This is a genomic window from Paenibacillus agricola, assembly GCF_011440305.1.
GTDB classification, from domain to species: Bacteria; Bacillota; Bacilli; order Paenibacillales; family NBRC-103111; genus Paenibacillus_S; species Paenibacillus_S agricola.
Window position 1 is genome coordinate 1 of the sequence record NZ_JAAOIW010000013.1, and the last position, 57671, is coordinate 57671.

Consider the following 57671-nt stretch of genomic DNA (forward strand, 5'->3'; position numbering starts at 1 on the left):
CCTGCTCATTTTTACTAAAGTGTTTTTTACTCATATGCTCGCCCCCACTATTCTCTCTAGTATACAAAAAGGTACCCATACGCTAAACACTTTTTTTAAAGTGTCCAGTGTATGGGTACCAGTTTAAATAAGGGCTCTTTTTTTACTGTTTTGAAAAGAGTGGTTTTTTCTTGGCTTTGGATTTCCGCAAAAAAATGCGATTCTGCAAAAAAATGCGTAAGGTAACAGAGATAAACTGCAAAAAAGTATGGTTGCCAGTGAATAAAATTTACTCTAATGTGCAAATCAAGGCTTAGCGGCAGTGATTGTCGAGATGCCTGACAAATTGGGAAATCAGGGGGATGAACATGAGAATAAGAGGGAATAGAAAGAAACCGCTGATGCTGACTTTTACAATGGTTCTGGCATTGTCGAGCATTTTGGCAGCTTGTGGGGCACCAGCAGCAACCGATACTGGGGCGAAGTCCGGGGGCGAGCAAGGCACAGCGGCTCCGGCAAATGCAGCGCCTGTGGAAATTAAGGTCTTAACCAGCTTCTCGACCCCTACACCACCGGAAAACAATGGTGACGTGCAAAAGGCTATTGAAAAGGCTACTAACTCAAAATTGAATATTCAATGGGTTTCGGGCAATAACTACAAAGATCGTTTGAATGTAACTTTGTCTTCCGGAGATATTCCCGATGTCGTCATGATTGACGATCCCTTCTCGGCTTTATTCCGCAAGATGGCCAAGGAAGGTTCATTCTGGGATTTGACTAATTATTACAAGGATTATCCCAACATCAGCTCGAAAATTGCTCCGGTTGCCTGGGAATCAACCAAGCTGCAGGACGGGAAAAACTATGGTGTGCCCAGACCGCGTGGGTCCGAGGGTGCCCGCTTCTTTATTCTGAGGAAAGATTGGCTTGATAAATTAGGCTTGAAGATGCCGACAACAACGGACGAGCTGTACACGGCGATGAAGGCTTTTAAAGAGAAAGACCCCGACGGAAATGGAAAAGCTGACACGATCGGATATACCGGAAATGTGAATGCTAATGATATGGGTACCTTAGGCTTATTCGTCAACAGCTTTACCGGTGCGACTGGAAACTGGAAGGATCAGAGCGGCAAATTGGTCTATACGGATCTGATGCCGGAAACGAAGCAAGCCTTAGAATTCCTTAACAAAGCCTATAAGGAAGGTTTAATTCCGGCTGACTTCGCTTCATTGAAAGCAAGCCAGGTGGACGATATTTACTCCTCAGGTAAAGCAGGCATAATCGGTGATAAGACGGGCTCCACGGCAGTTATGGTTGAAAAGCTGAAACAGACAGATCCAACATCCTCTGGTGATTTCAATGTGTTCTATCCGGCGACCAATATTAATCAATTTAATCCTAAAGGACCTGGCTATCTGGGCATACTAGCCATTTCAAAGAAAGTGCCAGAAGCGAAGATGAAGCAGATTTTGACGGTTATCGATAAATGGATGGCACCTGCAGTGTTTGATCTCCAAACCTGGGGTCTCGAAGGCGTCCATCATACGGTAAAGGATGGCAAAAAAGAACTAATCAAGGACAAATACAACGCTTCCGGCATTGAGAATTTTAATCAATTCGTCTATGTTGCCGACCCTTACGCTAACTCTTTCCATCCTACGTTCCCTAAAGAAGCGATTGATGCCTTCACAAAGATTCAGGATGAAAAAGCAAAAACGAGCAAGGCTGATGAGAGTGTCGGTTTGTACTCGGAAACCTTCCTGACTTACGGTCCTGAATTGGCCAAACAGGCACAGGACGTGAAGACCAAGGTAATTCTTGGCTTGAGTCCTATGTCAGCCTGGGATGATTTCATTAATCAGCTCAAAGCCAATCCGCAAATGACCAAAATTACTCAAGAAATCAATGATTCGTACACAGCACGTAAAAGTGGCAAATAAAGAGAAATAATGGAAAATAAGAAACGCACCTAACGGGCTCCCCGTTCGTAACTGGACGGGGTTTTCCTGTTTATGGAAAGACTATGATGGATGCCATATCCATATCCATTTGCCGCATTCATTCGGGAACTTCGGGAATAAGGAAGGAGGCATTACGATGCCCAGTATTAAGGTAGTAAACGTCTCCGCGCATCAACAGGCCGGGGCACTGCGCCTGTTAGGAAGAAAATTGAAGCGGGATAAATATTTATACTTTTTGGCCATTCCCGGAATGATCTTTTTTCTGATCTTTAAATATATCCCGATCTGGGGAATATTGATTGCTTTCCAGGAGTACTCACCAGTGCGAGGCATGCTGGGTAGCCCTTGGGTAGGATTCGCCCATTTTGAACGTTTTTTTGCCAATGACCAGTTTTGGCTGCTGTTTCGAAATACCCTAATGATTAATCTACTTAATTTAACGCTGTTTTTTCCATTGCCAATCCTATTCGCCCTATTAATGAATGAATTGAAAAGTGTGGTTTACAAAAGAATCGTACAGTCCATTGTATATTTACCGCATTTTTTATCCTGGGTCATTATAGCGGGATTGACATTTATTTTGTTGTCGATGTCCCGTGGGCTGGTCAATGAAGTGCTGGTTAATATGGGTATGGAAAAAATTCAATTTCTGAATGATCCCGATTTATTCTGGATCATGCTGACCGTGCAAAGCATTTGGAAGGAGACCGGCTGGGGCACGATTATTTTCCTGGCGGCTATTGCCGGAGCGGACCCTCAATTATATGAAGCCGCCAAGATGGATGGCGCCAATCGTTTTCGCCAAATGTGGCACATCACCCTGCCCGCTATCCGCAACGTGATTGTCGTGCTATTAATATTACGGCTGGGGCATATGATGGATATCGGCTTCGAGCAGGTATTCCTGATGTATAATGGAGCGGTATCGAATGTAGCCGAGGTTTTTGATACGTATGTATACCGGGTTGGTGTGCAGCAAGGCCAATTCAGCTTTAGTACGGCAGTTGGATTGTTTAAGTCAGCCATTGGTTTCACTCTTGTCGTCCTGTCTAACCGGTTGGCGAAAAAATTCGGAGATGAAGGCATTTATTAATGAAAGGAGGCTTTATTTATGCAGCGTGGAATAGGTGACCGCTTGTTTCATACAGCAAATGTGGCATTTCTCGCTATTGTTGCTATTGTTACAGCTTTTCCGCTTTATTACGTATTCATTATTTCGTTTACCGAGCCCACTGAATATTTGTCCAAAACGATTATCTGGTTCCCGGAAAAATGGTCCTTGGAATCTTATCTATACCTGATGTCGAATTCCTCGTTCGTCAGATCGATTGGGGTTAGCGGATTTTTGGCTTTAGCTGGAACGATATGCAGCCTGGTTGTCACAGCATCCTTTGCCTACTCGCTTTCACGAAAACGGTTTGTAGGTAGAAAATGGATTTTATTTTTCGTTTTATTTACTATTTTGTTTAGCCCTGGAATTATTCCTAATTATATGCTGGTCAGAAACCTTGGTTTGATTGATAATATATGGGCATTGATTTTGCCCGTGTTATCGAGCGGCTGGTACGTGGTGCTGATGAAGGGCTTCTTCGATAATATACCGGAGAGCCTAGATGAAGCGGCAGCCATAGATGGATGCAATGATGTAAGCGCTTGGTTCCTTATCATCCTGCCGCTTTCCATGCCAGCTATGGCGACATTTGGCCTGTTCTATGCGGTAGAATATTGGAACTCTTATTTCTCGGCGCTGTTATATCTCAACGATTACAAAAAGTGGCCTATTCAGGTGCTGCTTCAAAATATGCTTACGGAAAATCCATTAGCGGAGGCTGATCCATTACGCCAGCCGCCCCCCGCGCAAATGCTGAAAATGGCTGCGGTGGTGATTACGACACTTCCTATTTTATTCATCTATCCGTTTTTGCAAAAGCATTTTGCCAAGGGTGTTATGGTGGGGTCGGTTAAAGGCTAGCTACTAGATAAGTCCAGAGGAGGGGGAAGCATCATTGTTTGGTAATGGGCGATTTTTTCGCAAAAGCTTGATTACAGTTCTTATTATTGCAAGCCTCCCTGGGCTTTTCATTGGGATAGCCATTTATTTTGTAGGAAGCCATCAAATCTCCGAGGAATTAAATACGATCCATCAGCAGCAGCTGCTGCAAGCGCAAAAAAGCATCGACAACCAATTAAGCACACTGGAGGTATCGCTCTCCCACTGGGCATTTGATCCGCAATTTGATGAAAAGCTGCGCAGGCTGGACACCGAATTTGGCTACAGCCAGGTGCAGGACATTTACAAAACGCTGCTGGTTATGAAGGAATTAAACCCCTTAATTCAACAGGTTAGCTTGTACTTGGAAGAGCCTAAGCCTCTACTTTTCACGGAAAACGGTTACGAGCGTTTGGGGCAGAGTGATTACCCGAAATATCACCAATTGCTGGATCAGCCGACATCCACGCAGTGGATTCATTACTCTTCCTCTCTGCAATCGGATAAGCGCGCCCTTACGGAGCATTTATCGTTGCTGCACAAAATCCCTGGTGGAAGCCCGCGGCCGTTCGGCGTATTCCTCGTATCGGTCGATCCCGTTGTGCTCGACAATATGATCACTTTGTTGACCCCGCGTGGGGAAGGAACGTCCTTTCTGGTCAAAAAAAACGGAGAATGGTTGTCCCCTGCCGCAAGAAGCGGGCAAGTCCGTGATCTCGATGAAGCGCTTCGCGCCAAGGTCATGGAACAAGGAGAAGCGCGAGCTCCGTTCGTTTACACCTGGGAGGGTGAACTGTATTCGGTTTCTTATGGGATCTTTTCCCGACTTAACCAGGAGTGGATCTATGTATCCGCGACTCCTTTACAATCGTTGACTGCGCCTGTGGTGTTTATCTCTCGTTTAATATTGGCAATCAGCAGTTTTGGTTTGCTGCTTGCGGCCATCCTCTCCTGGTTTGCATCCAAGCAGCTGTACAGTCCGATCAAAAAGCTGGTGCAGCTCTATAGCAGCAGAGGGAACCAGCGAATGGAGGGAAGAGACGAATTCGAGCTGATCGAGAGCGTCTGGAATCACGTCACACGGGAAAGCCAGAACCTGCAATCCTTATTGGAACGGCAGCTTCCCCAGGTGCGTGAAGGCTTTTTATTACAGCTGCTGCAAGGGTACTTGACCCATTTATCCGAATCCGACTTGCAGGAGAGGATAGAGAATCTCGGTTTTGGTGTGAAGGAAAGCCGATTTTCGGTTATTTTCATTCAGCTGCTCGGGTTTTCCAACCTGCAGGGACGATTCTTCGAGGGGGATGAAGTGCTTGTTACTTTTGCTGCCTCCAATATCGTGAAGGAATTAGCGGAGAATGCGATGCAGAAGGCTGAAGCGATCAATTTCCATGATTTGACTGTCGGACTATTGATCTGCTCGCCCCCGGCAGAGCCTATATCGCAGTGGAAAGCGCGTGTTGTTGAGCTGCTGAAGGAGATTACGGTCAGGCTGAATACCCTGCTGCATGTGCGGGTAGTGATCGGTTTTGGTGCTCCAGCCCCCATGCTGAGTGACATTCCCGATATTCTGGAAGCAACGCGGCAAGCTATTCGCTTCCGCGATGTAAGGGAGGATAACCAAATTTTTGATCTGGAGGAGCTGGTACATAATATTGACAAGCCACTCGTCTACCCGTTCCAGCTGGAGAGAGAAGTGGTTCAGGCCGTACGAATGGGCTCGGAGGAAGAGGCGATCCAGGCCGTCCAACGATTTCTGGATGAACTGCGTGCCCATGCTGCCAAAGAGCTGTGGGTTCAGCAAGGTATGCTGCATTTACTAGGCAGTGTCCAGAACGCAATGATGCATATCGGAACAAATCTGCATGAGTTGTATGAAGGCCTTAATTTATATGAGCAGCTTTGCCAATTGAAGGAGCCGGAAGCGATCGGCAAATGGTTTCAGGTTCGGGTTCTCTCCCCCTTCATGCAGGATATACGGCGCAAACAGGATTTACTAATGCACAAGTTAGTCGAACGGGTTATATTTACGATTCAGGAGCGGTATATGGATGATATTTCCTTGGACGCTATTGCTGAGTCCCACCGGCTCAGCTCCTATACATTAAGCCGAACGTTTAAGCTGATGACGGGCATCAATTTCATCGATTATTTGACCGAGGTACGGCTTGAGAAAGCGAAGGAACTGCTACGCGACACCGATTGGAAGCTTCATGAGGTCGCTGAACGGGTAGGCTACCAGCCTAGCTATTTCGGACGTATTTTCAAGAAAAATGTGGGGGTTACTCCCAACCGTTACCGGGAGTCCATGAAGGAAAACAAACCGATTATCTAAGGAACTCGTCCGATGGATGGATGACGGTGGATGAAGCGCCACCTCTACTTCGTGGAGCTGGCTTTGGGCAATGGAAGCTATGATTCGTATCTGAGGGGGATGAATGAATGTTAAATGAAAAGTGGTTTCGCAACCCGCCTGTGGAATTCCGTGTTCTTCCATTCTGGTTCTGGAATGGCGATTTGCAGGAGGCAGAGATCGTCAGACAGATCGACGAAATGGCCGATAAGGGACTAGGCGGATTTTTTATATGTGCACGGCAAGGGATCACGGTTCCTTATCTGTCACAGCAGTGGTTTGATCGGGTACGGACGGCTATTGGAGCGGCGGAACGTCGTGGCTTGCAGGTATGGCTATACGATGAATACCCGTACCCAAGCGGAATTGCCGGCGGCGAGGTAACACTCGAGCATCCAGAAGCGAAGCAGCGGACATTAACCCGCCATGTTGCCACCGTGCAAAACGGGGAAGAGGCTGAAATGGATTTACCATGGGGACGTGTGTTGTCAGCGAAAGCGGTTCCACTACATGCTACAAACGGCACCAAGCAATGGGAGCACGCCATCGATGTGTCTAAGCATATCGGCAATTTTCAGGATGAACCGATTTTCCAGCAAAATGGCTCCACTGTGTACAATCCAACCCGCTATTTTACCTACAATACGATCAAAAAGCTGATTTGGCCAGGCATAAGTACTGGCAAAAGCAACGGCAATGGGCAGCAATGGCAAATTACGGTGATCGTTGAGCAGGAAGCCAAGGATTTCAAATACTTTGGGACATTCGTTGATCCGCTGCATGCGGGTGCGATGGAAACCTTTGTCCGCTTGACCCATGAACGCTATGCGGAAGAAATCGGTGAGCATTTCGGAACAACAGTAAAAGGGATGTTTACAGACGAAATCGGCTTGCGTATCGGCAAAATCCCATGGTCGCCAGCGCTCCCGGCATTTTTCGAGGATCGCTGCGGCTACAGCTTGCTGGACCACCTCCACCACTTGTTCGAGGATACGGGTGAAGCAGCCGCCAAAGTGCGTTATGACTTCATGCAATGTGTGCATCTGCTGATGAGGAGCAATTACCATCATCGTGTTTATGAATGGTGCGATCGCAACCAACTCGAATATATAGCGGAAGTGCCTGGTGTACGGATGACCACGCAGCTGTATAGCCATATTCCTGGAGGGGATACGGCACACGAGAAGCTCGGCCGGCCATTAGCCTGGATCATGAAAAAATATGGGCATAGCCTGCGTGCCAATCCCAAGATGGGCAGCTCACTCGCTCGCCAGCTTGGACGCAACCGGGCATTAATCGAATGCTTCCATAGTGTGGGTTGGTCAATGACCTTGCAGGATGCCCGCTGGATGATCGATTGGATGGCTGCTCTTGGCACCAATATGTTTAATTTCCATGCCTTCTTTTATTCGATTGACGGGATGCGCAAGCATGATGCGCCGCCATCACAATTTTATCAAAATCCATATTGGAAGCATTTCAGCCATTTGGCAGATTACGTCGGACGTATCAGCAGCGTCATGACTCAAGGAACCGCGCAAATAGATATTGCCATCATGGATCCCTCGACGTCGCTGTGGACACATTTGGCAACACCTTTTCATCAATTTCAATATTGGGGAAGCAATGATGTCGAACGGCAGCGCCTGGATCAGATGAAGGTGGATTGGGTACAGATTCAAACGGCTTTGTTAACAGCCCAGCGGGACTTTGACACGATAGATCCGGAAATCATTATGCAGGCTGACATCGGAAACGGCTTGATGAACGTCGGGAAAGCTAGCTATAAAGTGCTGATCATTCCTCCAATCACCAATATGGAGGCTGCAGCATGGAGCAAAATCAAATCGTTTATTGAGGCTGGCGGCAGCGTGATCTCGATCGGCATGCTTCCTTACGAAGAGATTGAAGCAGGCAGTGGGACAGTTGCTGAAATATCCGCTTGGTTCAGGCACGAAACGGCCGAGACGAGTGAAGCGGGAACAGCGGTAGCGTTTGCCTTTCCACCGAACACCAGCGGTGAAGGGGCATTCAATGGTACCCGTGAAGGCAATCGAGAAGGTGCTTACTTCCTGCCGCTTGATCCGGACCAGCCCTCCGAGTCATACGCAGCGGTTCACTTGAACGAGCTGCTGGCTCTGCTGGAGCGAATTTGTCCCCGCCGCGTGGAGCTTCACGCTGAGGATGGCGATACGCAGTGCCTGCTTCTCCAGCACCGTAACATGGGGGACCAGGCCGATGTGCTGTTTATTTCCAATCGAGAGGGAGCACAGAAGCAAGTAACAGTTCATCTCTCGGAGCTTGATTTTGGATTTATGGACAGCGCTTGGTACAGAGATTTGGAGAATGGGGAAACCCGTGGCCTAAAGGCAGACAGGACAGAAAGCGGATGGGCCATCTCATTGAAGTTTGCTCCATACCAATCCCATCTTATTGAGCTCCGCGGCGGGCAGCAGAAGAACAGCAAGGAGCTTGTCGGAAATCCTGTCATGAATAATGCCCATGCTCTGCTTCCAGCCACCCCGATCCAGGTAGTTATAGATTCGCAATGGTCGGTTGAGACCACAGCTCCGAACATGCTGCGAATCGGAAGCTTCCGTATGGCTATAGACCCTGACCAAGTCGGAGTGGAGCAGAAATGGTACTTGGGCAAAGGCGATGCAGCAGCCTGGTTCGATGTAGACACCAAGACGTGGATTAACCAGTGTGCCGATCTTGCGGATGAGCTTAAGCTGTCCCTTGATTATAAGAAATACGGCTTCGGAACTCCGCTACGTACAACGATTTCATATCCGATTACGGTTTGGTATACGTCTGCCTTTGTAGTTAACGTGCTGCCCGTCTCTTGTGAGCTGTTGATGGATCAGGAAGCCATCTTGGGCGAATACATCATATATGTGAATGGACAGGTATGGAATAAGGGCTCTCTCCCATTAGTTGTAGGGGATAATAGTATAGCTATTCGTTTAGTCGTAGGCCATGACCATGATGGTATTGTGGATCCGCTTTATGTAAGCGGTGCGTTTGGAGTCGGCTGGACGGACAGCGGCAAGCCCGTTATCACGGAAATACCGACAGCGGCCAATCCGAATGCTGAAGTGATCGCTGGCTTCCCTTATTATTCGGGAACGTTTGTATTTCGCCGCAGTTGTGAAATTCCCTCTATACCGGAGAAGGGGAGCTTTGAATTATCCCTCGCCGGGCTGTCCCCGAATTTTCACGATTGCGCAGAATTGTCACTAAACGGAGCTTCACTCGGAGTCCGAGCATGGACGCCTTATTGCTGGCAGGGGAGCACCGAATTGATACGGTTAGGCACTAATGATGTGGAGCTGAGGATAGAAAATACGTTAAGCCACAGGCTTGATGGGACCTACTTCGATTACAAGGAGCACCGTTTGCGGGATGTATCAAAATATATTGCAGAATCAGAGGGGAGAAGTGCGCAATGAAGGTAACCGATATCGTTTGTTATTTTGCAGAGGGGCTGTTTTATGTAAAGGTGGAGACCGATGAAGGCGTGTCGGGTTTCGGGGAATGCAGCCCTATGCAGGTCGATGTGATTTTACCGATTATTCAAAAGGTGATCAAACCCCAGATCATCGGTAAAAGCCCTTTCGACATGGAGAAATTGGAAGAAAGTATTATGCAGAAAAACTATAAAATCTCCGGCCAATTGCTGGCCATGGCATACAGTGGTATCGAGATTGCTATGTGGGATGCCAAAGCGCGTTTCCTAAAGCAGCCCTTATACAACCTGATAGGCGGTAAGTACCGCGATGCCATTCCTTTGTACGGCTCCAGTATGAGCCGGGACCTCTCGCCCAAGGAAGAAGCGGCCAAGCTGGTCGAAGGCATTGAGCAGTTTAACTTTAAAGCTGTGAAAATTAAAACAGGTCCCCGCTATGGAAGCGGTCTGCCGGTGGATCTCCGAGCGGATGCGCTGAAGATCCGCACGGTTCGTGAAGCCATCGGCAAGGACTGCCGGTTAATGGTGGATGGCAATAGCTCTTATACTTACATTCAAGCCGTGCAATTGTTCGAAATGGTCAAGGATTGCGATTTGCACCATTACGAGGAGCCTTGCCCGTACTACGATATTGAGGCTTACATCAAGCTATGCCAAACCTTGCCGGTGCCAATTCATGTAGGTGAGCAGGATTGGAATCTGTTTACCTTCCGCGATTTCATCAGTAAAGGGGCTTGTCACCTGTATGCCGCAGATCCGATCAAATGCGGCGGCATTGCTAGTGCCAAACGCGCAGCGGTATTGTGCCGGGCATTCGGTATCCATTATGTGCCTCATAACACTACCCGCTCGATCGGCTTTGCAGCCGCTTTGCACCTGGCGGCAAGCACGCCGGAGTGTACCAGCTACTATGAATACTCAATCGAAAAAAATAGCCTGAGGGAGCAATTTGCGCCGAAGGAGTTTGTAGTCCGCGACGGATTCATTTCTATCCCGGATGGCCATGGACTTGGGATTGAGCCGGATGAGGAAAAGATGCGCCGACTGCTGGAGGTCCGTTAAACTTATTTCCATACTGTACATTCAAATTATCGAGGTGAGATTGATGAGGTATCAAAGCATTCCCGGAACAAATCTAACTCCTTCTGTCATCTGTTTAGGTACTTCTTCACTTGGCAGTATCCTACAAGAGGCCGAAGCATTTCGGCTTATGGATCTATTTTACGATCTGGGAGGTACATTCATTGATACCGCAAAAGTTTACGCCGATTGGCTTCCAGGTGAACGTAGTGTCAGTGAAAAAACAATCGGTCGCTGGTTAAAAGCAAGAGGATTACAGAATCGTGTGCTTGTTGAAACCAAAGGTGGACATCCGGAGCTGCATACGATGCATATTCCTCGCTTGGATGCGCAAAGTATTGCACTGGATGTGGAGACGAGCTTGATCAATCTGCAGCTCGATTGTTTGGATTTGTATTATTTACATCGCGACGATCTCAATCGGTCTGTAGCCGAATTGGTGGATGTTATGGAGGAGCAGGTGAAGCTCGGTAAAATTCGGTATTATGCTTGTTCCAATTGGACGCCGGAGCGGATAGAGGAAGCCAATCAGTATGCCCGAAAAACGGGCAGCAACGGTTTTGTAGCCAATCAGCCCAAATGGAGTCTTGCTGTTTCGCTTCCTACCTCTGATCCAACAAGAGATACGATGGATATAAAAGGCATTCGGTATCATGAAGAATCGGGATTGGCGGCGGTACCCTACAGCTCACAAGCAAAAGGATTTTTCAGCGGCACCTATACGCCGGAAGCGTTGCGTTTGTTATCTCCGAATACTGCAAAGGTTAAAACCTATTGCACGGAGGAAAATATAATAAAGCTTGAACGTATTATGGAGGTTTCTGAGCGTCTACAGGTCAGCGGTTCGCAGGTTGCTCTTGCCTGTTTAATGGTACAGTCATTTCCCGTGTTCCCAATTATCGGTTCAAAAACAGCAGAACAGCTAACGGACAGCTGTTCCGCTGCCGAGGTACAGATGGATCCGCAAACAGCCGCCTATATTATGGGCGAGTAGTGAGTTAACACATTTCGGTAGAAACTAATTTCGGAATTCGACCCATCCCAATATGTTGGAGGAATAATTATGCCTAAATATAAAGTTGCCTTGCTAGGATTGGGAAATCGTGGTATGACGCATCTGCATGGGTTTAAAGCCAATGCCGACCGTTTTGAATTAAGTGCGATCTGCAGCTCAAGCGAACAAAAGCTGCAAGCCGTGAAGGAACAATTTGGGGTGGCTCACACTTATACGGACCCGGAGAAAATGTTTGCAGAGGTTAAACCTGATGTTTTTTGCTTTGCGACACCTCCAAGTGTACGGCTGTCTCTTATTGAATTAGCTGCACGGCATGGCGTTAAAGCTATTGCAATGGAGAAGCCCATAGCAAATTCATTGCAAGAGGCGAAAGCGATTGGCCGGTTGTGCAAGGAAAACGGCATTCGCGTCGTGGTGTGCCACCAGCAAAAATATTTGCCTTCGTTTTCCAAGCTTCATGCCATTGTCAATTCCGGAGATATAGGTCAAGTGGAGCATATTCATGCGAAAACCCGAGGATGGTTGTATAACTCGGGAACTCATTTCGTTGATTACATGCTATGGATAAATGGAGGAGCCAAGGCAGATTGGGTGATTGGTCATGTACACGGCAAGGAGAAGCTTACAGACAGTCATCCGTCTCCAGATTACTGCTTTGCAGAATTACTTTTCGAAAACCGTGTAAGAGGCACGATTGAATGCGGATACTTAAGCCCCGCCTTTTTGGAGCCTCAGAAATTTTGGACTGACAATCGATTGACCGTGCACGGAACTCATGGATATGTATGGGCGGAAACGGACGGCCGCTGGGGAGCCTTTACCCGAAATTCAAAAGGAGAAGTACTAGGAGGACAAGAACAATATTGGGCTCCAACTGTTAAAGAGTCCATTCAATCGGCATATACCCATGATTTGGCTGACTGGTTGGATGATGAGAGGAAAACGCATTCGTGCAATTTAGATATAAGTGAGCATGGTTACGAAATTTTATACGCAATTTGTTCGAGTGCGATGGATCATAAACGGGTCGATTTACCACTTTCGGGTAATATAGACATGGATATCATAGCGTATATGAAACAGAAGCTTCCGACTGTACCGACTTTCAGTGCTCAGAACGACTTTTAACATTAGAATAAAACTAAATGTAAATAGGCCTCCATTGAAGATATAGACATATATTCTTCTGGAGGTTTGTTCAACATTTCAATAAGCGGCAGCATCACTTTGACGCCTGCCGGATCGGAGTATGTCTTTTCGCAAATTCTGATTTTATTATTCGACTACTAGATCGAATGACGTGGGGGGGGCGCAATACTGTGAAATAGTAGTCCTCGGCCGGATCCCATCGTGCATGCCAAGCTACATCATCATTACCCTCCCTGAGGTTATGTCTTTGGCGGCGGACCTCTGGCAACACGTTTATTAGCACCGTAAGATGAACCATTTCGGACAGTTCAGGGAGGGTGCTATAGATCCCGTCGAGAATGACCACCTTTGCGGGCTCTTTTCTCACCCAGTCAGGTGCCAAGCCGTCCTTTGATTCAAAAGAAAATGGATGGTATTGGGTGACCTTGCCCACTAGTAATGGCTCTAACACTTCTTTGCGCATACGCTGCCAGTCGATGCACTGACGGCACTTTTGCTCTGGGCTGTAAGTGTCCCACACAGCGTCAGTGATAGTTGCTGAGAAAAAGTCATCGCAATGTATAACCGTTGCTCCTACAAGTTGTGCCACGGCCTTAGCTAACATTGATTTGCCGGCACCGCTACCCCCATCAATGGCCACCACTAATGGGCTGATGCGGGACATCGTGCGTTGATCAATCACGGATGCAACAGTCTGTACTGCTGTGTTTGATATTAATGTTGGATCGCTGTTTTCCATGGTACCACTCCCAGTCAAAAGAAATTGAACTATTTCCGTTAAACCATTCACTGTCTCTTTTATTATTACCTGCCCGTTACGCCAATCATGTGAATTCATTCATGAAGTGTATTCTAGAAACTTGAGCGAAGAGGGGCACTGGACCTCTGTCAATAGATTGGACACAAACAATCGAGAAAGTTACACAGCCTTACGGTACCTACGTTCGTGCTGATCCGGCGTTGAATAGCCAATAGAAGAATTGAGGGTGCTATTATTGCCAGACCCTGTTTATGAGCGTTAATCAACCATGATAAACCGTTGCTATATCGGAAGTTAATATATCAAATGTTTATATGTTGACCCGATATATATAATCTGATATATTGTTAATTAAGAAGCACATCAAGAATAAAGGAGGACTTACAGCATGACTAGTCAGGATGTCATTCTAGGAATTTTAATGAAACGCAGCCTATCGGGATACGACATCAAGCATATGTTTGAGACGATATTCTCCTATTTTTACAATGCAAGTTTTGGCACGATTTACCCTACTCTTAGCAAGATGGAGAAGGAAGGTCTCCTTACAAAAGAAAGTGTCATTCAACAGGGAAGACCGAATAAAAATGTCTACTCCATAACGGAGGAAGGGCAAAAGCATTTCAAAGCCTATATGTACAGTCCCATTCAAACCAATGAATTCAAGTCTGATGCTATGACTCGCTTGTTTTTTGGTGAATTTATTGAGGTCGAGGTCATTATTGAATATTTGGAAAATGGCGTAACGAGTACGAAAGAGGATCTTGAGCGTTTGAGGAAAATGTATGAGAACGGTAAGTCAAATTCATTAATGTCTCAGACACAGGAACTTTGTATTCAGATTGGTATCGAAAATATGGAAAGTACTCTGCGAACATTAATGGCCGGAATAGAACGATTGAGTAATTTAAAAGTGGAAGAGGGGCAAAACGAAAGTGGGTAATAAAAAAACAGGTTTTATTATAATGGCAATGGCTCTAGGATTATTGATGTCTGCGCTTGATAATACAATTACGGCGGCTGCAATCAGTCATATAATAGGCGACATTAATGGTTTCGATAAGATCAGTTGGGTATTCACTGCATATATGCTTGCGTCTACGAGCACGATGCTTGTTTTTGGAAAGCTATCGGATATGTTTGGCAGAAAGCTCTTTTATTTGATTGGAATTTCCATATTTTTGATTGGATCGGCACTCTGTGGAACGGCCCAGGATATGACGCAGCTGATTGTATATAGAGCGATTCAAGGGATAGGTTCAGGAGCCATTTTTCCCATTAGTTTCACCATTATTTATACGCTTTTTTCAGATCCTAAACAGGGCGCTAAGCTGTCAGGGGTATTCGCAGGGATATTCGGCCTATCGTCCGTAGCGGGACCGCAAATAGGTACATTGCTCGCCGAAACTTGGGGTTGGCGCTGGTGTTTCTATGTTAATTTACCATTGGGTATACTCTCATTCTTTGTTTTGCTTTTTGCTCTTAAGGAAACTCGTTCGACTCATCGTCCGAAAATTGATTATTTAGGGACATTGTTACTCATTATCTCTACCGTTTCACTTATGCTCTCACTAGAATTCGGTGGTAAAGATTATTCGTGGGCGTCCTGGCAAATTATTAGTCTGTTAGCTGTTGCCGTTGTTGTAGGCTTTCTGTTCATTATGGTTGAACGTAGAGCCCAAGAACCTATGCTGCCTTTGCCCTTATTTAAAAACCGAATGGTTCTAGGCATGATGTTAGCTTGCCTCTGTCAAGGCGCGATTATGTTCTCGGCTATTGCTTACTTGCCTATTTTCTCAACAGCCGTGCTAGGTCGGGCGACTTCAAATGTGCTTTTGACCCCGATGATGTTTTCTTTAATGGTTGGAGCTGTTTTGTTTGGTTTCCTTCAACGTTTCTTTAGCTTCCGTGCGGTTATCGCGTTCAGTATGATCACGGGTATTGTCATTAGCTATTTGTTAAGTGTAGTTAGTCATGACGCAAGTAATCTGTATATGATTACCCTGATGGTTATACTTGGCGTAGGGGCAATTGGTCCGTTAATGAGTGTTGCTCAGAATGCAATTGCTCTCAGCGTAGATCACAAATATATCGGAGTCAGCTCCTCCATCATTGGCTTTTGGCGTAATATAGGAGGGGTTCTCGGAGCTTCGATTATGGCGACTATCGTCAACACTAGATACAACAGTCTCATTCATGTTGGCGCAGCTGAACACAACATGCCTCTTAATCAATTATCGACTTTAGCTAATCCAGAACATTTGATCCGGGCGGGGGCTGCATTCCCTAAGGAAACGATGAGTTTCCTCCGAGATTCACTGGGAGCAGCGATTAACCATGGCTTTATCGTAAGTATCGTATTCGGTATTGTCGGATTAGCGGCTACATTCATAGCAGGGCCACTTCGCTTCACGGTACCTGTCCAGCGTCCGGAACCGCAGAATGAAAATGCAACTCCTCAGTCTGTATAAATGGTATCAAGAAAGAGCCTTCTAGTTTTCAGATGCTGCTGGTTCGTTAGGAAAGCTTGAAAATGGTAGAGACTGAATATAAACATAAATAAAATAACACGCCTGTTGAATAACCATATTATGTAACATCCAAAAGCCTATTCAAATGGGCGGAACAAAGAATCCCTTGAATTTTTACATACCATTCAGGGGAGGGTTGACCAAGAGCGAATAAACGAGTAAAGCGCACAAATTTGAGTCTTACATGTTTGGATAGCAACGGGATGGTCGTATCAAATAACCACTTCATCAAGACATAAACCATCAAAGCAGCGTACAGTTGGCCGTAAACCGCATTCTCAGTCGTTCCAAACAGGGTAGGGACGTTCAAATGCTGTTTGATCCAACGAAAAAAGACTTCCACCTGCCAACGGGCTTTGTAAATCTGCGCAATTTGTTCGGCTTTTACCTGCATCAAATCGGTAGCCACTCGAATTTCACGCCCTTCAAAATCTCGGAACATAACGACCCGATGCCGCTCACTTGAGCGGCACTGTGGTGTCCCAGTTGGCAAGTAATATCGCGAAAATTACCAAGGTATAAGCTCATTTTCGATAAAGAAGTTGAGTTGAGAAGTTTCTAAAGAAACAAGACACGATTCTTCGACGTAGAATACGTGATGCACTGCTTGAACTTGCAGAGAATCCATTCCAATCACCCGAAGTAAAGCGTCTTAAAGGGAGGAAAGGCCAGTATAGGAAACGAGTTGGAGATTATAGGATTATTTATGAGATTGTTGATAAGCAACTCATCATTCTCGTATTAAAAATTTCTATTCGTGGAAACGTTTATAAAGAGTGAATCGGCAACCTCCTCCCGTCACGCGGCGGAGGTTTTTAATGCGAATATACGTTTATTTTTTTGGACCAAATAATCCCACTCTACAACTTGTAGAAAACGATGCTCGCATTGATTACAATATACCCTCGAAATCAAACTGTTCTTTGATTTCATATCCCCTCCTTATTTAGCTGTCCAAATGGGGATCTATGCTCTTTCTGTAATCCATCGGTGATAATTGGTGGTATTTAGCAAAAACTTTACCAAAATGACTCATACTGTAAAAGCCGACCTTCATAGTAATATCCTGAACCGATAAATCGGTCTCAATTAGCAGCCGCTGGGCTTCCCGCATTCGTAACTCCGTTACGTATTCGACAAATTTTCGACCTGTTTTTTTATGGAAAAGCGCGCTTAAATAGTTCGGAGTGATATCAAACAAATTAGCCATTCCGGTGATGCTTATATCATGGGCATAATGAAGGTTGACATAAAGCAGTACCGATTGGATGAGATTGTTCCGCGTTGCCGAAGAGCGAAGTTTGCGCTGGCTGTAGAGCAGCAACTCGTCCTTCAAGCGCGGATACGGGACTTCAGGGTTCGAGGGAATGCCGAGTGAATCATGTAGAAACCGGGCAGCACTCTGCACGGTGCGAATATGCCCATGAAGTCCGTTAGCTTCCATAAGCGAGCAAAATAACTCGGCAGCCCTGCCGAACTCAACATCGTTGCGTTCAGCATGATGGCGGGAGAGAGCGACCAGCAGCTCGCTGATTTGGCCATAGTAGGGTTTTTCCTGCTTGAGCCGACTCAGGAAAGATGCGGTATAATCGGTGGAAATGCCAAGCAGGGCCCTTAGAGCAGCAAGCTGAATCAGCTCGTCATAAGCGGAAATTAATTGTTCGATGGGCAGTGCATCTGTTGTAATCAGTGTGGTTGCCGCCTTATTTTTAAGCTTACTGTCGTGGTCTCGCGATATCTGTTTAATTTCGGATACGTGGGAGGCTAGTGTGGGCATTCTTGCTTCCTTGTCCTGTTCGTAGGCAATAATCATTACCCATACATTGCTGAATGGCTTCATTATAGCTTCGTAATAGTGGAGATTCGTACGCCGATCATGGATTTGCTTGACTCTGCGTAGCCACTCCTCCCCTGTGTGGGTAATGTTCCCATCATGCCCGTCATGGCATACGGCAATCATTTTGTACGTCAAATGCTCCAGCGGAAAACGCTCGTTTTCAACAACCACCATATCTGTAATAAAGCCGGCTATCCGTGAGGTGAACGTTTGGTTATATTCAGCCGCATCCTTGCTCAACTGTTCAAGAATGCTGTGCATAACGTCCCACAGCTGGTCGTAACTGACCGGCTTTAGCAAATAAGCATAAATTTGCAAGGCGACCGCTTTCTGTGCGTAATCGAATTCGGCAAATCCGGTCAGAACGATGAATTTCGTATGGGGAGACAGCGTTCTCCCTTGTTCGATGGCGTCCAGGCCGCCAAGCAAAGGCATCTTAATATCGACGAAAGCGATGTCAGGCTGCTCGACCTCCAGATATCGGAGCAATTCGACTCCATCGGCCGCTTCATACATGTGCAGCATACCGATAGGCAGCTTCTCCAGATTATGCCTTAAGGATACTCTTATTAAGTACTCGTCATCGGCTATAACAATCTTCATGCTGGCTCAACCTCCGGAATGTGAATCGTAATTCGGGTACCTGACCCAACCGCGCTCTCCAGGCCGAACAAGCTTCCCGGGAAACAAAGATTCAGGCGTTCAACTGTGTTTGTAATTCCAATAGAGCCTGGCTTGTCCTGATGCTGAGGATCAAATCCTACGCCGTTATCTTCAATACGAATGCAGATGAAATGGTGTCCTTCATGGATGATCTTCTCGACAGCAATGGTCAGCTGGCAAGCTTCATTCAGCGGCTCCATGCCATGAATGATCGCATTTTCTACGAGTGGCTGGAGCAATAGCTTAGGTACTTTGAACGGCTTGGCACAAGAGTCACAGGAGATAGAGACAAGCAGCCTTGGACCGAACCGGAGTTGTTGGAGCGAGCAGTATTTTCCGATAATGCGCAGCTCCTCCTCAAGCGTCGTCATCTCGGGATGATTCAAGATGTAGCGAAGCAAGACGGTGAGATCGATGATTGACTTCTCCAGCAGTTCTTTCTCACCGATCTGATTTAATGCTATAAACCCGCTGAGCGTGTTGAATAAAAAATGAGGTTGAATTTGCGCCTGCAGCGCCTTATACTCCGAATTGCGCTGATTCAATACAAGCACGTACTCGGTCTCGATCTTTTGCTTTAGCTCCGCAATCATGGAATTGAGCGACCTTCCGATAATGTCAAATTCATCTTGGGTCTGCGAATGATACCGTACCGTTAAATCTCCGTCTTCCACTTTTCTCATTGTTCTAATGATATCATTGACCGGTCCCATCACCTTACCGGACAACATCCTGTAGAACATAAAGGCTACAGTCAAACAAACGATATACAGCAGAAGCGAGGTGAGATACACCCACAGCGTTTTTCTTTCCAGCTGCGTATAGGAAAGCAGCACGATAATTTGCCAATTATAAGGCTCAATAGTCTGTTTTACAGCCAGATAAGCTTGATTACCGTCGCGAATTACGGAACGGCTGTCAGGATTCAGCTTGACTAATCCTGGTGGGATGTCATGATTGGCATACACAATGTTTCGGTCCTGGTCGAGTAAAGCGATAAGGGAAGGGACATGAAAATCGATATCCTTAAACATATTTTGCAAAACATGCGTATTGGCATCTGCGATGATTACGCTGATTGGTCGTTTGGACGGAATTTCTCTGATGCTGCGCGCCACGGAAAACACAGTGACATCCTTTGTTTTTGTAAAATAGTCTTGTTTGTGCGGATTAACAAATACTGCGTTTCCATTGGCTTGTAGTGCATTTTGGTACCAATCCGTGTTGGCAAATTCATAGTCCTTAACAATATCGTTCATGGGATTATTGGTAGAGTAAAATAGAGGCTTATTGTCGGATACGATCAGGGTGCTCATGATATCTTTGCGCGTAAATCGGATAAAGCGCAGTTGGGATTCAAGCATGTTGGTAATCCCGATGAGCTGGTATTTGCTCATCGTATCGTAGGATTCCGAGGCGCTAACCTTGAGCGCATAAATAAAGTCGTCATTGTAATACGGAATTAAGGTCAATTGGTCCAACTCGTTAAGGTATCCTGATAGGCTCCGTGATAAGGAAGTTAAGGTGTTGTTAATCAGAATGCCGGTCTCCTCATTAGATTTATCAATGTATACACGGGCGATTACATAGGAGGCCAGCAATAGCGGAAGCAATATGCTTACCATGAAAATGACTACAAGCTTCATGTTTAGCGCGCGGTATCCTTTTAATCCGAAGCCTTTCATATCAAGTCCCAACCTTTCTGAATTCAGCAGCCTTGCCAACCTATTCGACAGAGGTGCGCTTGTTCCTTCACAGGATGGGCTGCCGTTGCTCACGGTTTGGCAGGATGATAGAAAGTAGCGCGGTCGGTGTAGTTTTGAACAAACTGTAAGCGATTTCTTTAAGGTATACTTGGTTTGCATCATAATACGTTTACTAAGGGGATAGAACAAGTTTATGAAAAAAACCAAAACACTCGCTTTATTCGGGTTGTCGACACTGATGATTATGGCAGGATGCTCAAGCGGGGGAAGCACTCCAGCCCAAGGCAGCAGCTCTGATGCAGGTACCAGTGCGGCTGTAGCAAGCACTTCGATCGCAGCACCTACTGCGAAAGAGGCAAAGCAAGTTAAGCTAACTGTCATGACTAATGCAACGGGAAACACTTTCGACGCCATACAAGCAGTCATTAACGGCTTCACGAAGGAAAACCCGAACATCCAAGTGGACTTTAGTACACAAGGCAAAGATTACGAGCAGCTGATGAAAGCGAAGATGGCGTCCAACGATCTTCCCGATTTGTTTGCCACCCATGGCTGGTCTGTGAACCGGTACAGCGAATACTTGCGCCCGCTCAACGACCAAGAATGGTTTGCCCGCATCGGCGATACAACCAAGCCGGCAATTTCGGACAAACAAGGTAATATTTATGTGCTTCCGTTGAATATCGATCAATCCGGCATCGTTTACAACAAGAAGGTGCTGAAGGATCTAAATTTGGAAGTTCCTAAGACGTGGGAAGAGCTTCTGAACAGCTTCAAAGTGATTAAAAATGCAAACATTACGCCTATTCATATCGGGGGAAAAGATACGACGAAGCTAGCCGGATTTTTTAATAAAATAGCCCCGATATTCCTTGTAACGGACAAAGCCAATAACTATGGGGATTCTTTAAAGGATGGAAGTTTTGATTGGAGTAAATGGAATATAGTATCACAGAAGCTGGTCGATTTGAAGAACGAAGGCTATCTTAACAAAGATGTCGTCACCGCAGACCCGCTGAGCGCAGCAGAGAAGCTTGCTACAGGCAAAGCGGCTTTCTTGTTCGAGAACAACGCCATTGTCGCCGAAGCATTAAAAATTAATCCAGAGGCTCAGATCGGAATGATGCCAGTGCCTGCCTATTACAAAGGGGATGAGCCCGTGCTTAACGGGGGAGAACGGGAAGCGTTCGGCGTATGGAAGCAATCCAAAAATGTGAACGAAGCGCTGCTGCTGTTGAAATATATGGCCAAGAGCGACAACATCGCGAAAGTGGCGGAGGCGACGGGTATGCCGGCAGGCTTGAAGGATGTCAGCTACAATCTCGGTAATTTGACCGCCGATTTCACCAAATATAAAGATCTGAGGACGATCCCCGTATTTGACCGTGAATATTTGCCCAATGGCATGTGGAGCACCTTGAAAACAATCGGGCCTGCCTTACTGACTGGAGACATGTCGGTGGAAGAATCATCGCGGATGATGAGCGATGATTACAAAAAGCTGCGTTCGCAAAAATAATACCAATTTGCAGCGTAAGGCTGAGGGGTGCACTGGATGCACAACCGCCTCACACAACATCAATTTATTGGACAGGAGCACACGATGAGACGGAAACTAGCGGTATTTGCCAACTCGGACAGAGGGTTGTCCCTGATGTATATGCCCGCCTTATGTTTATTTCTTGTATTTGTAGCTTACCCGCTCGTATCCGGCATCCGGATCTCGTTTACGAACTGGAACGGCTATTCCCAAAGCTACACTTACATTGGCTTGGAAAATTATATCAGGCTGTATACCGATGTCCGCTTTAAAAAAGCGCTGCTGAATACACTTGTATACGGCTTCGGCAGCGCCATTTTGCAGAACATCTTCGGCATCATGTACGCGCTGCTGTTGAACATGAAATTCCGCTCCAGGGTGCTCGTGCGGACAGTCATATATATGCCGGTCATTGTGGCGCAGCTCATCATGGGATATATCTGGTATTTCCTCGTCCAGTATGACGGCGGAGCCATCAACGATATCCTTCTGGTATTCGGAGCGGAGCCTGTTGATTGGATGGCAAATGGGACACGCGCCGTATGGATGATTACCATCATCAATGCTTTCCAATATGTCGGCACATCAATGATCATTTATTTGGCCGGGGTTCAGGGGATTCCCCAATCGCTGCTGGAGGCAGCAACGATTGACGGGGCCGGCGCTTGGAATAAATTCCTTCGTATCACGCTGCCCTTGCTAATTCCGGCGATCACGACTAGCTTTATCTTGAATCTGATCGGCGGGCTGGAGCTGTTCGCTCTTGTCGTATCATTAACTTCCGGAGGGCCGGGCTTCGAAACGCATTCGATGTCTTCCTTAATCAATTTTTTCTATTTCGAGAACCAGAATGCCGGATTCGCCGCTGCAATTGGGCTCATAACGTTCCTGCTCGTCTTGTCTATCAGCTATGTGGCCTTAAAGCTATTCAGGAAGCGGGAGGTGGAATATTGATGAAATGGCGCTCTGGCTTCTGGAAAAATGCGGTTGGCTATTTCATTATTGCCGTCCATTTCGTCCCCTTCTATATCCTGATTACGATGGCTTTAAAAAAGCGGAACGACTTTTCGTCCCGCTGGCTGCTGCCGGATTATATGTATGTGGACAATTTTCGTGTAGCGATGGTAAATGGGAAATTGCTGCAGGCGATGTTCAACAGCCTAGTAGTGACGGCCTTCTCCGTGCTTCTGATCGCCCTGCTCGGTGCGATGGCCGCTTATCCGCTCGCACGTGTCAAAAGCAGCTTTAACCTAAAAATGATCAGCGTTATCCTGGCTGTCATGATGGTACCGAAATTGACCGTGCTCGTTCCTCTGTACAGCTTGGTTGCCAGCTTGGGGGGCATCAGCACCTACTGGGGAATTGTCCTGCTCATTACGACCTATAAGCTGCCGGCCTGCATTTTCCTGTATTCGAATTTTATTACGACGATTCCGAAGGCTCTGGACGAAGCGGCGACCATCGACGGCTGCAGCAAATACAGCGTATTTTACCGGATACTGCTGCCGTCCATGCTGCCTGTAACAGCTACCGTTATCATTATGAACAGCGTTTCCATTTGGAATGACTTTTCATTTTCGCTTTATTTTATGCAATCCCCGCTCAAGCGGACGGTCACCCTTGCCATCTCATCGTTTTTCAGCCAAAATAACACGAACCTGAACGCAGCTGCAGCTGCAGCCTTGCTTGCCATTATTCCTGGGACCTTGCTGTATCTGCTGCTGCAAAAGCATTTCGTAAAGGGCATGGTGGACGGCTCGGTAAAGTGAAGCAAGTTGCCCTTCCGCAGCAATAGGTACATTAGAAGGAGAGGTTATTCAATGAACCATAGCCCATATACGAAAGCAGTAGGACGTAAATTTCATGCCGATGGCTCGGTGCGATATTTCCCGGGCAACACCATCATCTGCCCGATTCCCCCGGACAATGCCGTTTATGTAGAGCTTGTCCGGTTTGCAGAGCGGTTCAAGGCGCTATCCTGCGCTAGCAAGTTCACGCTTATGCCGCCCTCCAGCTATCACATGACGGTGATACAAGGCGTCTGCGAGGAAGACCGCAAGCCTGAGCTGTGGTCGCGTGATTTGCCACTGGACATGCCACTTGAGGAGACAGATCGCTATTTCAGAAAAAAATTTGCCGAAATCCCTATCCCGAACGGCTTTCATATGAAGTTGGGCGAGGTGGATACCGGCAGTGTTGCCCTGACATTGAAGCTGCTGCCTGCTGCAGATGAAGACCGTGAGGCATTAACCAAATTTCGCGATCACGTATCCGAACGGCTTGGGCTCAGATTCCCGGACCACGATGAGTATCAGTTCCATATTACGATTGCGTACAAAATTTACGAATTGACGGGAGATGAGGTGGGGGAGCTCCAGCAATTCAAGGAGCAGGAGGACCACGAATTTGGTGATCGTGTTGGGATATTGGCAACACTACCGCCGCAATTGGTTTTCTTTAAGGACATGTTCGAATTTTCAAGTGCCCGGCTGTAGGATATTCGGCCAGGGCAGACTTGGATGACACAAAACCGTAGGTGCTGCTCATAGTTATGATCTCAAAGTACTCAAGTAACCTGGCGGTTTTTCGTGACGGATAGTCTGAGCAATCGGATGGTAAACAACAACAAGGGGGCGTAACTCTACGTTCCCTTGTTGTTGTTTACAAGGAGAGGGTGCTTCCTAAATCCATTATCATACTCAGCAATTATGAAAAGGTCCACTGATAAATCAAAGTTTTGTTCAAGATTCTCTCAATCTGACACCACACACGGTGGTTCGTGGCTAGTTGAAATAAGGTTGTTTAATCTGAAATAAAATAATTACCTTTATAAAAAAATCCGTGGAGCAATGGCAAAAAACGACTCTGTTCGCATCGTTAGCTAAAGAGCCATTCTTCGTTTTATAAATGCTGCAATGAAATTATTCTCATGATATTGTCGGATATTGTCGATAAACTCAATAGACTATATTCTAGGAGTGGACGACATATGCTAACCAACTATTTCAAATTAACAGTCGGCAAAAAAATGTTTTTGTCGTATTTGGTTCTACTTTTTTTGTTGTGTGTATTGGGAGGCGCTTCTCTCAACAATGCGCAGCAAATGCAAACGAAAACGAATGAAATCACTACCATTTGGCTAGGAGGCACCAGTATTGCCAATAATTTAAACTACTTAACAGAGCACGTACTGGCGTTGCAATATAAAATTTTGATTATATCGGATGCTTCCCAAAAAACAGGCTTTCAAGAAGAAGCAAAAAAAACATTTTTAGCTATTGATGAGCAGTTTGGTAAATATGAGAAAACGTACGCTAACGACCAAGACCAAACAAATACTGAGCAGTTAAAAGAGAAGTGGAACAAATACAAGGATGTTTTCAATCAGGCTTTCGAAATTAGCAATCAGGTCGATTCAGTCAACGGCTCGAAAAAGAAGGAATTAGAGGTATTGCAGGTGATGGATCAATCCCAGCAAACTTTTAATGATATGCAGAAAAATTTGGACCTGATGGTAAAGATAAACAACGACGGAGCTATCCAAGCTACCAAAGAGAGCAGCGACATTTATGCTGGCGAGAAAGTGCTAGTCATTTTGCTCATGGTTGTTTCTGTGCTCATTGGCATCGTTCTTGTGTATATCATGAATCGTATTATTTCGAAACCGACAAGGCTCGTATCTGATGCATTACACAAAGTAGCTGGCGGCGATTTAAGCATTCCGAAGATGAAGATTAAACAGAAAGACGAAATCGGTATGTTAATTCAATCTCTTAATGAGATGGTGTCCAAGCTAAAAGCGACAATGTTTCAAATTCAAGACGCTTCTATGACGGTTGCGGCATCTTCCGAACAGTTGCTTGCAAACTCTGAACAAAATACGGAGGCCACTAAGCATGTTGCACTAGCTGTCGAACAACTCGCGTTAGGCTCTGAAAATCAATTGCAAAGTGCTAATGAAACAAGCAGGGCTACGGAAGAAATGGCGGTAGGAATTCAAAGAATAGCCGAAACTACATCTGAAGTCTCGGAATTGTCGCTTGAGGCAAGTCAGCAAGCACAAGCTGGGAATGAGACTATCCAATCAGTTGTTGGAATAATCAATGTGATCAACAACTCAGTGGGACAAGCGGGATCGCAAATAAAACTATTAGAATCGCATTCGCATAATATTGGAGATATTGTGAAAATGATCGGCGATATCGCTTCGCAAACCAGCCTGTTAGCCCTAAATGCCGCGATCGAGTCGGCTCGAGCGGGGGAACACGGAAGGGGATTTGCCATCGTTGCGAATGAAGTGAAAAAGCTGGCAGAACAATCAACAGTCTCCGTACAGCAAATCACAGATCTAATAACTCAAATTCAATCGGATACGCTACGTGCAGTTCATTATATGGATCAAAGCCTAATAGAAGTGAAATCTGGCTTGGAAGCTGTTTCCTATGCTGAAAAAGCATTCGGAAAAATTGAAAATACCACTCAAGCTGTAACCGAGAAAGTGCAGGAAATTGCGGCAGCGGCGCAAGAAATGGCGGCCGGTTCAGAGCAAGTATCTGCGTCTGTAAATGAAATGAGCAGCATTGCAAGAACTGCAGCGGAATCCACCCAAATCGTTGCCGCTAGCACGGAGGAACAGTTGGCTTCCGTAGAGGAAATCACTTCGTCTGCGCAATCTTTGAGCATTATTTCTCAGAGTCTGTCTGAGATTGCTGGGCAGTTTAAGGTCTAATATAATGAAAAAGAGAAATTGTTGTCCGAAGTCAACATCATTGTTACATGAAAAGTCACGTAAATTGCGAATTTTTTTATTTATGTAAAAAGGTTCTTGTCATCGGTTGATGACAAGAACCTTTTTACATTCCCGACGGAGTAACGCCCTGAGCACAACCGGATATTTGCGAAGCGGCAGGGCTGGGTATTGTGGAGGGCGTGGATGCCCAGACCTTTGTGCCGGACGGCTACTCGCTCCGCTAACCAGCTAATAGTTGTCAACTTGGAAACGGTCATAAACGCTGGGGTATTATATTGATGTAAATAGGTAAGGAATTATAGTCAAATTGTATATTATAGTTTACAAAATGTTAATGATCATATATAATTCAGGCATGGAGGTGATAAGGTGAGTGAATTACACAACCGGGTAAGAGAACTAAGGGCTCGTGACCGATTGTCGCAAGCTGATCTAGCCCAGTTAATTGGTGCATCCAGACAGACGATCGCACTTATTGAAAGAGGTGATTATGCGCCCTCAATTGTACTCGCCTTGAGGATTGCATCTGTATTTCAAGTACAAGTGGAAGCCATATTTTCCTTGGAAAGGGATGAAGTGAATCATGAAAAATAAAACTAAAAATATGCTTTACTTGGTATTCATGATGGTCATTGGGGGAGCTTGCGGCTTCTTAATCAGCAGCGGTTTGATTCCGAGACCAGCGAATTTATCGTTTAACCCTGGAATATTTTACGATTATGATGTTATCTTCGGAGTGATAGCTACAGCCTGTATCATCTTAACGTTATGGAACGTAATTGGGCTTCTGAGATTTTCTTCTATTCAAGAAAGTAAACCAATTTCTACAGAGGAGGAGGGGCCGACTCAGAAGGAGCTTACGGTAGGTACACTCATCAAGATTAGTGCCTACAATTTAATTGCGGCATTCTTATGGACTGCACTCTGCTTTGCATATCTTGCCAGTAAGGAAGCGAGAGCCACAGATAATGAAACCTTCTTGTTAATAAATTTGGTAAGTGCCTCCGTATTCGCGTTAATAGCGACTGCCTTGCAGTTGATAAACATTCGGCATTATAACAAGCTGTATCCGGACCGCTCAATAAATTTAGGTTCACGAAATGCACAGCGTGAGCTATTTGATAAGCTGGATGAAGCTGAAAGATTTATCGTCTATCGATCCGCCCACAGCTCCTTGAAGGCCGTAAATATACTGATAATTAGCGGTATTCTGCTCTTCATTCTCTATTCTTTATTGTTCGAGTTTACACCACTGCCAATCATTATCCTGGCCGTCATCTCCCTTGTCCAGAAAGCAGTCTACTTTCGCGAAGCAAGCAAAATGGGGGGTTAATCATTTCCGGGTGTTTTGTTCAGATGTAAAGGGGTCTTCCAATTCAAATGGAAGACCCTTTTTCATACCTTTTGTGTTCCTGTTGGCAAATCCTGCTATAGCTCACCGTTTATTTTCCAGAACGCGTCCAAGTCCGCTATAGCGGCTTAATATGGAGGGCAGACCGGCATGAGCGCTTTTATCTACGGGCGCTTGCTTTTGTAGAAAATTCAAGCCGACTGCGATTCTGAACACCATTGCGACCGACCTTCCTTGGCTATTATACGGATGCAGCAGCGTAGGTTTAACGATCCCACAGGACTGTGAGCTTATCAATCTCGGTTTCATGCCAAAAACGCAGGACGATAGGTATAGCCCTCTATCAAAGAAACATTGATGATGGTACTAGATCAATTCAAAAAAATTATACATTTGGACTGTCGGCCCCAAGCATGTTTAATCAAACCATTTCTTATATCGAAACCATAAAAACATCCCGAATCCAATGCTAAACATGATTAACAGAATCATATAATACCCCCAATGCCACGTAAGCTCGGGCATATTTTCAAAATTCATTCCGTATATCCCGGCTATAAATGTTAGGGGCATGAAAATTGTAGTTATAACAGTTAAGGTTTTCATAATGGTATTCATACGATAAGAATTAATAGAAACATAACTATCACGTATATCTGCAGTCAATTCTCTATTGGAATCAATGATTTCAGAAAGCTTAAGAAGATGGTCGTGTACGTCGGCAAAATAAATCATATGTTCCTTCAGGCCTTCAATTTTCTCGGAACTTATCACTCGATAAAGCAGTTCCTTCATGGGGACAATGGTCTTTCTAATCTTTAATAGTTTAGCCCGGATTTCGAATACTTCGTTCATCAGTATGTGTACGGGAACACTTTTTCCTCTGATTTCAATTTCATCTAACTGGTCTTCTAATTTATAAAGGCTCGGAAAATATTCATCCACGAGGTTATCTATAATTAAATAGGCTATGTAAACAATTCCTTTTTCACGAAGCTTCTTTTGCTCTACCAACCGACGCCATGCCTGATCAATTTCTCTTAATGGTGAATAATGAAAGGTAACGATAAAGTTATGGCCCCAAAACATGTCTACCTCATCCGCCGCTAAAGTGTAAGCATTCATAGCATGAAGAACAAAAAAATGGGTGCCATCATAATGGTCTAATTTAGGCCGCTGCAGCAGATGGTAGCAATCTTCTATAGCCAATGGATGAAAATGAAAGTATTCCTGTAAAAGCAATGCTTCCTCCTCCGTAGGCGCATTAAAATCCACCCAGTACCATTGAATATTTGAATCCTTCAGATTGTCTAGCGATGTTTGAATAATCTCATGCTCATCGTTAATAGCTAATATTCGAATCAATGTGTCTCCCCCTCAGAGCAACTCGTGCCATTAGCCTAATGGCTTCTTCGCTCTTTTTCGACATCTCTTCAATATTCCTTAGAAGGATAAATTATATCACACGAAATTAAAATTCATCTATGCATTTCATCTTGTAAGCTCCAGACCAACTCTCCGGAAGAAATTTGAATTTGTAAGGAAAAAGTGGACTGCTGAAGGGAGCAATTTTCTATCCAAGATAGATTAGTTGGTTTCTTAGGTCACCTTCGAAAGCAGGGAGGAGAGCGATTCGGCCGGTAAGGGCTTGCTGAAAAAGTAGCCTTGCATTTCATTGCAGCCCTTGTTTTTAAGGAATTGCAGCTGCTGTTCGTTCTCAACTCCTTCTGCAACCACTTCAAGGTTCAGGTTTTTAGCCATCGCAATAATGGATGTAGCTATCACCGCGTCATCTTTGCCATTTGTGATGTCATTAACGAAGGAACGGTCAATTTTCAAACGGTTAATGGGAAAATCCCGCAGATAACTGAGGGAAGAATAGCCCGTGCCAAAATCATCGATTGAGATCTGGATGCCGAGTTGCTTCAACTCCTCCAAGGTGATAATGACCTGCTCCGCGTTTTGCATCGCGATGCTTTCTGTAATCTCCAGTTCCAAATAAATGGCATCCATACCTGTCTCGTGCAGGATTTCGGCAATGGTATGGACAATATGGGGTTGTTTGAATTGATAAACGGATAAATTAACGGCAACCCGCATCGGAGCATAACCGGCTTCCTGCCAAGCTTTGTTTTGCCGGCAAGCCGTTCGCAGTACCCATTCACCAATAGGGATGATCATTCCCGTTTCTTCGGACAAAGGAATGAACTCAGCTGGAGGTATCATACCCCGTTTCGGATGTTGCCAGCGAACAAGTGCTTCTACTCCTGTAATCAAACCCGATTGTAACTGTACCTGCGGTTGATAATGCAGGACAAGCTCGTCCCGCTCCACCGCTTTGCGCAGCTCTTGCTCTATCGTGAGCCGCCCGGATGCCTGGACACTCATCGTAGGCGCAAACAGCTCATACTTGTTCCGGCTGACCTCCTTGGCACGATACATTGCCGTATCGGCATTCATCATGAGCGTCTGGGCATCGATCCCGTCGCTTGGGTACATGCTGATCCCGATACTTGTCGTCACTGTGCATTCATGGCCTTCAATAAATATGGGCTTGCTGATGGCCATAATCATATTATCGGCTATGTGAAGGACTACACGTTCATCTGTGATAACAGGCAGCAGAACCGTAAACTCATCACCGCCCATGCGGGCAATCGTACCCCGATGTCCGACTGAAGATTTCAACCGATCGGCTACGGTTTGCAGCAAACGGTCTCCGAATGCATGGCCCAAGGAATCATTAATATATTTGAACCTGTCCAGATCCAGGAACATAACAGCCAACTGGTGCCGATTCTGTACAGCTTGCTCCAGCCCCAAAGTAAGATGGTCAATGAAGAGCCTTCGGTTCGGCAAATCCGTAAGCGCATCGTGGTATGCCATATGGTTAATCGTGTCTTCAGCCTGTTTATGGTCCGTAATATCTTTGCCGATGGCGTAAACTCCGACTACATGACCTTCTATAATAATCGGAACCAGTCGTACCTGCAGCTCGATTCGGTGTCCACGTTTGTGCTGAATGGAAATATCAAAGCTGGACGAAATCCCTTTTTTTGCCCTGGCAAAACATCGAAATGTTGAGATGCTAGGGGCAGCAAGCAGGTGCCCACATGTCCTGCCCATCAATTGATGACTGGTAAATCCAGTTAATTTTTCAGTTGCCGGATTGATCGTAACAAATTTACTGTCCAATCCAAAGGAGCAGACCAGGTCCGGGTTATAATCAAATAAAGATTTATAGCGATGTTGGCTCTCCTCCAGCATTCTTTGCGAATCTTTGCGTTCCGTGATGTCCCGGATGATTCCGCGAAAGCCCATGGGTTTGCCGTTCAACGCTTCCCTTATAAGGACGATTGAACCTTCGACGTACTTACGGGCGCCATCCTTGAGCAGGACACTCCATTCCACGCAGTTAATTGCTGTTCCTGTATGGGAGACCCAGTGGAAGGTCTGTTTTAGCTTTTGCGCATCTTCCTTGCCCATAAAATCAGTAAAGTGTTTTTCATGCAGTTCGGCTTCGGTTACACCTAGGATATCCACCAATGAATGGTTAAAAAACAAAAAATGGCCGGACCCATCCATTTCATAATACCCGTCTTGAATACTTTCCAAGGTAGAACGGATTTTGGTCTCTTCACGTTCCAACTGTACCGCATCGGTCCGACGGACAGCCTCTAAATTGCGCTGGACCAGTACATAGAGCAAACAAGCAGTTATGGTCGTGGCCGCTGCACTATACATCCAATAAGGAAACCCGGCTTTGGTGCCTATTTGAAACAAGCAGGCGAGGAGTAGATAGACGGCTGCAATTCTAAGGGAGATTTTTCTTCCCACTGCTTTTTTTTGTAGGTGTATGGGTTTGTCCATTCGTATATTCTCCAGTTCTACACGTTCTCTATATGATATTTAGGAGCAGATCAATGGCCTTGATGCCTATGAAGGGGAAAATAACGCCGCCTACCCCATAAATCATTAAGTTACGGAACAAAAGCTGGTTGGCACCGATGGGCTTGTAGTTGACCCCCTTTAAGGCAAGAGGGATCAAAAGCGGGATAATAACCGCATTAAAAATCAGTGCGGAAAGCATCGCACTTGTCGGGGATTGTAAACCCATGATATTGAGCGTCTGGAACTGTGGCAGGCTCCCAGAGAACATCGCTGGAATAATGGCAAAATACTTGGAAAAATCGTTAGCTATACTGAAGGTCGTCACCACTCCACGAGTGATGAGAAGTTGCTTGCCGATCGATATCACTTCGATAATCTTCGTTGGGTCGGAATCCAAATCTACCATATTCGCTGCTTCCTTGGCGGCGTTCGTGCCGCTGTTCATCGCCATACCAACATCGGCTTGGGCTAATGCAGGTGCATCATTGGTGCCGTCACCTGTCATTGCAACAAGCTTGCCCAACGCTTGCTCTTCCCGTACGATGCGGAGCTTATCTTCTGGCTTGCTTTCGGCAAAAAAGGCGTCGATACCGGCTTCACGGGCAATCGTGGCAGCCGTCAGTGGGTTGTCGCCTGTACACATGACGGTCTTAATCCCCATTGCCCTCAGTGCCTCCAGCCGTTCGCGCATACCTGGCTTGATCGTATCCTTCAAATGGATCAAGCCAACAATTTTATGATCCCTGCTGACCGCGAGGGGAGTGCCGCCCAACCTGGATATGGCATCGCTTTTTTCCAACAAATCAGTGGGAATGTCCCCGCCCCGCTGTGTAACATAGCTGCTAATGGCATTGACAGCCCCTTTACGGAAAAAAGTCCCGTTGAAATTCAACCCGCTCATCCGTTCTTCCGCGGTAAAGGGAACGACTTCCCCCTGGTAGGTGCGAAGGCCGCTAAAAACGGGCTGCTGCTTAGCAAGCTCTAATACAGAATTGCCTTCGATGGTAGCATCGAATAAAGAAGTAATCACGGCAACCTCAACCAACTCTTCGATTGGCGCGCCGGAGACAACAACAAATTCAGAGGCCATCCGGTGTCCGAAGGTAACGGTACCGGTTTTATCCAAAATTACCGTGTTGATGTCACCAGCCATTTCAACGGCTTTTCCGGACATGGCAAGTATATTAAAGCGTGTCACCCGGTCGATGCCTGATATGCCGATCGCCGACAACAGCCCTCCAATGGTCGTTGGAATTAAACATACGAACAGGATGATAAGTGTGGATACATCCAATTGAATACCAACATAAGCAGCTAGTGGATAGATCGTCACAACTACGATAAGAAATATCAAAGTGAATACGACCAGCAAAGTGCTTAGTGCAATCTCATTGGGTGCTTTTTGGCGTTTGGTTCCCTCGATAAGTGAAATCATCCGATCGAGAAAAGAGTTGCCTGGATCCGCAGTCATTTTCACCTTAATCCAGTCGCTGACGACGGTAGTTCCGCCTGTGACAGAGCTTAAGTCCGTATTTGCCTGCTTGACAATAACGGCAGACTCACCTGTAATCGACGATTCATCTATAGCGGCAATCCCCTCAATAATCATGCCGTCTCCAGGTATAAGCCCACCGGATTCAACGAGCACGATATCCCCTTTTACAAGTTGGGTCGCAGCAAGGTTTCGGTAGGAGCCATCGGCAAGGATTTGCTTGGCTGTAAGCTCCTTTCTTGCCTTGATCAGGCTATCGGCATGGGCTTTTCCACGCCCTTCAGCTAATGCCTCCGCAAAATTGGCGAATAAAATCGTAAATAGCAAAATCATACATACAATGGCGTTCAAACCGACCTGCTGCCCAGTTCCGAAATAGGATGGAAACACGGTCATAAGCAAAACGAGCAGTGCTGCCATTTCTAAAACGAATAGAACGGGATTCCTCATCAATTGCCGCGGATTCAATTTCAACATGCTTTCTATGAAAGCATGAAACAAAATAGGTAAACCGAATCTTCGTTTATATTCGTTATTCATGGAGACCGCCTCTTTTGCTTCGCATCCTATGCGGAGTATCGCTTTCTAACTTTTCTTATATGGGTCAAGATATTTGTATCGTGATGTAACAAAATAATTCCAAAACTAATAAAAATGTGGAGAATACCGATCCAGATAACAATGTGAGTTTAAAAGCTTGCTTGCTGTTCATTATAAAAACTCTAAAACCAAGAATGCATACCAGGCCAATAAATAACGTTGTAATGAATGTAATCCGCGCTATATCAGGAGTCTGGGTGGTTGCAGTTGCCATGGCAAGCATGTAGCCCACTATAAGGAATGCTATAAAAACCACGATAGCACCCATTCGATATACCCGCTTTTTTTCGGTTTTCATTTTACGGATTTCAGGATACCGTGAGACCAGCCAGGTTATCCATTGGTACAGAAGGACCAATAGGACGATGCAATATAGGATACTCATGGGCACAATCCTTTCGACATGCTTTTCATTATTAGAAGGAGTAGTAAGACCGTGATTGTTCGATCAAAAATGAGCGTTCCAAAACAATACCGTTTGTTTTTTGTAGCTTGACTGCATTCGGGTTTTTAATATGCCAAACGAGGTCATCCAAAGCAGATTTCGCTACCTCGCAACGCTCCTGTCCCCATGCTTCCCGTTTTTTATGGACAAAGGCAATCGCTTCGGCTATAGGAAGTCCCTTTATGGATAAGAAAACCGAAGCCCAGTGGATCAAATCAAATCTTTTTTCACTAGAGGGAAGGATGCATTCCTCCCAGCCGCTCAGCCCGTTACTGGAAATTTTCAATAAGCCGCAAGAACATTCGTTAGTGATTTGGGGAATCAGTTTTTTGATTAGCAGGCAGTCAAATTGATAGATTTCCATAGAACCAATCTTGAATGGCTCTAGGGATGGTTCCAGCGGAACCTCTAGTGGGTCGGCGAGCTTTTGCATAGTGATAATCTCCTCATCCTATTTAATTTTGGCAAACAAAAAGAAGCCCAGAGAGCAGAGAAACTCTACTCTCGGGCTTCCTGTACCATAAGAAATAAGCAGTTAGGGTAGCACGATAGGAATTCTCTCTCAAGTCGCTTACGAGGTTAGCTGTCGGATTCGGGCTTGAGAGTGCCCTACCTAAGGGCATGCATGAGCATGCCGCAAGGATTCACCCCTGTAACTATCTATTTATTGCAGATAGCTTTAAACTGGGTCCCCCGTTTCCCTTTCGGGAATTAAGCGTTAAAGATGTATGAAGTTGTTGAAATGTATATTACGCCGACTCCAAAATAATGTAAAATTCCAATCCCAAGGGAATTTAAGCTATTTGTGCTCAAAAGAAGGATGAAAGCGGAACCAATCGGTACTTTCATTGATTTGCTGCCTCCTTGCTTGCTGTTGCTGGGTATTTAGCTATTTCATACAGATACGGAGATAAAGAGAGCTGGGTGTAGGTAATCAGAGAATGAACCTTATTTGCTGGTGCTCTTTGCACAAAATGATGCAGCGTATATATCTTCCTGATGGAGGAAGGAGATTTCGTTCTAAATGAAGAAAGGGCAGGCGGAGTAATTACACTCGACCTGCCCTTTTATTTATCGATGGCATTACTTCAATTTTGAGCTTAATCACGCTCAAAGCCTTCTCCCAGTACATCATGCACATTACTAATGATAATAAAAGCATGGGGGTCAGCCTTTTTTACGATATCTTTTAAGCGCCCGATTTCTTGCCTGGAAACAATGCAATAAACGAGTTCTTTACTTTCGAAAGAGAATCCTCCCTTTGCAGGAATAAGCGTTGAACCCCGTTCGAGCTCCTGGGTGATGGCTTCACAAACGGCCTGCCCCTTATGGGTAATAATCGAAAAAGCCCTCGTTTCATAAGCTCCCTCCGTAATAAAATCGATCATACGTGACGCAATAAATACCGCAACAATCGTATATAGCACCTTCTCCTTGGGAATAAAGCATAGAGAGAGGCCGATGACTGAAGCATCAAGCACCAAAATAATTTGACCCATGCTCCGTTTCAACCATTTACTGCCTAAATAAGCAATGATATCGACTCCGCCTGTTGTCCCTCCAAACCTGAATACGATACCCAAACCTAATCCAACCGTAACACCTGCATATAAAGTGACGAGAAAATAGTCCTCGGGCTTAACCAGCGGTACCATCCAGCCGCGGCTGATCACAAATTCCATGAACCATAAAAAAACGGATAAGGAGAGAGTGCCGTATATCGTAAAAATGATTCTTCGATGCCCCATGTATTTCCACCCAAGAAGGAGGAGAGGAATATTCATAAGCAAAGTGGTAACTGATGGGGGCAGCGAGAATGCATACAGAAGCAATAGGGATACCCCTGTAAGCCCACCCTCCATCAATTTATTAGGAATGATAAAATAATGGAGGCCAAATGCGAAAATAGCTGTCCCCAACATAATAGCGGCAAGCTGTTTTAGAGGAAACACCCGCTTGTTTATAAACACTGCTAGAGCACCTCCTGAAATGTAGTAACATCTGTACTGAATGAACCGTTGTCAGTTAGTCACCAATAAACTGGCTTCCAGGTCGCCATCGATTAATTTTTGCAGCATCAACTGAAGCCCACCCTCTCTTGGTCATCTTTGATAACATACGCCGCCCCCCAAAATAATGTAAAATCCCAATCCCAAGGGAATTTAAGCTATTTGTGCTCAAAAGAAGGATGAAAGCGGTATCAACAGGTATTTTCACCTGTTTACTATGATCTTGCTTCATTATGCTGGGTATTTGAATATATCGTCAAAAAACAGAGATATACAGAGCTGCATGCAGATAATAAGAGAATGGAATCTATTTAATACCTTTAAATGTGATATTCGGTCTATTATGCTTTGCGGTATTTATTTACAGTAGTCAGCTACAGGCGTATGATACATCTCATGATTAGAAACAAAGTTTCCAACCAGACCGCTGAATTTCATATCTATTGAAAACGGGGGAACCAACACAGTGATACACATAGGATGTGAGATCCATATGCTGTACCATCTGGGGTGAATCCAAAGGTGCAGTAAGCCAGCACCAGGAAGGGCGACTCTCACCGCCCGAATCCGTCAGCTAACCTCGTAAGCGTTGAACAGCCCGATCCTTCACAGCATGAACCGGTTCATACTGTGATGGATCAGGCATTTGAGAGAGGATGATGAAGCTTGTGATCGTATTAAACGACCACAGGGCATAAATGTCGTGTGGTTTTTTGTTGTGTATTATTGAAAATAACAGGTGATGTTTACAAGAAATTCATCATCTAGAGTATCTTTTGGAGTAAGAATGTACCAAGTAATTTATCGCTGAGTCCTTGAATGGAAAAGGAACGGGGGAACCAAAGGAGCACGTGATACCTGATGAGTCTGCTACATAGACAGGGTATCGGTGCGGGCTCCATGGGGTGAATCCTTATGGCATCTTCGGGTGCCCAGAGGTAGGGCGACTCTCACGCCCGAATCCGACAGCTAACCTCGTAAGCGTAACCGAGAGGCAACAATTGTCGTGCGTACGTAAGACACGGTTTATATTTCTGTGCCTTAGGAAGCCACGAGAAGAGTTTCCCTCTTTTCGTAGGCTTCTTTTTGTTGCCTCCTTTTTGACATCTTAGGAGGAATAGTGGTATGGAACAGCAAGAAGTTATTTTGGTTTCGGCACCCAATAGAACAGGAGAAGGCTTCATTCGTCAATTGATGAAGATGGGCATACATTGTGCTGCTATTGCCAACAACCAAGGGGAAAAGCACCGATTGGTCAATCTTGGAGTAAAAAATATAATTATAGTTAATACTACAGAACAACAAAATAATGAAATAATTCCAAAACTTCCAATTGGGAAAGTTTACATTTTTGAACGAAGCCTGAACCTATGCTGCCGGTATATCCGGATTTGCCGAACATGGACATCCAAACCGATTTATGTCATCACTCACACGAACAACCCGCGTCTAGTTTATAAAGGGCTTGGAGCTGCTTATGTGATTCACACGACAAGCGAGGATGTTTCATTTCTAATCGAATCGCATGGGAAATAACAGTTATCACGGTTTGACCCGGTAGAAGCATTTAATTTAGGAGGGATAGGTATGTTGGATCTCTATATGGTGTTGCTGCTAGCAGCAACTTATGCAATATTCACTGGATTTTTATCATGGTGCGGACGAGTCATCGAGGAATCAGGAGGCGGGCGTTAATGGCTATCGTTATCATTTTTACGGTATTGATCTTTGTCTACTTGGCCTATGCCTTGGTGAATCCAGAAAAATTTTAAGCAAAACTCAGAAGAAGCTTACGAGGATAGTTTTGCTAAAGCAAAACTCTAGGGAGGAAACAAAATGGGCATTTTGCAAATTGCCGTAGTGATTGTAATTTTGGTGTTATTGGTCAAACCTATGGGCACATACTTGTACAACGTATTCTCGAATGAAGCTAACCGGACGGATCGCTGGTTCAGCTTCATCGAACGGCCGATTTTTGCCATTATCGGCTTGAAGGAACGCAAGGGCATGACGTGGAAAACGTATGCCGCCAGTTTTATCGCAACGAACATTGTCTTGGTTGCGATCAGTTATTTGATATTAAGGACGCAAAGCTTCTTGCCCCTGAACCCGAATGGGATTGGCAATATGGAAGAGACGCTAACATTCAATACGGTCATCAGTTTTATGGCCAACACGAACCTGCAGCATTACAGCGGGGAGTCGGGCTTATCGTATTTCTCGCAAATGGCTGTGATCATCATGATGATGTTTACGTCGGCAGCGACCGGATTTTCGGTGGCGATTGCTTTTATTAGAGGGATTACAAGCAAAGGGGAAACAATTGGTAACTTTTTCGAGGATTTCGTGAAGGCTCATACCCGTGTGTTCTTCCCGCTTGCTTTCCTGGTTACCATGCTGCTGGTGGCGCTCCAGGTTCCACAGACGCTGCAGCCAACGCTAACGGTCACCACGCTCGAGGGTGCTGAGCAGCAAATCGCCATCGGGCCCGTTGCGGCGCTTGAATCGATCAAGCATCTCGGGACGAATGGTGGCGGGTTCTTCGGTGTCAACTCAGCCCATCCCTTCGAGAATCCGAGTGCGCTGACGAATGTGATTGAAATATTATCGATGTGGACGCTTTCTGCCGCACTTCCTTATACGTTTGGTTTGTTTGCCAAAAACCGCAAGCAGGGCTGGGTTATTTTCTCCTCGATGATGATCTTATTCGTGGTGTTCCTCTCCCTTATCTACGCGGCAGAGTCTAATGGGAATCCGGTTATGAACAGGCTGGGCATTGATGCTTCGCAGGGCAGTATGGAAGGCAAAGAGGTTCGCTTCGGCATTCCACAATCGGCGCTGTTTTCTACGGTCACGACAGCCGCGACAACAGGCAGTGTCAACAATATGCATGATACACTGACGCCGCTTGGAGGCATCACACCGCTCGCTCTTATGATGATGAACTGCGTATTTGGCGGGAAGGGTGTAGGCTTGGTCAATATGCTGATGTATGCGATTTTGGCGGTGTTCCTAGCTGGATTAATGGTAGGGCGGACACCCGAATTCCTTGGGCGCAAAATCGAAGCGCGTGAGATGAAGCTGATTGCCATCGCGATTCTCGCCCATCCGCTCATTATTTTGGCTCCAACGGCCATCGCGCTGGCTACCGATTTGGGTAGAGCAGGTATTACAAATCCGACCTACCACGGCATCTCGCAGGTATTGTACGAATACACTTCATCCGCTGCCAATAATGGGTCGGGCTTTGAGGGGCTGGGCGATAATACGCCTTTCTGGAATATTACGACAGGGCTCGTTATGCTGTTCGGGCGCTACATTTCGATGATCGCTATGCTAGCCGTAGCCGGTTCGTTACTGCGCAAGCAATGGGTTCCCGAAACGATCGGTACGTTCCGCACGGATAACCGTTTGTTTGCCGGCATTCTTGTAGGGACGGTTTTAATTATAGGCGCACTAACGTTCTTGCCAGGCATTGTGCTAGGCCCGGTTGCTGAGTATTTGACGATTCGTTAATGGAAGGAGTGGACCCTATCAATGGATACAAATAGAAAAAAAAGTTTGTCGGGAGCGATTGTTAGCCATGCCATCAAGGATAGCTTCGTGAAGCTGAATCCGATGGCGATGATGAAAAACCCGGTCATGTTCGTCGTTGAGGTTGGGACGCTGGTCGTGCTGCTGATGATCTTGATCCCAGGTTATTTTGGGACAGAGGGCAGTATCGGGTTTAACGTAGCTGTCTTCGTCGTCCTGCTGTTCACGGTGCTGTTTGCCAACTTTGCCGAGGCGCTTGCTGAAGGGCGTGGGAAGGCACAAGCCGATTCCTTAAAGCAATCGAAAAAAGAAATTGTTGCCCATAAAATGGTTAGTGGCGTGCTCAAGCAAGTCCCTTCAACGGAGCTTCGCAAGGGGGATATCGTCGTCGTCTCGCAGGGTGAGATGATTCCGGGCGATGGTGAAGTGATCGAAGGCTTGGCATCCGTGGATGAATCCGCAATCACGGGGGAATCAGCCCCTGTTATTAAGGAAGCGGGCGGCGATTTCAATTCGGTAACCGGTGGTACCCGAGTAGTCAGTGACAAGATTAAGGTGAAGATTACGAGTGACCCCGGGGAATCGTTTATCGACCGGATGATTGCATTGGTTGAAGGTGCGAAACGGCAAAAAACACCTAATGAAATTGCACTTAACACGTTGCTTACGAGCTTAACACTCATTTTCTTGATCGTGGTGGTCACCTTGGCACCCATCGCCAAGTACCTGGAAATCCAACTGGATATACCTGTGTTGATCTCCCTGCTAGTGTGCTTGATACCAACAACGATTGGCGGCTTGCTGTCCGCGATTGGGATAGCCGGTATGGATCGGGTCACCCAGTTTAATGTGTTGGCGATGTCGGGTAAAGCAGTTGAAGCCGCAGGCGATATTAACACGATGATTCTCGATAAAACAGGTACGATCACATTCGGTAACCGGATGGCCAGCGAGTTTACACCTGTAGGCTCCGCGAACATCGCGGCATTAGGCGAATGGGCAGCACTCAGCTCGATCAAGGATGAAACACCAGAAGGCCGTTCTGTGATCGAGTTGATGAAAAAGCAAGGGCTGTCTTATAAGAGTGCACTTGCTGAAGGTGGGTCGTTTATCGAGTTTAAGGCGGAAACCCGCATGAGTGGGATCGATTTGGTCGATGGGCGCAAAGTGCGTAAGGGCGCGGTCGATTCCGTGAAGCAATGGGTAATGTCCCAAGGCGGGTCGATTCCCGCGGACTTGGACGCCAAAAGCGATGCCATTGCCTCACAAGGGGGGACACCACTGGCAGTAGCGGTGGATGACCAAGTGTATGGCTTGATTTATTTGAAGGATACCGTGAAGCCCGGCATGAAAGAACGGTTCGAGCAGCTCCGCAAGATGGGCATTAAAACGATCATGTGTACAGGAGATAACCCATTGACCGCAGCTACGATTGCCCGTGAGGCCGGTGTCGATGAATTTATAGCCGAGAGTAAGCCGGAGGATAAAATTGCGGTCATCCGCAAGGAACAGGCGCTGGGCAAGCTCGTAGCGATGACAGGAGATGGGACCAATGATGCGCCTGCGCTTGCCCAAGCTGATGTAGGGCTCGCGATGAACAGCGGGACAACCGCTGCCAAGGAAGCGGCCAACATGGTTGACCTGGATTCAGATCCCTCGAAAATTATCGAGGTTGTAGCGATCGGCAAGCAGTTGTTGATGACACGTGGGGCGCTAACGACCTTCAGTATCGCTAACGATGTGGCCAAATATTTTGCGATCATTCCGGCGATGTTTACACTGGCTATCCCACAGATGGAGGCATTAAACATTATGCGTCTCGGCTCCCCCCTGTCGGCAATACTGTCCGCATTGGTCTTCAATGCGATTATTATTCCGCTGCTGATCCCACTAGCGATGAGAGGCGTAGCGTACAAACCAATGAGCTCTACAAAACTGCTGCAAAGGAACTTGTTTATCTATGGATTGGGCGGTATCGTGGTCCCGTTTGTGGGCATAAAGCTTATTGACCTTATCGTCCATGTATGGATATAGGAGTAAAGCGCATGTAGTAGTAGAAGTTTATGATTCTAAATATCATAGAGAAACTTAAAATGGATTAAGATAATATAATATAATAGAGGGAAGAGTGTGAACCCAGATGAAACAATCCGAAAATGCTGTGCCTGAAACAGGCAGATTTTCTTTGGGAGTCGCTATTCGCGCCAGCCTTGTCTTTCTTGTCTTGTGCGGGATCGTCTACCCACTGGTATGCACAGGAATCGCCCAAGTCCTGATGCCAGCCCATGCTAACGGCAGCTTGATCCAGAACAGCAAGGGAGAAACCGTAGGCTCGGAGCTGATTGGCCAAAAGTTTGAAGACCCTAAATATTTTCAAGGCAGGGTGTCCAGCATTGATTATAAGGCGGAAGCCTCCGGGACGAATAACTACGCGCCTTCGAACCCGGATATGTTGGAGCGGACGCAGGAATCCATTGAGGCTTGGAAGGCTAACAACCCGGATGTTCCGGTGAGCCAGCTGCCAATCGACCTAATTACCAACTCCGGCTCTGGGCTGGATCCGCATATTACGCCGCAATCGGCGCAAGCCCAGGTTCCACGGATTAGCAAGCTGACGGGAGTTCCCGTAGCGCAATTGCAGCAGCTAGTGCAGCAAACAACCGAAGGGCGAGACCTGGGCCTGTTCGGTGAGCCGCGGGTCAATGTGCTACAATTGAACATAGCTTTGAATGCATTATTGAACAAATAGCCAGAAGAATCATTAAGGGAAAGCACTGAGGGCTTATGGCTACTCAGGCTTTTCCTTTTGTTGCATAGAATCGAGCTTATCACTTGGATACAAATCGAGCGTTATGGAGGGATATATGGAAACCTTTAAGCGAAAAACACCGGAAGAGATTTTATTATCAATCTCTAAGCTGCATATGGGCAGGTTAAAGGTTTATATTGGTGCGGTTAGCGGATCAGGTAAAACCTATCATATGCTGCGTGAAGGCCAGTATTTAAAGAAGCAGGGCATCGATGTGGTAATCTGTGCTGTCTCGACCATGCAGCGCCCAGAAACTGTCGAACAGATCGGGGATTTGGAGCGAGTTCCCAGCATTCGCTGGATGAAGGATAACATAGAGAAAAAAGACCTAAACCTAGAAGCCCTTATCAAACGCAATCCAGAGGTAGTATTGGTAGATGGTTTGGCACATCATAACCGTAAAGAAGCCCAATTTGCGACACGCATGGAGGATATCCGTTTTTTGCTTAGCCACGGCATTAGTGTCATTTCAACTGTAAACGTATACGAATTGGAAGGGGTCACGGAATTAGCCAAGAAATTAACAGGAATTGAAGTGAAAGAAACCGTACCTGCCGATACGCTGGAGAATGCGGATGAAGTGGTATTAATTGATGCAACGCCCGAAACCCTTTTAAATCGTGCGGCAGAGGGCCACCTGCGGTTGGGAAAGGGCAGCGCTTTTTTCAAGCGCGGCAATCTTGCCGTACTGCGGGAATTATCTTTGCGCTTGATGGCAGAAGATGTCAATGAGTCCCTCGATAAATACAGGGATGAATTAGGCCTGATTGGTCCCTCGGGAGCAACAGAACGTATTCTCGTTTCAGCGCAGTACCATTGGAACGGTTCGATTTATGTACGGAGAGGCCAGCAAATAGCCAAACGCCTGAACGGTGATTTGCGGGTCGTCACCTTTGTTAATGACAAAAAAGAACTTTCCAGAGATGAAGCGGCCTTCAGGCGATCAATTGTCAAACTGGTGAAAAAAGTAGGAGCAGAGTTCGAGGAGCTCCCGCTTTGTTCCCGCCGGGTCCTGCCCAAGATTCTTGTTAACTACGCTCTGGAACATAACGTCACCCGAATTGTGCTGGGGCATTCCAAGCAAACAAGGTGGATGGAGTTTTGGCAAGGATCTATTGTCCACGACATCTTAAAGCAGACAAGGAATATCGATATATTTGTGGTTGCCGACCGGGCGGAGCATGAGGGAGAGCGAATACTGCCTGCCAAGCTATCCAAACCTGAGGAAGAGGCTGAATGGTTCCGCCGCTTAAACGCCCAAGAGGTTGAGCGTAAAATTCAGCAAATCAAGCGCGGGCAATTTAAAGTATATATTGGCGCAGCGCCAGGCGTCGGCAAAACCTACACGATGCTGCGTGAAGGTAATGATATAGGCAAAAAGGGAATTAAAGTACTCATCGGGCTGCTGGAGACACATGGCCGAAAAGAAACAGCAGCACAGGTAGGGATATTGGAGTTGGTTCCACGTAAAGTTACAGACTACCGTGGAACACGCTTGGAAGAAATGGATACGGAAGAAATCATTCGGCGTAACCCGGATGTAGTGCTTGTCGATGAATTGGCGCATACCAATGTACCCGGAAGTAAAAACAAGAAAAGGTACGAAGATGTGCTCGATATTTTGGCAGCTGGCATTTCTGTGATTTCGACCGTCAATGTCCAACATCTGGAAAGCCTTAATGATGCCATAGAGCAAATTACAGGTGTCCGTGTTAGGGAAACGGTACCGGACCATATCCTAAGGTTGGCCGACGAGGTACAACTGATCGATGTGGCGCCACAATCGTTGCAGCAGCGGATGAGAGACGGAAAAATTTATGCCATGGAAAAGGTGGAGCAAGCGATTAACAACTTTTTTAAAACGGTTAATTTGATCGCTTTAAGGGAGTTGGCTTTACGTGAGATTGCTGACGATGTGGATGAACGTTTGGAATCCTGGGAAAGGAGCAGTTTTCTGCGCGGTCCCTGGCGAAGGAAAGAGGTTATTTATGTGTGTATTGATGCGGATCTCCATGCTGAGCGTTTGATTCGCAGGGGCTTTCGTATTGCCTACAGATTGAAGGCGGCTTGGTATGTTACGTATGTCCAACTAGGAATGGCCAGTGAAATACTGGAGCGAGTGGAGGCTTTAAAGAAGCTGACGATCCGTCTAGGCGGAACCTTCGAGATCATAAAGACCGATCAACGAAAACGTATACCCGAAGCTTTGGTAAACAAAGCGAATGTGTATAAAGCCACACAGATTATATTAGGACAGTCTAAGCTATCGATCTGGAAGGAGCTGTGGAAGGGCTCTATCGTGAAAAACCTTCTTCGCCGTTCAAGGCATATGGATGTGCTTGTTGTTGCGGATTATGACCGAATAAATGCAACGCAAGAGCCTTTTGGTTGAAGGTGCGCGCCCCAAAGGAGATTACCGATTAACCATTCTTCAAACTCATCATTAATACTATAGGTGCTCTGATTAGCTTGATCGTCAAGATTTTGTTTTTTTAACCAAGTTCTCTGCTTGCTTTATCGGAGAAATGTAAGGGTTACTACGGTTCCATATCTGTTCCCTTGCTATAGATAATTCAATAGATGGCGCATACTAGGATTGCCGTTCTTTAGCAATACGGTATTGCCATCTTTTTCAATGTAATACATATCAGGGAATCTATTGTTTTTTGTCCGTAAAAACAAATAAAACGCGGATCACTTTTTTATGAAGGCATTGGCGTATCTGTAGGCTTTGCGTATCCTTTATTATATTGAGTATCAATAATATTTCGGATCTCCTTTATCGCTTTCCCGTCTTTACTTAATTGGGCGGTAGTTAAAGCAATCTGCATACATACCCCACATCGTGTCCCGTGGTCATCCCACACAACACTTCCATCACTTTTCACTTCCTTGATAAAACAATTCTTATTGCTTTTATGGCCAACCTCATCCCCACATCCACAATAACAGGGGATCCACTGCAGTTTATCCATGCTTAGCCCAGCGATCTGATAAATCTGTTGCGTTTGCTCAGGCTGGTTTTTTAGAAACTTTGGCAGGGTGTTGATTGAACTCGTCGTTTCCTGCAGGTCTCCGCTATGGGCTCCTCCATGTGCAGCGTGGTCTTCGGTGCTTTGGCTGCCGCACGCAGCTAAAGTGACCATAACAAGTACTAACAAAAAAATCTGAAATATCTTAAAACTCACCATCATTCCTCCTGTTGTATCGAACCTGGCATTTTGGCATTTCTGTTCGAAAGATGTGTATTCGTTTGATTGACCATCATATGAATGAATGCTAATATGATAATATATTAAATACATATTAAAATCAACTAATCTAGGGAGTAACCATGATGGACCACCTTGATGTCATTAGGGGGTTTGCAGATAAAACAAGACTGCAGATTCTTCAGCGCCAAGCTAATGGACATGGATATTGGACGGAGCTTTGAACATATTATTTCTCCCTTTAAAGAAGAAGTCATCCTAGTAGATGAAGGCGTTATGATTGGTGGCACGTACAGAGGCATCCGTCTGCAGAAAGTGAGGAAGGCCCATGAAAGAGAATGAAAGGACTGCAAGCGGCAGCACGAATGTGCCTAAGGAGTTGCCTGTTTTTAAAAAAAGCTTGGATTTTACAGTTAGTTCTAGAGCAGTTCCCCAAATAGTTGATTCCTGCTGTAGCTCCGAACCACGAGACCAAGCACCTTGCTGCAACGATGATGGTTGCTCATCCACCCCATCTAAAGGTGCAGGGGATGGGGTAGATAGGCAGGTTACCGATGGCATCCGTAAAACTTACCATGTCCATGGGATGGACTGCAGCTCATGTGCGCTCACCATAGAAAACCATCTCAAGGCCCAACCTTTCGTGAGGTCAGTAAACGTCAATTTTTCCAGTGCTACAATGAAGATCGAGCATGATAACGATGCCTCCCACATCATCCGTGAAGTCAGTAAACTTGGTTATAAAGCATCCCTTATCTCTAAACGCCGCGGCCAGGCAGAAGCAGCGCCGCTGGGGCGAGCAACAAGCTTGCCCTACCTTTCCGGTGCTCTTCTGGCTTTTGGATATTTAGGGTCATTAGCAGGGGTATCCGCAGGGCTTACCACCCTTTTATATGCTGCTTCTATGGTAATCGTTGGCTACAAGCCTGCAAAGAGTGCATTTTATGCAGCCAAAAGTAAATCTTTGGATATGAACGTGCTCATGACTGTGGCTGCCCTTGGAGCGGTAAGTATTGGGGAGTGGTTGGAAGGGGCAACTGTGGTATGGCTATTCGCCATCGGAAATATGCTGCAAACGAGATCCATTGATAAAACAAGGAATACGATTCAGAGCTTGATGGACTTAGCCCCAACCGAGGCATGGTTGCAAACAGCAAACGGGCTTATCCTTACTCCGGTCGAGGACATTTCTGTGGGGGAACGGATTGTTGTTAAACCCGGGGAGAAAATCCCGTTGGATGGTGAAGTTAGTGAAGGGCTGTCTATGGTCAACCAAGCTCCGATTACCGGAGAGTCAGTTCCTGTAGACAAGGAGCCCGGCAGCACCGTATATGCGGGGTCATTGAACGAGAATGGGTCTCTTGAGATTCGAGTAACCAAACTGCCGGAAGACTCCGCCGTTGCCAGAATCATTCATATGGTGGAAGAGGCACAGGATAAAAAAGCTCCGACCCAGACATTTGTTGACCAATTCGCCCGTATTTATACACCGGTTGTCTTTATACTGGCTCTGGCGGTCATGGTTTTACCTCCTTTGTTCAGCATAGGTTCCTGGTCAGAATGGTTTTATAAGGGGCTTGAACTTTTAGTTGTTGCATGCCCCTGCGCACTGGTCATCTCCACTCCTGTAGCTATCATCTCAGCTATCGGGAATGCAGCCAGACAAGGGGTTTTGATCAAAGGAGGGTCATCCCTCGAGATTGCCGGCAAGATCAATGCCATTGCGTTTGATAAAACAGGAACACTCACGGAGGGAAAGCCCAAGGTTTCCTCTGTCATTGGATTCGGCGTGCCTGAAGAAGAGGTTATAGCTATCGGCAGAACCATCGAAGAATACTCCACGCATCCGATCGCCAGGGCAATCGTTCAATATGCATTGGACAAACAAATCAGCTCACGCACAGGTGGAGGTTACCAAGCCATAGCAGGTAAAGGGGCACAGGCTACCACGAACGGCAAGACGTACTTTGCCGGCAATGCCAAGTTGTTTCAGGGGATGCAGGTCTCTTTGGCCCCTATCGAGAAAGCTCTTTTGGAGTTGCAAAACAAGGGCAACACACTCGTTATTGTTGGCACCGCGGAAAGCCTCTTGGGCGTCATCGCTGTTGCGGATACGATTCGGCCGATATCCAGCCAAATGATAAAAAAATTAAAAGGGCTAGGAATCAGGCAATCGGTCATGCTTACCGGGGACAATGAGGGAACCGCAGCCAAAATTTCCGAGCAAGCTGGAGTAGACCGGTACTTCGCTGAGCTTCTTCCGGAGCATAAAGTCGAAGCCGTGCACAAGATGCAGCAAGAAGGCTACAAGATTGCCATGGTGGGTGATGGCATTAATGATGCGCCTGCCCTAGCAGCTGCTGATTTGGGGATAGCGATGGGAGGAGCCGGTACGGATACCGCAATGGAGACTGCTGATATCGTGTTAATGGCGGATAACTTAGAGCGCTTGCCTTATACGATACAACTTAGCAGAAAAGCGCTTGTGGTCATTAAGCAGAACATTTGGTTCTCTTTGACCGTAAAAGCCATTGCCTTGCTGCTGATCTTCCCTGGATGGCTTACACTTTGGATTGCCGTCCTCAGCGATACAGGAGCTGCGATTATTGTCATACTAAACAGCATGCGGCTTTTGCGTATGAAGTAAGAAAAGAAAACACTTCTTGGATTTCAATTTCAAAGAAGTGTTTTCTTTTATTTATGGCAGAATCCAGAGTGTTCACCAAACCCTAAGGAATAGTAAAGCCCTCATTCCTGTAAGGAATTGAGGGTTTTATAGTATAAAACTATATGACTACAAGCGATTTCCCGAAAGCTGCTGCTCGGCGATTTGAACCATCCTTCTTACCATATGCCCGCCTATTGCACCTGTATCACGTGTTGCCATGAATCCATAATATCCGTCTGCCGGTATCTCGATTCCTAGCTCTTGAGCCACTTCATATTTAAGTTGTTCCAAGGCCTGGGCAGCTTGTGGTATTACCAATTGATTGTTGCTCCTAGATTGTCCTCGCGCCATGTAGTGTACAGCCTCCTAAATTATAGTGTATGTATAGACTCCCCCATCATTTACCTGATTATTCACACCTCACATACATGGTAAAATCATAGCAGGGTGATGCTAATGTTTATCGCACCAATGCTTTTACATTCACGCGAAAAAGCTTTTTCTGATCAAGCTTATATATTCGAACCCCAGATTGACGGTCATCGGTTGATACTATCTAAAAGTGAAGAAGAGACTCGTTTATTCACAAGGCAGCATAATGAATGCACTAGCCAATATCCCGAGCTTTGGCAAGTTCCTATTGACGGTGATGTTGTGCTTGATGGTGAAGTTTGCTGTACAGATCCAGAAACAGGACAGCTCGATTTTGGGTTGGTAATGGAACGGTTCCAACTGAAGAAGAAAGATAAGATACAAGCATTTTTAAACCAGAGGCCTGTTAACTATGTGATTTGGGATATCCTATTCCACAAAGGTCGGGATTTAAGAGGTCTCCCATTGATGAAGCGCAGATCCATTTTAGAATCGGTTCTATTACCCAATAATTATTTCAGCCTAGTTCCCCAAATCGAAGAGCACGGAGAGGACTTATACCAATCCATTGTGGATAAATCTATGGAGGGCATTGTAGCGAAACGGAAGAGTAGCACTTATGTGTCGCGACGATCCCATGACTGGTTAAAAATCATTAATTATCAATACACAAATGTGTATTTGGCAGGGTACCGCAAGGATGAATTTGGCTGGTTAGCCCATGTAAAAGAAAACGGAAAAATGCGACCTGCAGGTATTATTGAATTAGGTGTAAGCCCTGCACAAAAAAAGGTTTTTCGTGGTATTTGTAAACAGCTTGTGAGTGGGGAAGACAAGAATTTTGTTTATTTGGATCCGCCTATACAGGCAAAAGTAAAATTTAGAAATTGGACTCGTCATGGATTGCTAAGAACGCCAAGTTTTGTGGATTTTGTTTTATAATAGATTGCAGTAGCAGTGATCGTAAATAGGTGATGAAAAAAGCTTCGGTGCGGTTTTCCGAAGCTTTTTTGCTGTTTCAAAATCCTTGCTCGCAAACGGAAAATTGTAGATATCCTAAAAATACCTGTTGAAAACCGAATATTTGTTCGGTAATATGGATACAATATAAGAACAAATGTTCGTTTTTATTGAGAGCTAGGCAAGACTAGAACCTTAATAATCGTTTAGAAGGGTGATGAAGATGGAGCAAAAACAGCTTAAACGCTATGTAGGTCAACAAGTGGAAATTGTTTATATGGATAAGCATGGTGCCATCACGCAACGATTTATAGAGATACGTTCTATGAAAAAGAACTTTGTATGTGCCTATTGCTTCACTAAACAAGGTCTGAGGGTGTTTAATATTGAGAATATTCTTGCGCTTTCTCTAGCTAAAAAGTGGTCGGTATGAAAGAGCGAGATTTATGAAACGTTTACGGACATTGTGGATATTTTACAAATCGAAGCCCGAGGGACACATCTCTCGGGCTTTTTTTTGCCTATTTACTTTTCATAGCCTCTTGAAGTATTACAATTAAGCTTTTGGCATAACTTCCGATCCTGCGACTGATCTCTTCTCGCATAAAATCTTTAGTTACGACAAACCGATCTTCATGCCCGCGGCAGATATATCGATAAATAAGCTCCGTATCATCTTTTGAATCTTCAAAAACACGAATATGTCTTTCAACCAAAATTTTTTTGGATTTTTGGACATCCTCGCGCATACACTTAGCTAATATTTTTGCAGCTGAGGAGTACAATAACTTCAGTGTTAGAGATGACATTTCAACCTCGATACTTTTCTTTTCAACAATCTTGAGGGCAAAAGGAAGGATGACGAAATCCCGCATCATCTGGAGATCCTTTTTCGTCGGAGGTTCAAGAGCCAGATGGGGTTGGTCGCTTTGATTCTGCATCGATTGTTCTTTATGCTGCGGAAGCATCATACGACTTGATTCCCACAATCCATTACCTTCGAGTTTTTTGCTCATTTATAGTGCCCTCCTATTTTTTGTGCCCTTTCGAGCGCCTGCCCCGAAGCAGTTAGCGAAGATGCCCTTACGATAGCCGCGCTTCCATAACGCTCCTTTATCATATCAGTGGCCTTATCTAAAGCCCTCGACTTCACTTGGTCTTCAAAGAGGGTCAGTTGATAGCCTTCATCATCTACCAAGCTGCTAAGCATGATGCCCACCCGGCGTACCGGCATTTTATCCCAGTAACGATAAAATAATATTTTGGATGCTTCATAAACGGTATTTGTGTTATTAGTTGGATCAGGCATCTTCATTTGCCTGGAGAAGCCCGTAGGCGCATCATAAGGGCTGCACATGCAGCTAACGGAGATAACCCAACCCATATACCCCTTGCGACGGCAATCCCTACAAACCTCTTCTGTGAGCTCGAGTAGTATCGTGTCTACCTGACTATTATCGGTGTAATCTCTAGGTAAGGTCGTCATATGGCCGACTGATTTAGGCGGTGTGTTAAAAGTGCCAGGTGTCACAGGAGAGTCATCCAAACCGTTCGCTGTTCTCCACATAACCTCTGCGTGGATATCGCTTTGTTTGCCAAAACGTGTTCGAAACCTCTCCTTTAACCGTGGTAACGAAGTCCTTGCAATATCCCCGATAGTAGACATGCCGAGTTTAGCAAAATGAGCTGTCATTCTAGATCCGACCCCAAACATCTTTTGTACAGGTTGCGGCCAGAGTAACTTCTCAATATCTGGTTGATTTAAAGTGAATATGCCGGTTTCGCTCTTCTTTGCCCATATGTCTGTTGCAATTTTGGAAAGCATTTTATTTGAACCGATACCGACCCGTATCTTTACCCCCGTTTGTTTGAGTACTTTTTGCTGCATGGATTGAGCAATAATTACGGGATCCCCAAAAATACGGAGGCTTCCGGAAACGTCAAGAAACTGTTCATCTATCGAGAATATTTCAACAAGATCGGTATATTCCTTATAGATTTGTGTAATCATGAGGGAAACATCAATATAATGTTGCATACGTGGGCGCATAACAATGAGCTCAGGGCACTTAATCAAGGCTTCTCCTAATCGTTCTGCTGTAGTGACTCCGAAGCTTTTTGCAATGGGGCAGGCGGCAAGTATAATCCCCGAACGGCGTGCTGGGTCACCCGCCACAGCAACCGGTTTGTTTTTACATCCAGGATGGTCAGCCTTCTCTACACTGGCGTAAAAACTTTCGCAGTCTGCCAAGAAAACAGTCCTTTCACTTTTCTTGATCATTTTAATCGCCTCCGTAAGTTCAAAAGCATGCTCATGAGTTCTGCCTTTACTAAGCTCCTTAACAATTTAAAATGATGGATATAGCCACGAACCTTGTACTCAACATCAACACCTTGCGAATTCGTGCTAGTATTTAAAATTTTAATATCCTGTTTCCTCATTTTGTTCTTGATTATTTGTAATTCTGGATAAATGGAACTCTCAACCTCTTGTAGATAGAAAATAATGTGGTTGTAAATAATTCTATCCTGGTTCACCTTTAGTTCATCAATATCTCTCGCCAACATATCCAGCAAAATAGGCAGCAAAGTGTACTCTTTAATTAAATGAATATCTTCTTCTGTCTCAATTCTGGGATTAACACTCATCATCACACCACCAAATACGAACGTATATTCTTATTTTATATTATATACCGAACATACGTTCTTTATGCAAGTGTAATTTATGGAAGTATACTTTCTGAAATGATGCAGGGTCAATTTATTTACTAATCGATTATAATTTTATGTAGAAGAGTGGATTTAGCAATAATAGTTCTCACTTTTTCTGCGAAAGTCTTTTCTGCACACGATGTCGTTAGAGCGCCGAAGCTATCTGCAATCAGCAGATCCGCAGGTATTAGTTTGAAAAGTGGCAATAAAATGCCCGCGGCATCACGTTGATGTCCTCATGTGCAAAAAAAGGCAGTGGATCAGCTATTAAGTAAGAGCTAAACGTTTACATGGGGAAGAACGATTTGAAGGAGGAATACAATGTGGCTGTCAACGTTAAAAATTACGCGGTCGTCCAATTGCCTGTTCGCGATCTGGAAGCTTCCGTAAGGTGGTATAAGGGTGGGCTTGGAATTCCGTTTCGTTCGAATACACCCCCGGCGTCAAGAGGACTGGCTCAACGTCGGGGGAGTCGGCCTCGGGCTCATTCGCTACACGGAGGTGCCGAAGTGGGCGAGATGGCGTACAAGCCGCAAGCTTTACCTTCCGCGACCCTGACGGACATCTAGGCAACCTTTGGGGCGGTTGGCCAAAGAAAGAAGGCTAGATCTTGCACGGCACGCCAAAGAAGGGGTGTTTCTCGTCATCGGAAGATGACCGGGGACACCCCTTCTTGCCGTTGCGATCGTCGTCAAAGTACAGAGCTGCATGGAAGCAGCTCCTTTTTGATTTCATTGAAAGTAACATAAACCTTTACAGGACAGACCACATGTGGGACATTTATTAAGTAATATATTCCTTTTTTGAGAGGATATTTAAACATGAGTGATTTGAACGTGCAAAGTCCTATAAAGAACCGAGTCGGTGGAGTGTTTATCCCAGTCCGAGACATTGAAAAAGCAAGGGATTGGTACTGCAGGATTTTGGGAGTATCGTCCGACGGTGACATCTTGTTTGGGCATTTGTATTTACTTCCTATGGATGGACCCGTTGTTATATTAGATCAAATGCCAATGTGGGGTGGCAATGTGCCAGAAGGGCCACCTACATATAAAACTCCTGCGTTTATGTTTCAAACAGACGATATTTATGCTTCATATCAATTTATGAAAAATAATGGAGTTGAACTTCTAACTGAGATACAGTCTGAGAAATGGTTCGTATTTAGAGATCCAGACGGTAATCTCCTGATGGTATGTAAGTAATGCGCTTTTAAGATGTCTGGTTAGCCATGCATAATGGTGTTGATCAACTGAAAGAAATGGAGAACGAGATAACATTTACAAACGACAACGATGGAGTTGCACAAGTATTACAAGAAATGAAAAGTAAGTTTATTGGGTTAACGGGCGCCGAAATCATAATTGACGAAAAATAATAACTAAAAACGTACAACATACATACAAGGAATTAGTAAAGGTAAAATAATTTGGGTAGTAAACTGGAAGAAGGCTGCCGATAGCAATGGATCTACAGTCTTTTCTCAACTAACGGTGCATGTAGTGTAACTATTTTTTCCCATTGTCGTTCTCATTATAGAGATTGATTTTAGAATAAAGAGGTGTTTTAATGAACGTCAATACGTATAGACAAGAAATTAATCAAATGATTGATAGTTTACCGGATGAAGAATTAGGGAACGTTTACGGGTCTATTGAATTTATCCACCGAAAATACCTATTTAAAAAAAATTTGCTTGATAAAGGTGTAGTTATTTTAGAATTATTTGAAGAAGCGCAAGAAATTATGGACTTATGGGATAGGGCATTTGCAAAGAACATGAGCAACGAGATCAAAGAAGCAATCCATTATAGTCAGTTTAAGTGGCATATTTTTAGTTATAAAAAGCAAAAATGCTTAGAAAAAGAAGAAGCAAGAAATGCATTTGATGCTCTGACTAAGAATGAATTATACGTTATGTATCAAAATTCTCCTGATGTTGTATTTGAATACAATAACGCTAATGATGTAGTTGCAGCCGATTTTGATTTTGAACAAGATATATATATATTTGACAAGAATTTTACATGGACGTACGTACATACCCATGAATCAATGTGTGGGCCATTCTTTTATAAAATTGTTTAGGGTACGTTTAAGCTGCACTCAAAACGAATCAATGGCAGCTGACGGATGATCCTAAGATAGCCTTTGCTTAGTTAAACTTGCAGTAGAACGAGGTGAATTCTAAATTTCGAACTTAAATCCGTACGAGGGAGGTGGAGTCACATGGAATACTTAGCTATTGTAATTGATTTGGACGGAACGTTTCTTAGCTCCGGTAAAAAGGTCTCTAGGCGTAATCTTGACGCGGTATTAAGATGTGCGGCTATCGGATTGAGGATAATCGTAGCAACCGCCAGACCTCCTCGATCGGTCCGTGTGTTGCTGCCGTCCGAACTTTTGGACGTATGCTCATTCGTCTACTATAATGGCGCGATGGTTGAACACATTGGAACAGGATTTGAGAGGCACATCTCCATCGAGAGACCGACTACGGCAGCGATACTAGACTATTGCTCCGCACGCATGCCGAATTGCAGTATTAGTCTGGAGGTTAGGGACCAATGGTTTGCTAATTACGGTCCTATTGACGAAGATGTCTTTCATACAAGGTTTTTCCAGCCACTGATCCGTTCGAATGACGAATTGAAGGTACTTGATGCTACAAAGTTGCTTATCACATACTTTGACAGTCCAGAGGAATTACACAGAACCTTCGGGGAGCAGGTTCATCTTGTGTTAACGGACCGGGGGACCCTAGTTCAGATCATGAATCGTACGGTTAGCAAGGCAAGTGGTGTGGCGTTACTGCTTCATCACTTTGAGATCCCTATATCCCAGGTTGTGGTGTTCGGAGATGATTACAACGACCTCGAGCTTTTTACGATGCCTGTGCACAAAGTTGCCATGCTGAATGCCATCGACGAGCTGAAACAGCTGGCGGACCAGATTACGGATTCCAACGACAACGATGGTGTAGCGAAAGTGTTGGAACGTATCTCATAATCGGACCAGACGATCAATCTGGTCTGGCTAGACATCCAATAAAGTGAATCATTTGAAGCATATCTTTTAAGAAGCTAGCGGAATGAAACAGTTATCCCAGCTGCTCATCTGCAAGCGTACAGGCCTTGGCTGGTACTTCGCCGGTTGCTTTTCAGAGTAGTAAGTACTGCAAAGCTCGAAGAAGAACATCTTGTGTTAAACCCTTTCGCAATGCCTTACGAGTTTGCTTGGTGTTCCAATATAAATATTCCATGTTGAGATAGAGGCTCTTGCTCTTGGCTACAGTAGACGCGCTCGCCAACCCCTGTTCGGGACTTTCACCCTAGAGATGACGTCCATGCTGCGGGGCGTACTTAAAAAGGTGTCGGGGTGAAATACCCCAACACCTTTTTTGTTTTGTTTCTATTTCAACGAATCAATCAAAGAAGCAATTTCAGGGTTCAATTTTAAGGAGCGAAGCAATACGGTCAATGCTTCGGCACGAGTCGAGTTTTTGTCTGGAGCAAAGGAACCTTCACCCGCGCCGTTAATAATGCCGGCCTTAGCTGCCGCTTCGATCTGGTCTTTATTCCACGAATCGCCGATATCGGTAAACGCAGCGCTGCTTGTTCCTTGAACTGTAGTCAGGTTAATGATTCTGGCGATCATGGCGATCATTTCTGCACGGGTGATGTTAGCTTCAGGGTAGAATGTGCCATCTTCATATCCGTTGATGATACCATTTGATGCAAGTGCCAAGATCGCTTCTTTAGCCCAACTTTCGTTGATATCACTAAACTGAGTAGCCTTCAATTCTCCAGTACCGATATTGAAGGTTTTGACAACGATAGCAGCAAACTCGCCACGAGTAATAGGAGTATCCGGCTTAAATGTACCATTCTCGTAACCATTAACGACCCCAAGCTTCGAGAACACATGTATACTTTCGGCTGACCAATGATCGGATACATCTTCAAACGTTACAGATTCATTAGAAGATCTTATTTTTTCTTCCAAAACCTTCTTCAATAAGGAAACTGACTCGGGTTTGCTCAGATCGAATACCGGTTGGCCCGGGGTAGTCGTTACTACCACTGATGCCGGTGTTTCTGGTGCAGATGGCGATGCTGGCGTTGCCGGTTCTGCCGGCGTTTGAGGTGCAGATGGTGTTTCTGGTGCAGATGGTGATGCCGGCGTTGCGGCATTGCTTCTCGGTCGGTAGAGCTCTGTTATTACCGTCACGCTCGGCCCACTGGTAGACCAGTTGCCTGCCGCATCCCCTGCCTGTATTGCGAAGGTATAGGTAGTTCCTGCTGTGAGACCTGTTACATTATAGCTGTTTACCGCGCTCGTCGCTGTTGTAAGTGGTGTTGAGCCCTGGTGTACATTGTAGCCTGTAACACCTACATTGTCTGTTGCTGCAGTCCATGTAAGCGTTGTACCTGTTTGTGTCGTATTACTTGCGGCAAAAGTACTTCCGGTAGACCAAACCGGTGCTGTCGTATCAGTTGAAGCAAGAGTGGTAACATTAACCGTTCTAGCTTCTGACAAATTATTTCCATCATCTACAGCCTTTACACTGAAGGTATAGGATGTACCTGCGGTGAGCTCTGTTACTGCATATGAATATACGTTTGATGTTACTGTCTGCAAAAGGGATGAACCATTATATATTTTGTAGCCTGTAACTCCTACACTATCTGTTGCTGCAGTCCATGTGAGTGTTGTACCAGTGTGGGTAGTGTTACTTGCAGTGAGCGTACTTCCAACAGGCCAAACCGGTGCTGTCGTATCAGCTGAAGCAAGTTCGGAGGCGTCTACTCGCACGTTGTGCAGCAT

Annotated in this window: 50 protein-coding genes, 1 pseudogene and 3 riboswitches (1 of these 54 running past the window's edge); of the genes and pseudogenes, 33 read left to right on the top strand and 18 right to left on the bottom strand. The window is 45.5% G+C overall.

Annotated elements, in window-relative coordinates; genetic code table 11:
* Positions 1-347: 347 nt before the first annotated feature.
* From G9U52_RS27805 to G9U52_RS27840, 8 genes are all read left to right on the top strand, one after another.
* Positions 348-1922 (top strand): type 2 periplasmic-binding domain-containing protein, encoded by a 1575-nt coding sequence (locus G9U52_RS27805; protein ID WP_166153939.1) that lies wholly within the window; start codon positions 348-350, stop codon positions 1920-1922.
* A 157-nt stretch (positions 1923-2079) separates the two neighbouring features.
* The gene (locus G9U52_RS27810) at positions 2080-3036 is read left to right on the top strand and encodes an ABC transporter permease (protein WP_166153940.1); all 957 of its coding nucleotides are present in this window, start codon (positions 2080-2082) and stop codon (positions 3034-3036) included.
* 18 nt (positions 3037-3054) lie between these two features.
* A complete protein-coding gene (locus G9U52_RS27815; RefSeq protein ID WP_166153941.1) occupies positions 3055-3915 on the top strand; it encodes a carbohydrate ABC transporter permease in 861 nt (286 codons plus the stop codon).
* A gap of 34 nt (positions 3916-3949) precedes the next feature.
* Complete coding sequence (locus G9U52_RS27820; RefSeq protein ID WP_166153942.1) at positions 3950-6268, top strand: AraC family transcriptional regulator; 2319 nt, start codon at positions 3950-3952, stop codon at positions 6266-6268.
* A gap of 107 nt (positions 6269-6375) precedes the next feature.
* The gene (locus G9U52_RS27825) at positions 6376-9738 is read left to right on the top strand and encodes a glycosyl hydrolase (RefSeq protein ID WP_166153943.1); all 3363 of its coding nucleotides are present in this window, start codon (positions 6376-6378) and stop codon (positions 9736-9738) included.
* Positions 9735-10817 (top strand): mandelate racemase/muconate lactonizing enzyme family protein, encoded by a 1083-nt coding sequence (locus tag G9U52_RS27830; RefSeq protein WP_166153944.1) that lies wholly within the window; start codon positions 9735-9737, stop codon positions 10815-10817. The genes G9U52_RS27825 and G9U52_RS27830 overlap by 4 nt, the downstream gene beginning before the upstream one ends.
* Before the next feature lie 43 nt (positions 10818-10860).
* Entirely contained in the window at positions 10861-11829 is a 969-nt protein-coding gene (locus tag G9U52_RS27835) for an aldo/keto reductase (RefSeq protein WP_166153945.1), read from the top strand.
* A gap of 69 nt (positions 11830-11898) precedes the next feature.
* On the top strand, positions 11899-12978 hold the full coding sequence (locus G9U52_RS27840) for a Gfo/Idh/MocA family protein (RefSeq protein WP_166153946.1): 1080 nt from the start codon (positions 11899-11901) through the stop codon (positions 12976-12978).
* 94 nt (positions 12979-13072) lie between these two features.
* On the opposite strand, the gene G9U52_RS27845 is transcribed toward G9U52_RS27840, so the two are convergent.
* Positions 13073-13738 (bottom strand): uridine kinase family protein, encoded by a 666-nt coding sequence (locus G9U52_RS27845; protein ID WP_166153947.1) that lies wholly within the window; start codon positions 13736-13738, stop codon positions 13073-13075.
* A 409-nt stretch (positions 13739-14147) separates the two neighbouring features.
* On the opposite strand from G9U52_RS27845, the gene G9U52_RS27850 reads away from it, so the two are divergent.
* Both G9U52_RS27850 and G9U52_RS27855 read left to right on the top strand, forming a co-directional pair.
* Entirely contained in the window at positions 14148-14702 is a 555-nt protein-coding gene (locus G9U52_RS27850; RefSeq protein ID WP_166153948.1) for a PadR family transcriptional regulator, read from the top strand.
* Entirely contained in the window at positions 14695-16230 is a 1536-nt protein-coding gene (locus G9U52_RS27855; RefSeq protein ID WP_311764937.1) for an MFS transporter, read from the top strand. Before G9U52_RS27850 ends, G9U52_RS27855 begins: the two co-directional genes overlap by 8 nt.
* Positions 16231-16348: 118 nt before the next feature.
* On the opposite strand, the gene G9U52_RS27860 is transcribed toward G9U52_RS27855, so the two are convergent.
* Positions 16349-16783, bottom strand: a complete 435-nt coding sequence (locus G9U52_RS27860; protein WP_375790292.1) for a transposase — start codon at positions 16781-16783, stop codon at positions 16349-16351.
* 77 nt (positions 16784-16860) lie between these two features.
* Here G9U52_RS27860 and G9U52_RS41850 point away from each other — a divergent pair.
* A pseudogene (locus tag G9U52_RS41850) lies at positions 16861-17070 on the top strand (type II toxin-antitoxin system RelE family toxin); the annotation flags it as partial.
* Between the two features lie 166 nt (positions 17071-17236).
* On the opposite strand, the gene G9U52_RS27870 reads toward G9U52_RS41850, so the two are convergent.
* Together G9U52_RS27870 and G9U52_RS27875 are read right to left on the bottom strand one after the other, a co-directional pair.
* Complete coding sequence (locus G9U52_RS27870) at positions 17237-18730, bottom strand: response regulator transcription factor (RefSeq protein WP_166153949.1); 1494 nt, start codon at positions 18728-18730, stop codon at positions 17237-17239.
* Entirely contained in the window at positions 18727-20415 is a 1689-nt protein-coding gene (locus G9U52_RS27875) for a cache domain-containing sensor histidine kinase (RefSeq protein WP_207953249.1), read from the bottom strand. The genes G9U52_RS27870 and G9U52_RS27875 overlap by 4 nt, the downstream gene beginning before the upstream one ends.
* Here G9U52_RS27875 and G9U52_RS39425 point away from each other — a divergent pair.
* The 8 genes from G9U52_RS39425 to G9U52_RS27910 all read left to right on the top strand — a co-directional run bounded on the left by G9U52_RS39425 (position 20414) and on the right by G9U52_RS27910 (position 28119).
* Entirely contained in the window at positions 20414-20593 is a 180-nt protein-coding gene (locus G9U52_RS39425) for a hypothetical protein (protein WP_207953250.1), read from the top strand. The two genes, G9U52_RS27875 and G9U52_RS39425, sit on opposite strands and share 2 nt — an antisense overlap.
* A 96-nt stretch (positions 20594-20689) precedes the next feature.
* Positions 20690-22015, top strand: coding sequence for an ABC transporter substrate-binding protein (locus G9U52_RS27880; protein ID WP_166153951.1), 1326 nt, complete (start codon positions 20690-20692; stop codon positions 22013-22015).
* 84 nt (positions 22016-22099) lie between these two features.
* Complete coding sequence (locus G9U52_RS27885) at positions 22100-22990, top strand: carbohydrate ABC transporter permease (protein ID WP_207953251.1); 891 nt, start codon at positions 22100-22102, stop codon at positions 22988-22990.
* Entirely contained in the window at positions 22990-23805 is an 816-nt protein-coding gene (locus G9U52_RS27890; protein WP_166153952.1) for a carbohydrate ABC transporter permease, read from the top strand. Before G9U52_RS27885 ends, G9U52_RS27890 begins: the two co-directional genes overlap by 1 nt.
* Before the next feature lie 51 nt (positions 23806-23856).
* Positions 23857-24531: a DUF1868 domain-containing protein gene (locus G9U52_RS27895; RefSeq protein WP_166153953.1), complete on the top strand. Its 675-nt coding sequence runs from the start codon at positions 23857-23859 to the stop codon at positions 24529-24531.
* A gap of 440 nt (positions 24532-24971) precedes the next feature.
* Positions 24972-26765, top strand: a complete 1794-nt coding sequence (locus tag G9U52_RS27900; RefSeq protein ID WP_166153954.1) for a methyl-accepting chemotaxis protein — start codon at positions 24972-24974, stop codon at positions 26763-26765.
* A 390-nt stretch (positions 26766-27155) separates the two neighbouring features.
* Entirely contained in the window at positions 27156-27380 is a 225-nt protein-coding gene (locus G9U52_RS27905) for a helix-turn-helix transcriptional regulator (protein ID WP_166153955.1), read from the top strand.
* Positions 27370-28119: a DUF3169 family protein gene (locus G9U52_RS27910; RefSeq protein WP_166153956.1), complete on the top strand. Its 750-nt coding sequence runs from the start codon at positions 27370-27372 to the stop codon at positions 28117-28119. Before G9U52_RS27905 ends, G9U52_RS27910 begins: the two co-directional genes overlap by 11 nt.
* Before the next feature lie 102 nt (positions 28120-28221).
* Here the strand turns inward: G9U52_RS27910 and G9U52_RS39430 are convergent, their stop codons facing one another.
* From G9U52_RS39430 to G9U52_RS39435, 8 genes are all read right to left on the bottom strand, one after another.
* Positions 28222-28446: a hypothetical protein gene (locus tag G9U52_RS39430; protein WP_207953252.1), complete on the bottom strand. Its 225-nt coding sequence runs from the start codon at positions 28444-28446 to the stop codon at positions 28222-28224.
* Between the two features lie 108 nt (positions 28447-28554).
* Positions 28555-29502 carry a magnesium/cobalt transporter CorA gene (corA, locus tag G9U52_RS27915; protein WP_166153957.1) on the bottom strand — a complete coding sequence of 316 codons (948 nt, stop codon included), beginning with the start codon at positions 29500-29502 and terminating at the stop codon, positions 28555-28557.
* A gap of 234 nt (positions 29503-29736) precedes the next feature.
* Positions 29737-32007: a sensor domain-containing protein gene (locus G9U52_RS27920; protein ID WP_166153958.1), complete on the bottom strand. Its 2271-nt coding sequence runs from the start codon at positions 32005-32007 to the stop codon at positions 29737-29739.
* A gap of 28 nt (positions 32008-32035) precedes the next feature.
* Positions 32036-34060: a potassium-transporting ATPase subunit KdpB gene (kdpB, locus tag G9U52_RS27925; RefSeq protein WP_166153959.1), complete on the bottom strand. Its 2025-nt coding sequence runs from the start codon at positions 34058-34060 to the stop codon at positions 32036-32038.
* 64 nt (positions 34061-34124) lie between these two features.
* A complete protein-coding gene (locus G9U52_RS27930; protein WP_207953253.1) occupies positions 34125-34418 on the bottom strand; it encodes a hypothetical protein in 294 nt (97 codons plus the stop codon).
* 118 nt (positions 34419-34536) lie between these two features.
* Positions 34537-34998, bottom strand: coding sequence for a hypothetical protein (locus G9U52_RS27935; protein WP_166153961.1), 462 nt, complete (start codon positions 34996-34998; stop codon positions 34537-34539).
* A 119-nt stretch (positions 34999-35117) separates the two neighbouring features.
* Positions 35118-35293, bottom strand: a riboswitch (cyclic di-AMP (ydaO/yuaA leader).
* Positions 35294-35665: 372 nt separating this feature from the next.
* Positions 35666-36487: a YitT family protein gene (locus G9U52_RS27940; protein ID WP_166154079.1), complete on the bottom strand. Its 822-nt coding sequence runs from the start codon at positions 36485-36487 to the stop codon at positions 35666-35668.
* Positions 36488-36590: 103 nt separating this feature from the next.
* Positions 36591-36806: a hypothetical protein gene (locus tag G9U52_RS39435; RefSeq protein ID WP_207953254.1), complete on the bottom strand. Its 216-nt coding sequence runs from the start codon at positions 36804-36806 to the stop codon at positions 36591-36593.
* A gap of 183 nt (positions 36807-36989) precedes the next feature.
* Positions 36990-37178: riboswitch (cyclic di-AMP (ydaO/yuaA leader) on the top strand.
* 191 nt (positions 37179-37369) lie between these two features.
* Positions 37370-37573: riboswitch (cyclic di-AMP (ydaO/yuaA leader) on the top strand.
* A gap of 126 nt (positions 37574-37699) precedes the next feature.
* Here G9U52_RS39435 and G9U52_RS27945 point away from each other — a divergent pair.
* The 6 genes from G9U52_RS27945 to G9U52_RS27970 all read left to right on the top strand — a co-directional run bounded on the left by G9U52_RS27945 (position 37700) and on the right by G9U52_RS27970 (position 45309).
* Positions 37700-38110, top strand: coding sequence for a DUF4218 domain-containing protein (locus tag G9U52_RS27945; RefSeq protein WP_166153962.1), 411 nt, complete (start codon positions 37700-37702; stop codon positions 38108-38110).
* A 158-nt stretch (positions 38111-38268) separates the two neighbouring features.
* A complete protein-coding gene (locus G9U52_RS41855) occupies positions 38269-38346 on the top strand; it encodes a potassium-transporting ATPase subunit F (protein ID WP_375790294.1) in 78 nt (25 codons plus the stop codon).
* Positions 38347-38410: 64 nt separating this feature from the next.
* Positions 38411-40090, top strand: a complete 1680-nt coding sequence (kdpA, locus tag G9U52_RS27955; protein ID WP_166153964.1) for a potassium-transporting ATPase subunit KdpA — start codon at positions 38411-38413, stop codon at positions 40088-40090.
* 21 nt (positions 40091-40111) lie between these two features.
* On the top strand, positions 40112-42142 hold the full coding sequence (gene kdpB, locus G9U52_RS27960; RefSeq protein WP_166153965.1) for a potassium-transporting ATPase subunit KdpB: 2031 nt from the start codon (positions 40112-40114) through the stop codon (positions 42140-42142).
* Positions 42143-42248: 106 nt separating this feature from the next.
* Positions 42249-42857 carry a potassium-transporting ATPase subunit KdpC gene (kdpC, locus tag G9U52_RS27965; protein WP_166153966.1) on the top strand — a complete coding sequence of 203 codons (609 nt, stop codon included), beginning with the start codon at positions 42249-42251 and terminating at the stop codon, positions 42855-42857.
* A 115-nt stretch (positions 42858-42972) separates the two neighbouring features.
* Positions 42973-45309 carry a histidine kinase gene (locus tag G9U52_RS27970; protein WP_166153967.1) on the top strand — a complete coding sequence of 779 codons (2337 nt, stop codon included), beginning with the start codon at positions 42973-42975 and terminating at the stop codon, positions 45307-45309.
* A 310-nt stretch (positions 45310-45619) separates the two neighbouring features.
* On the opposite strand, the gene G9U52_RS27975 is transcribed toward G9U52_RS27970, so the two are convergent.
* A complete protein-coding gene (locus G9U52_RS27975; protein ID WP_375790293.1) occupies positions 45620-46111 on the bottom strand; it encodes a PCYCGC motif-containing (lipo)protein in 492 nt (163 codons plus the stop codon).
* 213 nt (positions 46112-46324) lie between these two features.
* On the opposite strand from G9U52_RS27975, the gene G9U52_RS27980 reads away from it, so the two are divergent.
* Together G9U52_RS27980 and G9U52_RS27985 are read left to right on the top strand one after the other, a co-directional pair.
* Positions 46325-46471: a hypothetical protein gene (locus tag G9U52_RS27980; protein WP_207953255.1), complete on the top strand. Its 147-nt coding sequence runs from the start codon at positions 46325-46327 to the stop codon at positions 46469-46471.
* Positions 46458-48776 (top strand): heavy metal translocating P-type ATPase, encoded by a 2319-nt coding sequence (locus G9U52_RS27985; protein WP_166153969.1) that lies wholly within the window; start codon positions 46458-46460, stop codon positions 48774-48776. The genes G9U52_RS27980 and G9U52_RS27985 overlap by 14 nt, the downstream gene beginning before the upstream one ends.
* 147 nt (positions 48777-48923) lie before the next feature.
* Here G9U52_RS27985 and G9U52_RS27990 read toward each other — a convergent pair whose 3' ends face one another.
* Complete coding sequence (locus G9U52_RS27990) at positions 48924-49148, bottom strand: alpha/beta-type small acid-soluble spore protein (protein WP_166153970.1); 225 nt, start codon at positions 49146-49148, stop codon at positions 48924-48926.
* 105 nt (positions 49149-49253) lie between these two features.
* On the opposite strand from G9U52_RS27990, the gene G9U52_RS27995 reads away from it, so the two are divergent.
* Positions 49254-50111 (top strand): ATP-dependent DNA ligase, encoded by an 858-nt coding sequence (locus G9U52_RS27995; RefSeq protein ID WP_166153971.1) that lies wholly within the window; start codon positions 49254-49256, stop codon positions 50109-50111.
* A 241-nt stretch (positions 50112-50352) separates the two neighbouring features.
* The gene (locus G9U52_RS28000; protein WP_166153972.1) at positions 50353-50562 is read left to right on the top strand and encodes a hypothetical protein; all 210 of its coding nucleotides are present in this window, start codon (positions 50353-50355) and stop codon (positions 50560-50562) included.
* An 88-nt stretch (positions 50563-50650) separates the two neighbouring features.
* On the opposite strand, the gene G9U52_RS28005 is transcribed toward G9U52_RS28000, so the two are convergent.
* From G9U52_RS28005 to G9U52_RS28015, 3 genes are read right to left on the bottom strand one after another with little or no spacing between them, the layout of a single operon-like run.
* Positions 50651-51145: a YhjD family protein gene (locus G9U52_RS28005; protein ID WP_166153973.1), complete on the bottom strand. Its 495-nt coding sequence runs from the start codon at positions 51143-51145 to the stop codon at positions 50651-50653.
* Positions 51142-52410 carry a DNA polymerase IV gene (locus G9U52_RS28010; protein WP_166153974.1) on the bottom strand — a complete coding sequence of 423 codons (1269 nt, stop codon included), beginning with the start codon at positions 52408-52410 and terminating at the stop codon, positions 51142-51144. The genes G9U52_RS28005 and G9U52_RS28010 overlap by 4 nt, the downstream gene beginning before the upstream one ends.
* Complete coding sequence (locus tag G9U52_RS28015; RefSeq protein WP_166153975.1) at positions 52407-52781, bottom strand: YhjD family protein; 375 nt, start codon at positions 52779-52781, stop codon at positions 52407-52409. Before G9U52_RS28015 ends, G9U52_RS28010 begins: the two co-directional genes overlap by 4 nt.
* A 386-nt stretch (positions 52782-53167) precedes the next feature.
* On the opposite strand from G9U52_RS28015, the gene G9U52_RS28020 reads away from it, so the two are divergent.
* From G9U52_RS28020 to G9U52_RS28035, 4 genes are all read left to right on the top strand, one after another.
* Positions 53168-53413, top strand: coding sequence for a VOC family protein (locus G9U52_RS28020; protein WP_166153976.1), 246 nt, complete (start codon positions 53168-53170; stop codon positions 53411-53413).
* Positions 53414-53665: 252 nt separating this feature from the next.
* Positions 53666-54049: a VOC family protein gene (locus G9U52_RS28025; RefSeq protein WP_166153977.1), complete on the top strand. Its 384-nt coding sequence runs from the start codon at positions 53666-53668 to the stop codon at positions 54047-54049.
* A 364-nt stretch (positions 54050-54413) separates the two neighbouring features.
* Positions 54414-54932: a DUF4275 family protein gene (locus G9U52_RS28030; protein ID WP_166153978.1), complete on the top strand. Its 519-nt coding sequence runs from the start codon at positions 54414-54416 to the stop codon at positions 54930-54932.
* A 141-nt stretch (positions 54933-55073) separates the two neighbouring features.
* Positions 55074-55853, top strand: coding sequence for an HAD family hydrolase (locus tag G9U52_RS28035; RefSeq protein ID WP_166153979.1), 780 nt, complete (start codon positions 55074-55076; stop codon positions 55851-55853).
* Positions 55854-56255: 402 nt separating this feature from the next.
* On the opposite strand, the gene G9U52_RS28040 is transcribed toward G9U52_RS28035, so the two are convergent.
* On the bottom strand, positions 56256-57671 hold the 3' end of the coding sequence (locus G9U52_RS28040; RefSeq protein ID WP_166153980.1) for an S-layer homology domain-containing protein. Its footprint extends 4863 nt past the window's final position; only the last 1416 of its 6279 coding nucleotides appear in the window; the start codon falls outside the window, past its right edge; the stop codon is at positions 56256-56258.

Coding starts and splice junctions, on each gene's coding strand:
- G9U52_RS27805 (WP_166153939.1), top strand. CDS start 348: ATGAGAATAAGAGGGAATAGAAAGAAACCGCTGATGCTGACTTTTACA.
- G9U52_RS27810 (WP_166153940.1), top strand. CDS start 2,080: ATGCCCAGTATTAAGGTAGTAAACGTCTCCGCGCATCAACAGGCCGGG.
- G9U52_RS27815 (WP_166153941.1), top strand. CDS start 3,055: ATGCAGCGTGGAATAGGTGACCGCTTGTTTCATACAGCAAATGTGGCA.
- G9U52_RS27825 (WP_166153943.1), top strand. CDS start 6,376: ATGTTAAATGAAAAGTGGTTTCGCAACCCGCCTGTGGAATTCCGTGTT.
- G9U52_RS27830 (WP_166153944.1), top strand. CDS start 9,735: ATGAAGGTAACCGATATCGTTTGTTATTTTGCAGAGGGGCTGTTTTAT.
- G9U52_RS27835 (WP_166153945.1), top strand. CDS start 10,861: ATGAGGTATCAAAGCATTCCCGGAACAAATCTAACTCCTTCTGTCATC.
- G9U52_RS27840 (WP_166153946.1), top strand. CDS start 11,899: ATGCCTAAATATAAAGTTGCCTTGCTAGGATTGGGAAATCGTGGTATG.
- G9U52_RS27845 (WP_166153947.1), bottom strand. CDS start 13,738: ATGGAAAACAGCGATCCAACATTAATATCAAACACAGCAGTACAGACT.
- G9U52_RS27850 (WP_166153948.1), top strand. CDS start 14,148: ATGACTAGTCAGGATGTCATTCTAGGAATTTTAATGAAACGCAGCCTA.
- G9U52_RS27870 (WP_166153949.1), bottom strand. CDS start 18,730: ATGAAGATTGTTATAGCCGATGACGAGTACTTAATAAGAGTATCCTTA.
- G9U52_RS39425 (WP_207953250.1), top strand. CDS start 20,414: ATGAAAATGACTACAAGCTTCATGTTTAGCGCGCGGTATCCTTTTAAT.
- G9U52_RS27875 (WP_207953249.1), bottom strand. CDS start 20,415: ATGGTAAGCATATTGCTTCCGCTATTGCTGGCCTCCTATGTAATCGCC.
- G9U52_RS27880 (WP_166153951.1), top strand. CDS start 20,690: ATGAAAAAAACCAAAACACTCGCTTTATTCGGGTTGTCGACACTGATG.
- G9U52_RS27885 (WP_207953251.1), top strand. CDS start 22,100: ATGAGACGGAAACTAGCGGTATTTGCCAACTCGGACAGAGGGTTGTCC.
- G9U52_RS27890 (WP_166153952.1), top strand. CDS start 22,990: ATGAAATGGCGCTCTGGCTTCTGGAAAAATGCGGTTGGCTATTTCATT.
- G9U52_RS27895 (WP_166153953.1), top strand. CDS start 23,857: ATGAACCATAGCCCATATACGAAAGCAGTAGGACGTAAATTTCATGCC.
- G9U52_RS27910 (WP_166153956.1), top strand. CDS start 27,370: ATGAAAAATAAAACTAAAAATATGCTTTACTTGGTATTCATGATGGTC.
- G9U52_RS39430 (WP_207953252.1), bottom strand. CDS start 28,446: ATGAAACCGAGATTGATAAGCTCACAGTCCTGTGGGATCGTTAAACCT.
- G9U52_RS27920 (WP_166153958.1), bottom strand. CDS start 32,007: ATGGACAAACCCATACACCTACAAAAAAAAGCAGTGGGAAGAAAAATC.
- kdpB (WP_166153959.1), bottom strand. CDS start 34,060: ATGAATAACGAATATAAACGAAGATTCGGTTTACCTATTTTGTTTCAT.
- G9U52_RS27930 (WP_207953253.1), bottom strand. CDS start 34,418: ATGAAAACCGAAAAAAAGCGGGTATATCGAATGGGTGCTATCGTGGTT.
- G9U52_RS27935 (WP_166153961.1), bottom strand. CDS start 34,998: ATGCAAAAGCTCGCCGACCCACTAGAGGTTCCGCTGGAACCATCCCTA.
- G9U52_RS27940 (WP_166154079.1), bottom strand. CDS start 36,487: ATGTTGGGGACAGCTATTTTCGCATTTGGCCTCCATTATTTTATCATT.
- G9U52_RS39435 (WP_207953254.1), bottom strand. CDS start 36,806: ATGAAGCAAGATCATAGTAAACAGGTGAAAATACCTGTTGATACCGCT.
- G9U52_RS27945 (WP_166153962.1), top strand. CDS start 37,700: ATGGAACAGCAAGAAGTTATTTTGGTTTCGGCACCCAATAGAACAGGA.
- G9U52_RS41855 (WP_375790294.1), top strand. CDS start 38,269: ATGGCTATCGTTATCATTTTTACGGTATTGATCTTTGTCTACTTGGCC.
- kdpA (WP_166153964.1), top strand. CDS start 38,411: ATGGGCATTTTGCAAATTGCCGTAGTGATTGTAATTTTGGTGTTATTG.
- kdpB (WP_166153965.1), top strand. CDS start 40,112: ATGGATACAAATAGAAAAAAAAGTTTGTCGGGAGCGATTGTTAGCCAT.
- kdpC (WP_166153966.1), top strand. CDS start 42,249: ATGAAACAATCCGAAAATGCTGTGCCTGAAACAGGCAGATTTTCTTTG.
- G9U52_RS27970 (WP_166153967.1), top strand. CDS start 42,973: ATGGAAACCTTTAAGCGAAAAACACCGGAAGAGATTTTATTATCAATC.
- G9U52_RS27975 (WP_375790293.1), bottom strand. CDS start 46,111: ATGATGGTGAGTTTTAAGATATTTCAGATTTTTTTGTTAGTACTTGTT.
- G9U52_RS27980 (WP_207953255.1), top strand. CDS start 46,325: ATGGACATGGATATTGGACGGAGCTTTGAACATATTATTTCTCCCTTT.
- G9U52_RS27985 (WP_166153969.1), top strand. CDS start 46,458: ATGAAAGAGAATGAAAGGACTGCAAGCGGCAGCACGAATGTGCCTAAG.
- G9U52_RS27990 (WP_166153970.1), bottom strand. CDS start 49,148: ATGGCGCGAGGACAATCTAGGAGCAACAATCAATTGGTAATACCACAA.
- G9U52_RS27995 (WP_166153971.1), top strand. CDS start 49,254: ATGTTTATCGCACCAATGCTTTTACATTCACGCGAAAAAGCTTTTTCT.
- G9U52_RS28000 (WP_166153972.1), top strand. CDS start 50,353: ATGGAGCAAAAACAGCTTAAACGCTATGTAGGTCAACAAGTGGAAATT.
- G9U52_RS28005 (WP_166153973.1), bottom strand. CDS start 51,145: ATGAGCAAAAAACTCGAAGGTAATGGATTGTGGGAATCAAGTCGTATG.
- G9U52_RS28010 (WP_166153974.1), bottom strand. CDS start 52,410: ATGATCAAGAAAAGTGAAAGGACTGTTTTCTTGGCAGACTGCGAAAGT.
- G9U52_RS28015 (WP_166153975.1), bottom strand. CDS start 52,781: ATGATGAGTGTTAATCCCAGAATTGAGACAGAAGAAGATATTCATTTA.
- G9U52_RS28025 (WP_166153977.1), top strand. CDS start 53,666: ATGAGTGATTTGAACGTGCAAAGTCCTATAAAGAACCGAGTCGGTGGA.
- G9U52_RS28030 (WP_166153978.1), top strand. CDS start 54,414: ATGAACGTCAATACGTATAGACAAGAAATTAATCAAATGATTGATAGT.
- G9U52_RS28035 (WP_166153979.1), top strand. CDS start 55,074: ATGGAATACTTAGCTATTGTAATTGATTTGGACGGAACGTTTCTTAGC.